The 56,143-nt window shown below is 72.5% G+C and carries 51 protein-coding genes, 2 tRNA genes and 1 riboswitch (1 of these 54 only partly in view); of the genes, 17 read left to right on the forward strand and 36 right to left on the reverse strand.

The window, feature by feature from the left end; genetic code table 11:
* Window positions 1–77: 77 nt before the first annotated feature.
* The 7 genes from rplJ to VF289_RS15265 form a co-directional block, all read right to left on the reverse strand.
* Complete coding sequence (gene rplJ / locus VF289_RS15235) at window positions 78–596, reverse strand: 50S ribosomal protein L10 (RefSeq protein WP_330884753.1); 519 nt, start codon at window positions 594–596, stop codon at window positions 78–80.
* A 288-nt stretch (window positions 597–884) separates the two neighbouring features.
* On the reverse strand, window positions 885–1,733 hold the full coding sequence (locus VF289_RS15240; protein WP_330884754.1) for a hypothetical protein: 849 nt from the start codon (window positions 1,731–1,733) through the stop codon (window positions 885–887).
* Between the two features lie 158 nt (window positions 1,734–1,891).
* A complete protein-coding gene (gene rplA / locus VF289_RS15245; RefSeq protein ID WP_330884755.1) occupies window positions 1,892–2,611 on the reverse strand; it encodes a 50S ribosomal protein L1 in 720 nt (239 codons plus the stop codon).
* A gap of 4 nt (window positions 2,612–2,615) precedes the next feature.
* Window positions 2,616–3,047 carry a 50S ribosomal protein L11 gene (gene rplK / locus VF289_RS15250; RefSeq protein ID WP_096798590.1) on the reverse strand — a complete coding sequence of 144 codons (432 nt, stop codon included), beginning with the start codon at window positions 3,045–3,047 and terminating at the stop codon, window positions 2,616–2,618.
* 201 nt (window positions 3,048–3,248) lie between these two features.
* Entirely contained in the window at window positions 3,249–4,172 is a 924-nt protein-coding gene (gene nusG / locus VF289_RS15255; protein ID WP_330884756.1) for a transcription termination/antitermination protein NusG, read from the reverse strand.
* A gap of 76 nt (window positions 4,173–4,248) precedes the next feature.
* Complete coding sequence (gene secE, locus VF289_RS15260) at window positions 4,249–4,515, reverse strand: preprotein translocase subunit SecE (protein ID WP_330884757.1); 267 nt, start codon at window positions 4,513–4,515, stop codon at window positions 4,249–4,251.
* A 62-nt stretch (window positions 4,516–4,577) separates the two neighbouring features.
* Window positions 4,578–4,650 (reverse strand) — tRNA-Trp (locus tag VF289_RS15265).
* 287 nt (window positions 4,651–4,937) lie between these two features.
* Between VF289_RS15265 and VF289_RS15270 the strand changes: the two genes are divergently transcribed.
* Complete coding sequence (locus VF289_RS15270) at window positions 4,938–6,194, forward strand: pyridoxal phosphate-dependent aminotransferase (protein ID WP_330884758.1); 1,257 nt, start codon at window positions 4,938–4,940, stop codon at window positions 6,192–6,194.
* A 25-nt stretch (window positions 6,195–6,219) separates the two neighbouring features.
* Window positions 6,220–7,257 carry an adenosine deaminase gene (locus VF289_RS15275; protein WP_330884759.1) on the forward strand — a complete coding sequence of 346 codons (1,038 nt, stop codon included), beginning with the start codon at window positions 6,220–6,222 and terminating at the stop codon, window positions 7,255–7,257.
* Between the two features lie 209 nt (window positions 7,258–7,466).
* Here VF289_RS15275 and galK read toward each other — a convergent pair whose 3' ends face one another.
* From galK to VF289_RS15295, 4 genes are all read right to left on the reverse strand, one after another.
* Window positions 7,467–8,774: a galactokinase gene (gene galK, locus VF289_RS15280; RefSeq protein ID WP_330884760.1), complete on the reverse strand. Its 1,308-nt coding sequence runs from the start codon at window positions 8,772–8,774 to the stop codon at window positions 7,467–7,469.
* A gap of 150 nt (window positions 8,775–8,924) precedes the next feature.
* Window positions 8,925–10,019, reverse strand: a complete 1,095-nt coding sequence (locus tag VF289_RS15285) for a lactonase family protein (protein WP_330884761.1) — start codon at window positions 10,017–10,019, stop codon at window positions 8,925–8,927.
* Window positions 10,016–11,512, reverse strand: coding sequence for a threonine/serine ThrE exporter family protein (locus tag VF289_RS15290; protein ID WP_330884762.1), 1,497 nt, complete (start codon window positions 11,510–11,512; stop codon window positions 10,016–10,018). Before VF289_RS15290 ends, VF289_RS15285 begins: the two co-directional genes overlap by 4 nt.
* Window positions 11,513–11,710: 198 nt before the next feature.
* A complete protein-coding gene (locus VF289_RS15295; RefSeq protein ID WP_414644507.1) occupies window positions 11,711–12,010 on the reverse strand; it encodes a DUF3017 domain-containing protein in 300 nt (99 codons plus the stop codon).
* 137 nt (window positions 12,011–12,147) lie between these two features.
* Between VF289_RS15295 and VF289_RS15300 the strand changes: the two genes are divergently transcribed.
* The gene (locus tag VF289_RS15300) at window positions 12,148–13,665 is read left to right on the forward strand and encodes an aspartate ammonia-lyase (protein ID WP_330884764.1); all 1,518 of its coding nucleotides are present in this window, start codon (window positions 12,148–12,150) and stop codon (window positions 13,663–13,665) included.
* A 347-nt stretch (window positions 13,666–14,012) separates the two neighbouring features.
* Here the strand turns inward: VF289_RS15300 and ppk2 are convergent, their stop codons facing one another.
* From ppk2 to purN, 3 genes are all read right to left on the reverse strand, one after another.
* Window positions 14,013–14,918, reverse strand: coding sequence for a polyphosphate kinase 2 (ppk2, locus tag VF289_RS15305; protein ID WP_330884765.1), 906 nt, complete (start codon window positions 14,916–14,918; stop codon window positions 14,013–14,015).
* Between the two features lie 240 nt (window positions 14,919–15,158).
* Window positions 15,159–16,847 carry a bifunctional phosphoribosylaminoimidazolecarboxamide formyltransferase/IMP cyclohydrolase gene (gene purH, locus VF289_RS15310; protein ID WP_330884766.1) on the reverse strand — a complete coding sequence of 563 codons (1,689 nt, stop codon included), beginning with the start codon at window positions 16,845–16,847 and terminating at the stop codon, window positions 15,159–15,161.
* Between the two features lie 29 nt (window positions 16,848–16,876).
* A riboswitch (ZMP/ZTP riboswitch) is annotated at window positions 16,877–16,956 on the reverse strand.
* A 47-nt stretch (window positions 16,957–17,003) separates the two neighbouring features.
* A complete protein-coding gene (purN, locus tag VF289_RS15315) occupies window positions 17,004–17,576 on the reverse strand; it encodes a phosphoribosylglycinamide formyltransferase (RefSeq protein WP_330884767.1) in 573 nt (190 codons plus the stop codon).
* Window positions 17,577–17,633: 57 nt separating this feature from the next.
* Here purN and VF289_RS15320 point away from each other — a divergent pair, with 57 nt between their 5' ends.
* On the forward strand, window positions 17,634–18,050 hold the full coding sequence (locus VF289_RS15320; protein WP_330884768.1) for a hypothetical protein: 417 nt from the start codon (window positions 17,634–17,636) through the stop codon (window positions 18,048–18,050).
* Here VF289_RS15320 and VF289_RS15325 read toward each other — a convergent pair.
* Complete coding sequence (locus VF289_RS15325; protein ID WP_330884769.1) at window positions 18,028–19,665, reverse strand: DUF6350 family protein; 1,638 nt, start codon at window positions 19,663–19,665, stop codon at window positions 18,028–18,030. The genes VF289_RS15320 and VF289_RS15325 overlap by 23 nt on opposite strands.
* Window positions 19,666–19,865: 200 nt before the next feature.
* On the opposite strand from VF289_RS15325, the gene VF289_RS15330 reads away from it, so the two are divergent.
* Window positions 19,866–21,164: a chorismate-binding protein gene (locus VF289_RS15330; protein WP_330884770.1), complete on the forward strand. Its 1,299-nt coding sequence runs from the start codon at window positions 19,866–19,868 to the stop codon at window positions 21,162–21,164.
* 3 nt (window positions 21,165–21,167) lie between these two features.
* On the opposite strand, the gene VF289_RS15335 is transcribed toward VF289_RS15330, so the two are convergent.
* From VF289_RS15335 to VF289_RS15345, 3 genes are read right to left on the reverse strand one after another with little or no spacing between them, the layout of a single operon-like run.
* Window positions 21,168–22,682, reverse strand: coding sequence for a S1C family serine protease (locus tag VF289_RS15335; protein ID WP_330884771.1), 1,515 nt, complete (start codon window positions 22,680–22,682; stop codon window positions 21,168–21,170).
* A gap of 14 nt (window positions 22,683–22,696) precedes the next feature.
* Window positions 22,697–24,580, reverse strand: coding sequence for a 2-succinyl-5-enolpyruvyl-6-hydroxy-3-cyclohexene-1-carboxylic-acid synthase (gene menD, locus VF289_RS15340; RefSeq protein WP_330884772.1), 1,884 nt, complete (start codon window positions 24,578–24,580; stop codon window positions 22,697–22,699).
* 51 nt (window positions 24,581–24,631) lie between these two features.
* Window positions 24,632–25,609, reverse strand: coding sequence for an o-succinylbenzoate synthase (locus VF289_RS15345; RefSeq protein WP_330884773.1), 978 nt, complete (start codon window positions 25,607–25,609; stop codon window positions 24,632–24,634).
* Window positions 25,610–25,663: 54 nt separating this feature from the next.
* Here VF289_RS15345 and VF289_RS15350 point away from each other — a divergent pair, with 54 nt between their 5' ends.
* From VF289_RS15350 to VF289_RS15365, 4 genes are all read left to right on the forward strand, one after another.
* Entirely contained in the window at window positions 25,664–26,263 is a 600-nt protein-coding gene (locus VF289_RS15350) for a GNAT family protein (protein WP_330884774.1), read from the forward strand.
* The gene (locus tag VF289_RS15355; RefSeq protein ID WP_330884775.1) at window positions 26,260–27,255 is read left to right on the forward strand and encodes a 1,4-dihydroxy-2-naphthoyl-CoA synthase; all 996 of its coding nucleotides are present in this window, start codon (window positions 26,260–26,262) and stop codon (window positions 27,253–27,255) included. Before VF289_RS15350 ends, VF289_RS15355 begins: the two co-directional genes overlap by 4 nt.
* Window position 27,256: 1 nt before the next feature.
* Window positions 27,257–28,579 (forward strand): AMP-binding protein, encoded by a 1,323-nt coding sequence (locus VF289_RS15360; protein WP_330884776.1) that lies wholly within the window; start codon window positions 27,257–27,259, stop codon window positions 28,577–28,579.
* 209 nt (window positions 28,580–28,788) lie between these two features.
* Entirely contained in the window at window positions 28,789–29,685 is an 897-nt protein-coding gene (locus tag VF289_RS15365; protein ID WP_330884777.1) for a 1,4-dihydroxy-2-naphthoate polyprenyltransferase, read from the forward strand.
* Here VF289_RS15365 and VF289_RS15370 read toward each other — a convergent pair.
* Window positions 29,666–30,004 (reverse strand): DUF4229 domain-containing protein, encoded by a 339-nt coding sequence (locus VF289_RS15370; RefSeq protein WP_330884778.1) that lies wholly within the window; start codon window positions 30,002–30,004, stop codon window positions 29,666–29,668. The two genes, VF289_RS15365 and VF289_RS15370, sit on opposite strands and share 20 nt — an antisense overlap.
* 154 nt (window positions 30,005–30,158) lie before the next feature.
* Between VF289_RS15370 and VF289_RS15375 the strand changes: the two genes are divergently transcribed.
* Window positions 30,159–30,470 (forward strand): PLD nuclease N-terminal domain-containing protein, encoded by a 312-nt coding sequence (locus tag VF289_RS15375; protein WP_330884779.1) that lies wholly within the window; start codon window positions 30,159–30,161, stop codon window positions 30,468–30,470.
* A gap of 127 nt (window positions 30,471–30,597) precedes the next feature.
* Here VF289_RS15375 and ccsB read toward each other — a convergent pair whose 3' ends face one another.
* From ccsB to VF289_RS15405, 6 genes are all read right to left on the reverse strand, one after another.
* Window positions 30,598–31,707, reverse strand: a complete 1,110-nt coding sequence (gene ccsB, locus VF289_RS15380; protein ID WP_330884780.1) for a c-type cytochrome biogenesis protein CcsB — start codon at window positions 31,705–31,707, stop codon at window positions 30,598–30,600.
* Window positions 31,704–33,476, reverse strand: a complete 1,773-nt coding sequence (gene resB / locus VF289_RS15385; RefSeq protein WP_330884781.1) for a cytochrome c biogenesis protein ResB — start codon at window positions 33,474–33,476, stop codon at window positions 31,704–31,706. The genes ccsB and resB overlap by 4 nt, the downstream gene beginning before the upstream one ends.
* Window positions 33,476–34,282 carry a cytochrome c biogenesis CcdA family protein gene (locus VF289_RS15390; RefSeq protein WP_330884782.1) on the reverse strand — a complete coding sequence of 269 codons (807 nt, stop codon included), beginning with the start codon at window positions 34,280–34,282 and terminating at the stop codon, window positions 33,476–33,478. Before VF289_RS15390 ends, resB begins: the two co-directional genes overlap by 1 nt.
* Window positions 34,279–34,884: a TlpA family protein disulfide reductase gene (locus tag VF289_RS15395; RefSeq protein WP_414644508.1), complete on the reverse strand. Its 606-nt coding sequence runs from the start codon at window positions 34,882–34,884 to the stop codon at window positions 34,279–34,281. The genes VF289_RS15390 and VF289_RS15395 overlap by 4 nt, the downstream gene beginning before the upstream one ends.
* Complete coding sequence (locus VF289_RS15400; protein ID WP_330884783.1) at window positions 34,881–35,528, reverse strand: histidine phosphatase family protein; 648 nt, start codon at window positions 35,526–35,528, stop codon at window positions 34,881–34,883. Before VF289_RS15400 ends, VF289_RS15395 begins: the two co-directional genes overlap by 4 nt.
* Before the next feature lie 77 nt (window positions 35,529–35,605).
* Window positions 35,606–36,172 carry a MarR family winged helix-turn-helix transcriptional regulator gene (locus VF289_RS15405; protein WP_330884784.1) on the reverse strand — a complete coding sequence of 189 codons (567 nt, stop codon included), beginning with the start codon at window positions 36,170–36,172 and terminating at the stop codon, window positions 35,606–35,608.
* Window positions 36,173–36,278: 106 nt separating this feature from the next.
* Here VF289_RS15405 and VF289_RS15410 point away from each other — a divergent pair, with 106 nt between their 5' ends.
* Entirely contained in the window at window positions 36,279–36,809 is a 531-nt protein-coding gene (locus VF289_RS15410) for a YceI family protein (protein ID WP_330884785.1), read from the forward strand.
* A gap of 140 nt (window positions 36,810–36,949) precedes the next feature.
* Window positions 36,950–37,255, forward strand: a complete 306-nt coding sequence (locus VF289_RS15415) for a glutaredoxin family protein (RefSeq protein ID WP_330884786.1) — start codon at window positions 36,950–36,952, stop codon at window positions 37,253–37,255.
* 99 nt (window positions 37,256–37,354) lie between these two features.
* Here VF289_RS15415 and VF289_RS15420 read toward each other — a convergent pair whose 3' ends face one another.
* The 4 genes from VF289_RS15420 to VF289_RS15435 all read right to left on the reverse strand — a co-directional run bounded on the left by VF289_RS15420 (window position 37,355) and on the right by VF289_RS15435 (window position 42,453).
* Window positions 37,355–37,453, reverse strand: coding sequence for a 30S ribosomal protein bS22 (locus VF289_RS15420; RefSeq protein ID WP_019174583.1), 99 nt, complete (start codon window positions 37,451–37,453; stop codon window positions 37,355–37,357).
* Between the two features lie 133 nt (window positions 37,454–37,586).
* Window positions 37,587–39,287 (reverse strand): dynamin family protein, encoded by a 1,701-nt coding sequence (locus VF289_RS15425; RefSeq protein WP_330884787.1) that lies wholly within the window; start codon window positions 39,285–39,287, stop codon window positions 37,587–37,589.
* Window positions 39,284–41,095: a dynamin family protein gene (locus VF289_RS15430; protein WP_330884788.1), complete on the reverse strand. Its 1,812-nt coding sequence runs from the start codon at window positions 41,093–41,095 to the stop codon at window positions 39,284–39,286. The genes VF289_RS15425 and VF289_RS15430 overlap by 4 nt, the downstream gene beginning before the upstream one ends.
* Window positions 41,096–41,175: 80 nt before the next feature.
* Entirely contained in the window at window positions 41,176–42,453 is a 1,278-nt protein-coding gene (locus tag VF289_RS15435) for an acetoin utilization protein AcuC (protein WP_330884789.1), read from the reverse strand.
* A 100-nt stretch (window positions 42,454–42,553) separates the two neighbouring features.
* On the opposite strand from VF289_RS15435, the gene VF289_RS15440 reads away from it, so the two are divergent.
* Both VF289_RS15440 and VF289_RS15445 read left to right on the forward strand, forming a co-directional pair.
* The gene (locus VF289_RS15440) at window positions 42,554–43,969 is read left to right on the forward strand and encodes a TrkH family potassium uptake protein (RefSeq protein WP_330884790.1); all 1,416 of its coding nucleotides are present in this window, start codon (window positions 42,554–42,556) and stop codon (window positions 43,967–43,969) included.
* Window positions 43,970–44,099: 130 nt separating this feature from the next.
* Complete coding sequence (locus VF289_RS15445) at window positions 44,100–44,765, forward strand: TrkA family potassium uptake protein (protein WP_330884791.1); 666 nt, start codon at window positions 44,100–44,102, stop codon at window positions 44,763–44,765.
* A gap of 48 nt (window positions 44,766–44,813) precedes the next feature.
* Here the strand turns inward: VF289_RS15445 and proC are convergent, their stop codons facing one another.
* The 5 genes from proC to VF289_RS15470 all read right to left on the reverse strand — a co-directional run bounded on the left by proC (window position 44,814) and on the right by VF289_RS15470 (window position 52,630).
* Complete coding sequence (gene proC / locus VF289_RS15450) at window positions 44,814–45,683, reverse strand: pyrroline-5-carboxylate reductase (RefSeq protein WP_330884792.1); 870 nt, start codon at window positions 45,681–45,683, stop codon at window positions 44,814–44,816.
* A gap of 31 nt (window positions 45,684–45,714) precedes the next feature.
* Window positions 45,715–46,680, reverse strand: a complete 966-nt coding sequence (locus VF289_RS15455) for a DUF368 domain-containing protein (protein ID WP_330884793.1) — start codon at window positions 46,678–46,680, stop codon at window positions 45,715–45,717.
* 82 nt (window positions 46,681–46,762) lie between these two features.
* Window positions 46,763–47,011: a hypothetical protein gene (locus VF289_RS15460; protein ID WP_330884794.1), complete on the reverse strand. Its 249-nt coding sequence runs from the start codon at window positions 47,009–47,011 to the stop codon at window positions 46,763–46,765.
* Window positions 47,008–51,645, reverse strand: coding sequence for a DUF4011 domain-containing protein (locus VF289_RS15465; RefSeq protein WP_330884795.1), 4,638 nt, complete (start codon window positions 51,643–51,645; stop codon window positions 47,008–47,010). The genes VF289_RS15460 and VF289_RS15465 overlap by 4 nt, the downstream gene beginning before the upstream one ends.
* 97 nt (window positions 51,646–51,742) lie before the next feature.
* Window positions 51,743–52,630 (reverse strand): DeoR/GlpR family DNA-binding transcription regulator, encoded by an 888-nt coding sequence (locus tag VF289_RS15470; RefSeq protein ID WP_330884796.1) that lies wholly within the window; start codon window positions 52,628–52,630, stop codon window positions 51,743–51,745.
* A gap of 165 nt (window positions 52,631–52,795) precedes the next feature.
* On the opposite strand from VF289_RS15470, the gene VF289_RS15475 reads away from it, so the two are divergent.
* On the forward strand, window positions 52,796–52,993 hold the full coding sequence (locus VF289_RS15475) for an antitoxin (RefSeq protein ID WP_330884797.1): 198 nt from the start codon (window positions 52,796–52,798) through the stop codon (window positions 52,991–52,993).
* 96 nt (window positions 52,994–53,089) lie between these two features.
* Here the strand turns inward: VF289_RS15475 and VF289_RS15480 are convergent, their stop codons facing one another.
* Entirely contained in the window at window positions 53,090–53,752 is a 663-nt protein-coding gene (locus VF289_RS15480; protein ID WP_330884798.1) for a copper resistance CopC family protein, read from the reverse strand.
* A 55-nt stretch (window positions 53,753–53,807) separates the two neighbouring features.
* On the reverse strand, window positions 53,808–55,250 hold the full coding sequence (locus tag VF289_RS15485; RefSeq protein ID WP_330884799.1) for a nitrilase-related carbon-nitrogen hydrolase: 1,443 nt from the start codon (window positions 55,248–55,250) through the stop codon (window positions 53,808–53,810).
* 73 nt (window positions 55,251–55,323) lie between these two features.
* Between VF289_RS15485 and VF289_RS15490 the strand changes: the two genes are divergently transcribed.
* Together VF289_RS15490 and VF289_RS15495 are read left to right on the forward strand one after the other, a co-directional pair.
* Window positions 55,324–55,399: transfer RNA gene (locus tag VF289_RS15490), tRNA-Arg, on the forward strand.
* Between the two features lie 77 nt (window positions 55,400–55,476).
* Window positions 55,477–56,143, forward strand: the 5' portion of a protein-coding gene (locus VF289_RS15495) for an NADP-dependent oxidoreductase (RefSeq protein WP_330884800.1). 239 nt of this gene lie beyond the right edge of the window; the window shows 667 of its 906 coding nt (coding positions 1–667); the start codon lies at window positions 55,477–55,479; the stop codon falls past the right edge of the window.

The following is a 56,143-nucleotide window of genomic DNA, read 5'->3' on the forward strand; positions in this document are numbered from 1 at the left end:
TCGCTCCATGGGGAGCTGCCGGGGGGACAGCGCTGAGGCTGTGGGGTGCGGAGGCCGTGAGCCGTGAGCCGTGAGGCTCAGGCGGCCTCCTGCTTCGCCCGCAGCGCGTCCACGGTGCGCGCCGTCTTGGACAGCGGTGCAGCGAACACTGCGGCGGCCTTGGACATCGACGCCTTCATGGCGCCGGCGGCCTTGGCCAGCAGGACCTCGCGGGACTCGAGGTCCGCGAGCTTCTGGACGTCCTCCCTCGAGAGCAGCTTGCCCTCGAAGTAGCCGGACTTGACCACGAGGTTCTCGTGGGTCTTGGCGAAGTCACGCAGAGCCTTCGCAGGCTCCACCGGCTCGCCCTTGATGAAGGCGATAGCGGTCGGGCCGCTGAGCGTGCCGTCGAACACGTCGATGCCGGCCTCGCGAGCGGCAATCTCCGTGAGCGTGTTCTTCACCACGGCGTAGGTCGTCTCGGAACCCAGCGAGCGGCGGAGCTCCTTGAGCTCCCCCACGCTGAGCCCGCGATACTCGGTGATGACGGCGGCGTCGGAATCGCGGAACAGCTCCACGATCTCGGCGACGGCGCCCGTCTTTTCGGGATTCGCCATGGCCCTCCTTCCAGAGGTCTCTCGCCACCGGGTGAAGAAGCCCTGGACACGGAAAAGGCCTCGACACGCAAGTGTCGAGGCCTCGATCGCACGGATGCCGACCCAGTGGGCCCCGGCCGGAGCCGGACGGGCACGACCGTGCAATGGTCGCTTCTTCACCTGCGCAGGCCATCCCGGAGGGATTTCTTCGATCGTCCTCGAGGTCGAGGGCGACGACCGGCGGTCTTCGGTAGGTCCAGACTAGACCAGGACGGCGACTGATCGCCAGGGACGGGGCGGCGTTCTGCGTCACATCGCCCGGGCCCAGGCGGCGGCGAGCTCGCCGACGGAGCCGAACCGCTCCGATCGCGACGGCCGGGTCGCCCGATCGATCACCTCGGCCGCCTCCGCTCCCCCGCAGAAATGCGCCAGATCCTCCGTGAGCCCGGTCCCGAAGTGACGCGCGATCCGCCCGAGGGTGAACACGGTGGTGCGGGAGTCCAGCGGCGCACCGAGCTCGAACTCCTCCGGGGCCATGAAGCGACTCGACCCGAACATGCGCCCCATGTCGTTGGTGGAGGCCCCGCGGCGGTAGGTGTCCAGGTCGATGAGCGTGAGCCGCCCCGTGGCGAGATCCACCATGAGACAGCCGTCGTACAGGTCGCACGCCACCCAGCCGGCCCGCTCCAGAGCTGCATGCGCCTCGAGCAGCTGGCCGAGCACCGTCAGCCGGATCCCGGGCGGAGCCGCGGCGAAGCGGCGGTAGGGCGAGGCGGGATCGCTGCGCCGCGCGGACGGGACACCGATCAGCTCCCCCGGCGCGCGGTCGTACACCAGCACCGGCCCGTCGGCAGCCTCGACCACCGCGCGCAACCGGGACAGGGCCGGGTGGTCGACGCTCTGCGCGATCTCGAGAGCGCTGCGCAGAAGCCTGACCCGTGCTGCGTGATCGAGGTACGGGATGGGTGCACCCGGGGGTGGCGGCTCGCGCGTGCCCGCCGACTTCACGAAGTACTCCCCCTGCTCCGTCGCGACGAGCCAGGAGATGTTGCCCGAGTCCTGGGTGCGATGGTCGTAGCGCGCAAGGGTCCTCCCCGCCGACGCCACGAGCCCTTCCGCGGGGAGGTCTGTGCGCGCCAGGGCGAGGAGATCGGTCACCCGGCCACCCTAGTAGCCCCCGGTCCCCTGCGGCCCGGCCGCGGACGCGCGTCGAGGAGCGATGCCTGCCCGACCGGCCGACGCTCCGGAGACGACGACGTCCCGCCCACCGCAAGGTGGACGGGACGTCGGGGGTGCACCCTCAGAGGGGACGGGGCTCAGGCCTCGTCGGTGTCCTCGAGGAGGTTGCGGGTGCGGTTCACGTCGACCGGGATGCCCGGGCCCATGGTGGTGGACACGGTGATCTTGGTGATGTAGCGGCCCTTGGAGGCGGACGGCTTCAGACGCAGGATCTCGTCGAGCGCGGCGACGTAGTTCTCGACCAGCTGCTGATCGGAGAAGGAGACCTTCCCGACGATGTAGTGCAGGTTGGCCGCACGGTCGGTGCGGAACTCGATCTTGCCGCCCTTGATGTCCGAGACGGCCTTGGTCACGTCCATGGTGACGGTGCCGGTCTTGGGGTTCGGCATGAGGCCGCGGGGGCCGAGCACGCGGCCCAGCTTGCCCACCTTGCCCATGAGGTTCGGCGTGGCCACGGCCGCGTCGAAGTCGGTCCAGCCGCCGGCGACCTTCTCGATGAGGTCGTCGTCGCCGACCTCGTCGGCGCCGGCCTCACGAGCGGAGTCGGCCTGCGCACCGGTCGCGAAGACGATGACGCGGGCGGTCTTGCCGGTGCCGTTGGGCAGGTTGACGGTGCCGCGCACCATCTGGTCCGCCTTGCGCGGGTCCACGCCGAGTCGCATCGAGACCTCGACCGAGGCGTCGAACTTCGACGGGGAGGACTTCTGCGCCAGACGCAGTGCGTCCAGCGGCGAGTAGTCGCGGCCCGCTTCGATCAGAGCGGCGCCGTTCTTGTATGCCTTGCTACGGAAACCCATGTCGTCAGCCCTCCACCGTGATGCCCATGGAACGAGCGGTGCCCTCGACGATCTTCGCCGCGGCATCCATGTCGTTCGCGTTCAGATCAGGCATCTTGGTCTCCGCGATCTCGCGGACCTGTGCCTGGGTGATCTTGCCGACCTTGTCGGTGTGCGGGACGGCGGAGCCCTTCTGGAGGCCGGCGGCCTTCTTGATGAGCTCTGCGGCCGGCGGGGTCTTCGTGATGAAGGTGAACGAGCGATCCTCGTAGACCGTGATCTCGACCGGGACGATGTTGCCGCGCATGTCCGCGGTGCGATCGTTGTAGGCCTTCACGAACTCCATCATGTTCACGCCGGCAGCGCCGAGCGCGGGACCCACGGGCGGTGCAGGGGTGGCCTGACCGGCCTGGATCTGGAGCTTGATGACGCTCGCGATCTTCTTCTTGGGAGCCATTGCTCTTCCTTACTGTGGTGTGGTCCGGGCGGAGCTCATCATGCGCTCCTCCCACTGCTGGACCCGCTCCCGCTCATGGCGGGGACGGGCCCGGGGTGCGACGTTACCTGCACGTCGCGGCGGCGTCGACCGGGATCGAGGGTGATCCTGGTCGTACTCGCCCGGCCCGGGGGCCGTGCGCGCCGCTCAGCTCCTGGTGGATCAGATCTTGGCGACCTGGTCGAACGCCAGCTCGACCGGGGTCTCGCGGCCGAAGATCGACACCAGGACCTGGAGCTTCTGGGCCTCCGAGTGGATCTCGGAGATGGTGGCCGGCATGGTCTCGAAGGGGCCGTCCATGACGGTGACGGACTCGCCGACGTGGAAGTCGGGGACCTTCTGCGCGGGGGCGGCCTTGCCGGTGCCGCCGCTGGCGGAGCGCTTCTTCTCGGGCAGGCCGACGGAGGGGGCCAGCAGCGAGTAGATCTCGTCGAAGCTCAGCGGGGTCGGATCGGTCGCGTTGCCGACGAAGCCGGTGACACCGGGGGTGTCCCGCACGACTCGCCAGGACTCGGTGGTGAGGTCCATGCGCACCAGCACGTAGCCGGGGACGCGGACGCGGCGGACGATCTTCTTCTGGCCGTTCTTGACCTCGGTCGCGTCCTCCATGGGGACCTGGACCTCGAAGATGTAGTCCTCCATGTCCTGGGTCTCGGTGCGCGTGGCGAGCTGCGTCTTCACGCGGTTCTCGTGGCCCGAGTAGGAGTGGACGACGTACCACTCGCCGAGGGAGGAGCGCAGGTGCATCTTGAGCTGCGCCAGGGGGTCCTCCTCCTCGGAGTCCTCGGCCTCGGTGTCGGCGTCCTCGGCGTCAGCGGCCTCGGGCTCGACACCCTCCGATCCGGCGACCTCGTCCTCGGAGCCGGCGGTCTCGTCGGCGGTGCGCTCTGACTCCTCGCCCTCGGCGCCGGCGGTCTCGTCGGCGAGGAGCTCCGCCTCGGGATCGACGCCCGTGGCGGCCTCATCAGCAGCGGCGGGCTCAGCGGTCGCGGCGGCGTCCTCGGAGGTCCCGGCCGAGGCGGAGAAGGAGAGGGAGTCGTCGAGGTTCTCGTAGGACTCGTCGGGGGTAGAAGTCGTCTCGCTCATCGGCGGGAACCTGCCTTCCTGGCGGCGTGGAACTGATCGGTCACGGTGCGGTGTGCTGTGCGGGACGGCCCGCGGCTCACACGTCGGGGACCGTGAAGGCGATCCTGGACAGCCAGCTGAACGCGGCATCGAGGCCGAAGATCAGCAGGATCATGAAGACGACGAACAGCAGGACCGTGATCGAGTACAGGACCAGCTCCCGACGCGTCGGGACGACGACCTTCCTCAGCTCCGCGATGACCTGCCGGATGAACAGACCGATCGCCAGGAACGGGTTCTTCGACCCGGAGCCCTGGGCGTCGGCACCGCGAGGCGTCGACGGGGCGTTCTGGCTGGAGTTCACTCTGGGCTGTCCGATCTCGTCGAGGTCATCCGCATCCGACCGGGTGACCCCGGCCGGACCGGCAGGGCAGACAGGGCTCGAACCTGCAACCTGCGGTTTTGGAGACCGCTGCGCTACCAATTGCGCCACTGCCCTTCACGAGGACCAGGCCTCATGAGGTCTGTCCGCGGCCCCCGGAGGAGACCATCGGTTCTGACCAGCGATCAGCATACAAGCCGCGGGGACCTCGTGCGAATCCGGGGGCGTCAGATCACCTCCCAGAGAGACGCAGACCACCCTGTCGGCGTCCCCGGCCGTGCCCTGCTCCCGGTCCGGAACGGTCACCGGACCGGGCTGCCGAGAGCCCGGCCACGGGCCGGAACCGGCCTGTCAGAGGACGAGCGCTCCTGGCGGCGCGCGGCGACCTCTGCCACGATAGGCGGGTGACCACCGACGATGCCAGCATCCCCGCCACCAGTTCGCAGTCCGCTCCGAGCGCCGCAGCACGCTCCCGCATCTCGCAGCGGGTCGGGGCGATCCAGCCCTCGGCGACTCTTGCGGTCGACGCCACCGCCAAGGCGCTCAAGGCCGCCGGCCGCCCCGTGATCGGATTCGGAGCGGGCGAACCCGACTTCCCCACCCCCGCGCACATCGTCGAGGCCGCGGTCGAGGCGGCGCAGGATCCGAAGAACCACCGCTACTCCGCCACCGGAGGCCTGCCGGAGCTGAAGCAGGCGCTCGCGGAGTCCTTCACCGCCAGCACCTCGCTCGAGATCGATCCCGCCCAGGTCCTGGTGACCAACGGCGGCAAGCAGGCCGTCTTCCAGACCTTCGCGACCCTGCTGGATCCGGGCGACGAGGTCATCCTCCCGGCCCCCTACTGGACCACCTATCCCGAGGCGATCCGCCAGACCGGCGCCGTCGAGGTGCCGGTGCTGGCCGGTGTGGAGCAGAACTACGTGCCCACCGTCGAGCAGCTCGAGGCCGCTCGCACCGAGCGCACCCGTGCACTGCTGCTGTGCTCCCCCTCGAACCCCACGGGCGTGGTGCTCACGCCCGAGCAGGTCACCGAGATCGGCCGCTGGGCTCTCGAGCACGGGATCTGGGTCGTCACCGACGAGATCTACCAGTCCCTCACCTATGACGGCATGCCGTTCACCTCGGTGCTGAGGGCCGTGCCCGAGCTCGCCGAGACCACCGTGCTGCTGGGCGGGGTCGCGAAGTCCTTCGCGATGACCGGCTGGCGGGTGGGCTGGATGGTCGGTCCCGTGGACGTCATCAAGGCGGCCACCAACCTGCAGTCCCATCTCACCTCGCACGTCAACAACATCGCCCAGCGCGCCGCGCTCGCGGCACTCACCGGTCCGAGCGAGCCGGTGGAGGAGATGAGGGAGGCCTTCGACCGTCGGCGTCGGCTGATCGTCGAGCAGCTCTCCCAGGTGCCGGGCTTCACGGTCCCCACTCCCACCGGGGCGTTCTACGCCTTCCCGGACGTCTCCCAGGTGCTGGGCCGCACGCTGCGCGGCAAGGAGATCACCTCCTCGACGGATCTCGCCACCGTGATCCTCGAGGAGGCGGAAGTCGCCGCAGTGCCCGGCGAGGCCTTCGGGGCCCCTGGCCACCTGCGCTTCTCCTATGCGCTGGCGGACGAGGACATCACCGAGGGCATCGATCGGGTGATCGCGCTGCTGTCCGAGTGACGCGGCGCGCTGGAGGGCCGCGACCATGAGCCCGGCCGACGGTGCGGTCCGGGACCTCGCCACCTTGCCCAAGGCGCATCTGCACCTGCATTTCACCGGGTCGATGCGTCCGGAGACGCTGTGGGAGCTGGCGGCGGAGCGCGGCATCCGCCTGCCCCGCTCCCTCACCGACGACGTCGCGCTGCAGGTGGAGCCGACCCATCGGGGCTGGTTCCGCTTCCAGCGGCAGTACGACGCCGCCCGCGCCGTGGTCGACTCCGAGCAGGCGATGCGTCGGATCCTCCACGAGGCCGCCGAGGACGATGCGACGGAGGGCTCCAGGCGGCTCGAGCTGCAGGTGGATCCCACCAGCTACGCGCCCTTCGTGGGCGGGCTGACCCCGGCGATCGAGATCGTGCTGGACCAGGCCGCCCGCTCGGAGCGGGAGACCGGGGTGAGCATCGGGATCGTCATCGCCGCCTCCCGCACCCGGCATCCGCTGGACGCGCGGACCCTCGCCCGCCTGGCCGCGAGGAACGCGGGCGCGGTGGTCGGCTTCGGGCTGAGCAACGACGAGCGCCGCGGCACCACCTCCGAGTTCGGTCCGGCGTTCCGCATCGCGCGCGAGGCCGGACTGCTGTCCGTGCCCCACGGCGGGGAGCTGCTGGGGCCTGCTCATGTGCGGGACGTGGTGGAGCATCTGGGACCGCACCGGCTGGGGCACGGGGTGCGCTCCGCGGAGGACCTTGCGCTGCTGGATCGGATCGTCGAGGCGGGCATCGGGCTGGAGGTGTGCCCGGCCTCGAACGCCTCGCTCGGCGTGGTGGAGACGGCGGCCGACGTGCCGCTGCGGCGCCTGGTGGACGCCGGGGCCCAGATCGCGCTGGGCGCGGATGACCCCCTGCTGTTCGGCTCGCGGCTGCTGGATCAGTACGAGACCGCCCGGGAGGTCGGCTTCACCGACGCGGAGCTGGCCGACCTCGCCGCCTCCTCGATCAGGATCTCCGCCGCTCCTGAGACGGTGAAGCAGCGCCTCCTGGGTGAGGTGCAGGAATGGCTCGACGGCCCGCTGACGAGCGGCTGAGACGTCGATCGGGCAGCGCCGCGCAGTGCACGACCGCGTCGACCTCCGCCAGCAGCGCCGGCAGGGCGCCCGGGCGGGAACACCCGCCCGGTGGCCACCACCTCGTGCTCGGCGCAGAGCATCTGCGCAGCGCAACCTCCGAGGAACCCGGAGGCTCCGGTGACCAGGACTCTCATCCGACCAGGACTCTCATCGCTGCGCCGTCGCTCTCACCGGTCCTGGCCGGCGCCCTCCGAGGGCAGCGCGAGGAAGAACGCCGGGGCGGTGCAGCCCGCGGCGGCGAAGGCCTCGGCGATCGCAGCGGCGACGGACTGCGCGGCGTCGGCCTCGACCAGGGCGATGGTCGAGCCGCCGAAGCCGCCGCCGGTCATCCGGGCCCCGTGCGCCCCGGCCGACCGAGCCGTGTCGACCGCGAGGTCGAGCTGCGGGACGGTCACCTCGTAGTCCTCGCGCAGGGAATCGTGGGAGGCGTTCAGGAGGCCGCCCAGCGCGTCGACGTGCTCGCGCACGGAGCCGTCCGCCAGCAGGGCATCGAACTCGCGCACCCGCTCGATCTCGGTGATCACGTGACGGGCGCGGCGGCGCACCACCTCGTCCTCGATCTGCCCCAGCAGTGCGCCGAGACCGCCCACGGCCGACAGGTCGGCGTCCCGCAGGGTCGGGACCCCGAGCGCCCCGGCGGCGCGCTCGCTGTCCGCCCGGCGCGCGGTGTACTCGCCGTCGACGTGGGAGTGCTCGGCACGGGTGTCCGTGATCAGCAGGGCCAGGCCCTGCGAGGCGAGGTCCCACGGCACGGGCCGGGTGGAGAAGTCGCGGCAGTCGAGGTAGAGGGCGTGACCCTCCCGGGAGAGCACCGAGGCGGACTGGTCCAGCCCGCCCGTGGAGGCTCCGGCGAAGTCCGTCTCCGCGGTGATCGCGGCGCGCACCCGGTCCAGCGGTTCGGTGCCCAGGGTCAGCAGAGCCTCGATGGCCTCCGCCGCCGCGCACTCCAGCGCGGCGGAGCTGGAGAGTCCGGCGCCCAGCGGGACCTGGCCGTCGATCATGATATCCATGCCGCGGGTGGAGGCACCCGAGATCCGAGGGCTCAGCGCCCACAGCACGCCGGCCACGTAGGCGGGCCAGCCGGTGACGGCCTCGGGGGTGAGCTCGCGCGCGTCGATGTCGAGGATCGTCTCGTCCTGGGCGGAGCGCAGGCGCAGCCGGTTCGTGGGCGTCCGTGCCGCGGCGGCGAAGCAGCGATGGGAGATCGCCATCGGCAGGCACAGCCCGTCCTGGTAGTCGACGTGCTCGCCGATGATGTTCACCCGGCCGGGTGCGGACCACACACCGTCCGGTGCGTACCCGAAGGCGTCCTCGAACAGCTGCGCGGCCCGGTCTGCGGCCGCACTGCGGTCCGGGGCCGCGGACAGCTCCACCTCGGGCGCGGTGGCACCGGTCTCGCCGGGAGCCTCGGGGGCGCCGGGAGCCTCGGGGACCCCGGAGGGCGCGGTGGGGGCGACGGAGTCGGCACGGGTCATGGAATTCCTTCCGGAGCGATCTAAGGCCGATGCGGCGGAACACGCTTCCTGCTGTGCACGGCGTCCGAGAGTCTAACCGTCATCCCGACAAGAGCACAGGACCGGGTCCCTGGCCGGGCGCCTCTCGGCACGGGCGCCCGGGTCCGCTGCTCAGGGCCGGACGGCGAGGCAGGCCACCGAGGGGGCAGGGATCGGCGCCGCAGCGACCTCGAGCTCCTCGCCCCGACGCCGCAGCACGTCGATGCGGTCGCCCTCCTGAGCCGCGACCAGCACCAGGTCGTCCAGCTGGGTGAAGTGACGGGGATGCGCCCCCACCTCGACCTCGGTCACCAGCAGCGGGCGCATCGGGGTGAGCGAGAGCAGGGACAGCGTGTCCGGTCCCCGATTGGCCACCAGCAGGGCGGACTCGTCCGCGGTGAGCTCGATGTGCGAGAGGGCGTTGCTCTGCTCCCGGGCGCTGGCAGGAATCATCGAACGGACGCTCCAGCGGTGCGAGGGACCCTCGAGCGCGGCGGGACGCCGACGCTGCGAGCCGGCCTCGGCACGCACCGCGGTGGCGACCATCCCGGAGAGCTCGCAGGCTATGTGCAGCTGCTCCGACTCGTGGTCCGCGGCCAGATGGCGGGGACCGCTGCCCCGGCTGAGCGGGATCTCGCCGGCCAGGTCGATCATCCCCGCGGAGTCCTGCCGGTACAGGAGCACCCGATCCAGCCCGAGATCCGGGACGGCGAGCAGCGGCGTCCCCGGCAGAGCGCTGACCTGGTGGGGGTGAGGCTCCTGGGCCTCGCTGTCGTCGCGCTGGTCGCCGCGATCGCTGTGGTCGCGATGGTCGTCCAGGTCGATCTGCCCGACGGGGATCCCGTCCTCGTCCACGCGCACGGTCGCCACGGTGCCCGCTCCGTACTGGGCGATGACAAGGGTGGAGGGGTCGGTGCCACGACCCAGGTGGCATCCGCCGGCGCCGTCCACTGCCAGCTCGCCGATCACCTCCGCCTCCTGGCCGTCGGCCGAGACGCGCACGGCGACCACACGGGTGGGATCGCCCTCGAGCACCGCGTGCAGCACGGTGCCGTCCGGGCTCCAGAGCACGAACGACGGGTCGGGCAGGTCCACGACCGCGAGCCGCTCCACCACCGGTGCGGAGCCGTCCCCGTCGGCGGTGAGGCTCAGCAGCTCGATGCCCGGCCCGCGGCCGGTGCCGCTGCGGGAATAGCAGCCGGCGGCGATCAGTGCGGTGGTGGTCATGTCGACTCCTCGCGGTCGGAGCGCTGCCCGGTGCCGTCCTCGAGGTCCGGGGGCGGCTCGAGATCCTCGAGGAACGAGAGGTCGTCGAACATCGTGGAGGACAGCGCTGTCATCTCACCGGTCATCGTAGACGGCTCGATCACCGGAGCGCCGCGACGACGCCGCATCCGGCGCGAGCCCAGGGAGAGCCGGCGGCGGCGCAGCGTGGTGAACGGCGTCGAGATCGCTGGCGTGTAGGCGATGCCGCTGCGGCGGAAGTACGGCATCAGCCGTGAGGCCAGGAGCTGGCCGAGCACCACTCCGGCCGCGATCGCGACCGCGATCTCGGCTGCGCCGAGCAGCTCGGCGACACCGGAGCTGAGGTCACGCTCGAGGCCCAAGAGGCCCTGGTAGATGCGACTGCCGGGGACCAGCGGGATGACCCCGGACATCACGAACGCGAGGGCCGGCGCCCGCATCCGGTCACCGATCGCGGTCGCGATCAGGCCGGTCACGAGGGCGGAGATGGCCACGGCCACCGTACGGTCCAGGAAGGCGCTGCCGAGCAGGTGGGCGATGATGCCGGACCCGGAGGCGACGAGCGCCCCGGCCAGCAGCAGGCGTGCGGGGACCTGGGTGCCGACGCCGTACCCGAGCCCCATGCCGAGGCCCGAGATCACCACGACGACCGCTTTGGTGAAGTTCAGCGGCATCTCGGCGCTGACAGAGACGTCGGCCCCGAGCAGGTCGGCCAGCAGGAGTCCGAGTCGCACGCCGGCGACGATCCCGACGGTGAGCATCAGGGTTTCGAGAATGCGTCCGGCCGCGGTCACGTACCAGCCGGTGACCGCGTCCTGCACCGCGCTGATCGAGGAGAGCCCCGCCAGCTGCACGATGATGCAGGAGACGACGACGATCGACGGGCTGACGCTGTCGTCGATCAGTGCCACGAGGACCGCGCCGCCGACGGCGACGAAGCCGCCCAGCACCTGGCTGTAGAAGGGCGGGATGTTCCAACGGGCCAGCAGCTCGCCGATCGCGATCAGCAGTCCGGCGGAGAGGGTCGCGGCGATCACCACGAGGCTCCCCGCCCCGAAGAACAGCGCCGCGGCCCCGCCCATCACGGCGAAGCCCGCGACGACCAGCGGAATGCGGTACAGCGCAGGGCGCTGCGGGATCGCCGCCGCCTGTCGGCGGGCCTCGTCCAGGGGCAGCTCGCCGGAGAGGTAGCCGTGGGAGACGTCCTCGAAGGCGGCGAGCCGGGCGAAGTCCTGCACCCGCTCGTTCGCGGAGCGGACGCGGGTGAAGGGCGTGGCGGATTCGTCCGCCAGATAGGAGATCGTCACCTCGTTGAACGTCACCTGGACGGAGACGTTGCGCAGGCCGGAGGAGCTGGTCACCCGCAGCACGGTCGCGGTGACCTCCGAGGCCGCGGCCCCGTTGGTGAGCAGCCCCTCGCCGATCCTCATGGCGAGGTCGAACACGGCATGGAGCCGGGCGGAATCGGTGGGCACGGACCGATCGTGCCACACGGGTCAGGGCCCGGGACACTCCGGATGCGGCCTCGTTCCTCACAGCGCCGGACGGGCGTTCCTCACCGCGCCGAGAGGGCGCTGCCGTGGACGGCGCCGCGACCGCGTGACCAGGCCCGAGGACCCGGCCGGAGGACCAGGCCCGAGGACCGCACGATCAGGCTCGGGCGATGCGGAGCCTCAGAGGTTGGGGGCGGCCGAGAGCACCGCCAGGGAGACCGCGAGCAGCAGCAGCACTGCGACGTCGAGGGCGCGGGATCGGACGGCGAGGGCACCGACGGCCCGGATCGGGAGCACCGCGCGCAGCACCGCCAGGATCCCCAGCAGCGCGGCCAGCAGCCCTCCGGCCAGGGGCGCGGAGACGAGCACGCCGAGCACGATGATGAGGCCGAGCGCGACCAGGGCGGAGCTCAGCACCGCCTGGCGTCGAACGGCCGCGGAGATGGTGAAGGGGGATCTCTGCTGCGGCACGGGCCTCATGGTACGGGTGGTGCGGCATGGCACGGGCTGTGCGGAAGGGTGAGGGTGGTGCGGGCCTCTGCAGGGTGTCGTCGCGGTTACCCTGGTCGTGGTCGGCAGCGCCGTCGACCACCGAGCGACCTGGAGGACTCCTTCACATGACCATCCCCGGTTCGACGACCGGCCCCGCCACCCGCACGGAGCACGATCTGCTCGGCGATCGCGAGGTCCCCGCCGATGCCTACTACGGCGTCCAGACCCTGCGAGCGCAGGAGAACTTCCGCATCACGGACGTCCCGCTGAGCCACTTCCCCCGTCTGATCGAGGCGCTCGCCCAGGTCAAGCGGGCCACGGCCCGAGCCAATCACGGTCTGGGAGCACTCGACGACGAGCGCGCCGCCGCGATCGAGCAGGCCTGTGCGGAGATCGTGGACGGTGAGCTCCACGAGAACTTCGTGGTGGACATGATCCAGGGCGGTGCCGGCACCAGCACCAACATGAACGCGAACGAGGTGATCGCCAACCGCGCCCTGGAGATCCTGGGTCACCGGAAGGGCGAGTACGAGCACCTACACCCCAACAACCACGTCAACCTGGCTCAGTCCACCAACGACGTCTATCCCACCTCCCTGCGCCTGGGGATCCTGCTGACCTTCCCGGCCCTGGTGGAGTCGATGGAGCACCTGATCTCCACCCTGCGCGCCAAGGGTGACGAGTACTCCCAGGTGCTGAAGATGGGCCGCACCCAGATGCAGGACGCGGTCCCGATGACGGTGGGCCAGGAGTTCAACGCCTGGGCGACCACCATCGAGGAGGACGTCGAGCGACTCACCCGCACAGCGGCGGCGTTCCAGGAGATCAACCTCGGGGCCACCGCGATCGGCACCGGCATCACCACCGATCCCCGCTATGCGCAGCGCGCCACCGAGGAGCTCACCGCGCTGACGGGGATCGAGTTCGTGGTCGCCGCCGATCTGGTCGAGGCGACCAGCGACACCGGCGCGTTCGTGACCTTCTCCGGGATCCTCCGCCGCATCGCGGTGAAGATCTCGAAGATCTGCAACGACCTGCGGCTGCTCTCCTCGGGGCCTCGGGCGGGCTTCCACGAGATCAACCTGCCGTCCGTGCAGCCGGGCAGCTCGATCATGCCCGGCAAGGTGAACCCGGTGATCCCCGAGGTGGTCAACCAGGTCGCCTTCGAGGTGATCGGCAACGACCTCACCGTGGCCTTCGCGGCCGAGGGCGGGCAGCTGCAGCTGAACGCCTTCGAGCCGGTGATCGCCTTCAACATCCTGGAGTCCACGCGCATCATGACGAGGGCCATGAACACCCTGGCCGATCGCTGCATCGCCGGGATCACGGTCAACGAGGACGTGCTCGAGAACGACCTGCGCCGCTCGATCGGCGTGGTCACGGCGCTGGTGCCGGTGATCGGCTATGCCGCCGCGACCGACGTCGCCGCCACCGCTCTGGAGACCGGCCGTCCGGTCGCCGATCTGGTGCTGGAGCGAGGGCTGCTGGACGAGACGCGGCTGAAGGCGCTGCTCTCCCCCGCCTCCATGACCAGCCCTCACCGCTCGAGCCCCACCGGCACCATGCCCGCGGTCGCGGAGGAGCAGCTGGACTCCGGGGAGATCACCCGCCTGCCGGTGGAGGCTCCCGCCACGGAGGGCTGACCGGAGGCCGTGCACACAGCACGGGGCCGCGACCCGTCAGGTGCAGGACCGCCGGGTGCAGCACAGCCGGCTGGCGGACTGCCGGGTGGCGGGCTGCCGGGTGGCGGGCTGCCGGGTGGCGGGCTGTCGTGTGGCGACATGTCAGGTGCAAGATTGCTGGATTCTGAACCACTTCCCGTCCAGAAGTGGTTCAGAATCCAGCAATCCCTGCGAAAGGGCCGAGGCCGGGGGCGCAGCCGAGGCGGGGGTCGCAGCCGAGGCCGGGGACGCCGCCGAGGCGGGGGTCGCCGCCGAGGTCGGAGTCACAGCCTGGTGGCGCCTCGGCTCACCCGGCGCTCACCCGGCGCTCACTCGTCGGCTTCCTCCATCTTGCCGCGCATCACGAGTTTGGGGTCGGGGACACCGATCACGTCGTGGTCCTTGCCGTCGTACTCGAACTGGGAGAGGAAGTAGCGCATGGCGTTGAGCCGGGCGCGCTTCTTGTCGTTGGAGCGGATGATCGTCCACGGCGCGTACTTCTTGTCCGTCCGGCGGAACATCTCCTCCTTGGCCGCGGTGTACGACTCCCAGCGGTCCAGGGACTCGAGGTCCATCGGGGACAGCTTCCAGCGGCGCACAGGGTCGAGCTGACGGATCGCGAAGCGGGTGCGCTGCTCCTTCTGGGAGACGGAGAACCAGAACTTCGTGACGAAGATGCCGGAGTCCACCAGCATCCGCTCGAAGTACGGGACCTGGTTCATGAACGTCTCGTACTGCTCGGGCGAGGCGAAGCCCATCACGCGCTCGACACCGGCGCGGTTGTACCAGGAGCGGTCGAAGAGCACCATCTCGCCCTCGGTGGGCAGATGCTGGATGTAGCGCTGGAAGTACCACTGGCCGCGCTCGCGGTCGCTGGGCTTGTTCAGCGCGACCACGCGGGCGGTGCGCGGGTTCAGATGCTCGGTGAAGCGCTTGATGGTGCCGCCCTTGCCGGCCGCGTCCCGCCCCTCGAAGATGATGATCGACTTCTGGTCGTTGTCCTCGAGCCAGTACTGGTACTTCAGCAGCTCGACCTGGAGCTTGTACTTCTCCAGCTCGTACTCGTCCCGGTCCATGCGGGTCTCGTAGGGGTACCCCTCCTGCCAGGTGTACACCGGATTGCCCTGGGGATCGATGAGATCCGGGTCCGGTGTGTGGCCGTCCTGGACCGAGTACCCCTCTTCGCGCAGATGCTCGATGTACTCGCGCAGGCTCTGGTTGTCAGGGATCTTCACGGTCGCTCCTTCGGACGCTGGGGTATGGGACAACTGTAGAGCGCGCGCATGTCCGTGTGGTGAACAGACGTCCCGAGGGAGGGGTGCGGGGAGGGCTGGGGAGGGCCGACGGGGACCGGCGCCCCGTCCAGGACGGGGCGCCGGTCCTCCCCGCTCGGTGCTCGGGCCAGGCAGTGCTGATCCGGACGGAGCTCGGTCCGGACCATGCTCGGTCCGGTCGGTGCTCGGACCAGTCAGCGCTCAGTGCGCGAAGTGACGGGTCCCGGTGAGGTACATGGTCACTCCCGCCGCGCGGCAGGCCTCGAGGACCTCCTCGTCCCGGATCGAACCGCCGGGCTGCACGATGGCCCGCACCCCGGCGTCGATGAGGATCTGTGCGCCGTCGGCGAAGGGGAAGAACGCGTCCGAGGCCGCGACCGCGCCACTGGCCCGCTCGGGCGCCTGCTCGCCCTCGGCGTGCGCGCCCAGGGTGTTGGCGCGGGTGACGGCGAGGCGGCAGGAGTCCAGGCGGTTGACCTGCCCCATCCCGATGCCCACGGCGGCCGAGTCCTTGGCGAGCAGGATCGCGTTGGACTTCACCGCGCGCACGGAGCGCCAGGCGAAGGCCAGGTCGGCGAGGGTCGCCTCGTCCGCCGCCTCGCCCGCGGCGAGGGTCCACTGCGAGGGGTCGTCGCCGTCGGCCGCGATGGTGTCCGCATCCTGGATCAGCATCCCGCCCCAGATCTCGCGCATCTCGACGCCACGGGAGTACTCCCCCACCAGTCGCAGGATCCGCAGGTTCTTCTTGGTGCGCAGCAGCTCGAGCGCGGCCTCGTCATAGCCGGGAGCGAGGATCACCTCGGTGAACACGGGCTTGACCTGCTCGGCCATGGCGAGGGTGACCGTGCGGTTGGAGGCGATGACGCCGCCGTAGGCGGAGACGGGGTCCGTGCCGTGGGCGCGGGCATGGGCGAGCGCGATGTCCTCGCCCGTGCCGGCCACCGCGATGCCGCAGGGGTTGTTGTGCTTGACCACGGCGACCGCCGGGCGCAGGTGGTCGTAGGCCGCGCGGACGGCGGCGTCGGCGTCGACGTAGTTGTTGTAGCTCATCTCCTTGCCGCCGAGCTGCTCGGCGCCGGCGAGGCCGGGGGCGGTCTCGTCGGTGACGGCCAGTCGCGCACGCTGGTGCGGGTTCTCGCCGTAGCGGAGGGTCGCGGTGATGCCCAGCTCGGCGGCGTCGGACTCCGAGAGGTCCAGGATGCTGATGTCCTCGCCGTCCTCGAGCTCGTCGTCCCCGACCTGGTCCTCGGCGAGCTCGCCGTCCTCGGGCTGCTCGTCCTCCAGTGCACCCGAGAGCTGCTCGAGCATCCAGTCGCTGATCGCCTCGTCGTACTCGGCGGTGCGGGTGAAGGCGATGGTCGCGAGCTCCTGGCGCTCGACGAGGGTGAACCCTCCGGCGCTCACGGCCTCGGCCGCGGTCGCGTAGTCCTCGGGATCGACGACCACGGCGAGGGAGGCGAAGTTCTTCGCCGCGGCGCGCACCATGGTGGGTCCGCCGACGTCGATCTTCTCGATGATCTCGTCGAAGCTGCCGCCGGCGGCGACGGTCTCGCTGAAGGGGTAGAGGTTCACCACGACCAGGTCGAAGGGAGCGATCCCGTGGTCGGTGAGCTGTGCGCGATGCGCCTCGAGGCGCTGATCGGCGAGGATCCCGCCGTGGATGCGCGGGTGGAGGGTCTTGACCCGGCCGTCGAGCATCTCCGGGAAGTCGGTGACGGACTCGACGTCGGTGACCGGGATGCCGGCCTCACGGATCGTGCCGCCGGTGGACCCGGTGGAGACGATCTCCACGCCGGTGTCGGCGAGGGTGCGGGCGAGGTCCACGATCCCGGTCTTGTCGAAGACGGAGATGAGGGCTCGGCGGACGGGACGGCGTTCTGCGGTGCTCACGTGGCGTGCTCCTTGTCGGATCTGCTTGCGGCGGGCACCCAGGCGGTCGATGCCCACGACGTCGTCACTCCCCGGTGGTCGCCCACCTTCGCCAGTCGTGTGGGGCCACTGTATCGGGGACGGACCGTGTGCCGGGCACGGCACGGGCCCTTCGTCTCAGCGGGCGGCGGCCAGGCGCCGCACGACGTCCACCAGCAGTGGCTGCTCGACGGCCTTGATGCGCTCGTGGAGGCTCGCCTCGGTGTCGTCCTCGAGGACCTCGACGGCTCTCTGGGCGAGGATCCTCCCGGTGTCCACGCCGGCATCGACCTCGATGACGCTGCATCCGGTGACCTTCACCCCGTGGGCGAGGGCGTCGCGCACGCCGTGCGCGCCGGGGAAGGAGGGCAGCAGCGCGGGGTGGGTGTTCACGATCCGGCCGCCGTAGGTCTCGAGCAGCGGCGGGCCGACGAGCTTCATGAAGCCGGCGAGCACCACCAGCTGGGGACGGTGGGCCGCGACCGCGGCGGCGAGCGCCGTGTCCCAGGCGCTGCGATCGGGGTGGTCGCCCAGGCGCACGATCTGCGTGGGCAGGCCCGCGCGGCGGGCGTGCTCGAGGCCGGAGGCATCGCGATCAGCGATCACGGCCACCACCTGGTAGGGGCAGTCCTCGGCGAGGGAGGCGTCGAGGAGGGCGGCGAGGTTCGAGCCGGTGCCGGAGATGAGGACGACGACGGGGAGGCGGGTCACGGCACCAGGGTAGACGCCGCGCGCCCGCAGTCGGCTCGAGCAGGCACAATGGTGATGATGAACAGCGACACCGCCCCCGACCCCCGCTCGGACCAGAAGCCTGCCCGAGGGCGAGGGCTGGTGGGCGGGCTGACCCTCGCGATGCTCGCCTCCTTGCTGCTGATGCTGTCGCCGCTGCCCTTCTCGCTGTTCTCCGGACTCACGGCGCTGGTCGCCCTGGTGCTGTTGATCCCCCTGATCGTGCAGTCGATCCGCGAGCGCCGCTACTCGATGGCGGTGATCGGTGCCCTGCTCGGCGTGCCGGCCACGCTGATGATCATCACCGGCGCCGTGCTCAGCATCGTGTTCTACGGCCCGATGGCGCAGCACCAGGCCTGTCTCGACACCGCCCTGACCGAGCAGGCGCGCGTCCAGTGCCAGGCAGAGCTGCCGGGCGCGATGTCCCAGTGGGTCAGCGGTCTTCTCGGCGGCTGATCCAGGAGCTCTTCCGGGCGGAGCGTCGGCCGGGCGTCTCCTCCCCCGCTGCCGGGTCCGATGCCGGGCCCTCGGCGGCGGCGGGGTCCTGCTGGCCGGGCAGCGTCCAGGCATCGGCCTCGAGGCCTGCGTCCTCGTCCTCCAGCTCGGCAGCGGCTGAGCCGTCGTCGGAGTGCTCGGGGGGATCGGAGTCCGCGGCGGGATCGAGGTCCTCGCCGTGCCCGTCCTCTGTGCGCATCGCGTCGTCCTGCGTGCGCGCTTCGCCCTCCGCGCTCTCCACGGTCTCCGTGTCCTGTCCGCCCGCGCCGGCCGTCGCCGTCACGCCATCCGTCGCCGTCGCGCCGCGCTCGGTGCGCTCCTCGGCCTCGATCCGCTCACGCAGCGAGAGCGCGGAGCGACGGGCCCACGGGATCAGCGGGGTCCCGAGCACACCGAGCACCAGCGCGGTGCTCACCGCGACCACGCCGATCAGCGGCAGGGCGAGGGTGCTCATCTGGGGGCCCAGGTGGACGAGGCGACCGTCGCCGATCCCTCCGGTGGAGAGCCCGGCCACCAGCAGGCAGACGACGATCACGACGATCGGATAGGCGACCCAGGCGGTGATCCGGTCCCGTCGGTCGAGGTCCGCGACATCCCGCACCAGGTGCACTGCTCCGAGCGCGACCGGGACCGAGGGCACGAGCAGCAGCAGCCAGACCACGGCCGGGAAGTCTCCCGGGCCGGGCAGGGCGCCCAGCAGCGGCAGCGCCGGCAGCACTCCGGTCTCGGCACCGTCGAGCGAGATGCCGGTGGAGGTCCCCACCCCGACGGTGCCGCCGAGCAGCACCGTCAGCGCCCAGACGGCCACCATCGGCAGCAGCGCGAGCTGGATCAGGGTGAGCACGAGCCCGCCGACGATCCCGGGGTCGAGGCTGTCGAACAGCGCCGACTGGGCGGGGACGGAGACCACCAGCAGCACCACCACCAGCGCCATCCCGGCCCCGAGCAGACCGGTCACAGCCAGCAGCGCCGCCCGCGCGACATCCCCGTAGGGAGCCGGCAGCAGGTCGAGCACCCGCACTCCGGGCACCGCGTCCGTCGGGTCCCGCCGCAGGGACCACAGCAGCCCGATGAGGCCTCCCAGCACGGCGACCAGCAGTCCGGAGACCACCGCCGAGGTGACCACCGGGGCGGCGTCGGCGCTGCGACCGATGCCTGCCAGCACGGCGAGTCCGATGGCATAGACCAGCGCGTACATGCCCAGGGACGAGCCCACGTCCCGCAGCGCGCCGGCCCGCAGCAGGCCGTCGTCCCGCACGGGGCGCAGTGCGCGCCCCACCCGTCGCATCGCGACGGCGGAGAGCAGCACCAGCAGCAGCAGCAGACCGAAGGGGGTGAGCGTCACGGGGCCGTCGATCACTCCTGTGCTCACCATGATGCCGCCGCCGTGGCCCAGCACGAGGACGCCCAGCGCGAGCAGGATGGCGTCCAGTGCTGTCGCGCTCGACGCGGAGCCGGCGACCTGTGCGGCGAGGGCGGGCACCACCACCACGGCGAGGGCGATGCCGAGCGAGGACAGCGCCCCGAGCACGCCCCGGACCAGAGGTGTCGCGATGGAGTCGACGGGGCTGCTCACGCACTTGCTCCTCGGGAAGGGTCACGGCGGGTCGGGGTGCTGCGCGACGGATCGCACAGGGGACGGGGCCGGGGCGGCCGCGCCTTCCCGCAGAGGGTGTCGCCGGTCCATGGTCGCACCTCGCCGCGGCGCCGCCGCGCAATTGGGGACGGGACACGAGTCACGGCACCGGTGCCTCGAGGTGCCGCATAATGGCACGGATGTCTGCCCCGATCCTGCCCTCCGATGCCGCCGCCGAACCCGCGGTGACGCTGTATGTCCGCACTCAGCGCATCGAGGAAGAGGTCGACCTGCTGGGCCATGTGCCCGCCGCGGTCAGCGGCGCCTGGCTGCGCCACGGACAGGGCGTGGTCGCTCTGGGCACGGCGTGGTCCGTGCAGACCGCGGGTCCGCACCGGTTCGCCGCCGCGAGCGCCGCCTTCCGGCAGGTCGCCGCCCGCTCGCGGATCGATGACGAGGTGCGGGTGCGCACCAGCGGCCTGATCGCTCTGGGCAGCTTCTCCTACGCCGACACCTCGGAGCGCCCCTCGTCGCTGCGCGTGCCGCGGGCGCTGCTGGGCGTGCACGACGGTGAGTCCTTCCTCACCGTGGTCGGGGTGGACGAGGAGCCGGTGCTGCCCACCTCCTGGCGCGATCTGTTCCCCTCGTCCCCGGTCCCGGACCCCCTCTCCGTCCCCCTCGAGGTGGAGGCCGCGCACACCCCGGACGAGTACCAGGCCCTGGTGCAGGAGGCGGTCTCGGAGATCCGTGCCGGCCGCGCGGAGAAGGTGGTGCTCTCGGAGCGGACCACCGTGCGCACCCCGGCGCCGCTCTCCCCCGCCGTGATGCTCACCCGTCTGGCCCGCGCCTATCCCAGCACCTGGGTGTACCACCTGGAGGACATCGTGGGCGCGAGCCCGGAGATGCTCGCCCAGACCGAGAACGGCAGGGTCTTCTCCCGCGTGCTGGCCGGCTCCCGCCCGGTGGCCGACGACGGCGAGCTGGACGAGGTGGACCGCCGTGCCTTCCGCGCCGATGCCAAGGAGCTCTCCGAGCACGCTTTCGCCGTGGACTCGGTGGTCGAGCGCCTGGAGGGCCTGGCCGAGGAGATCGAGGTCTCCCCCGAGCCGTTCGTGCTGCGCCTGCCGGGCCTGGAGCACCTGGCCTCGGACGTCACGGCGCGACTGCGCGAGGGCACCACCAGCCTGGACGTCGCCTCCCGACTGCACCCCTCGGCCGCCGTCTCGGGAACGCCGCGGGAGCGTGCGGACGAGATCATCGCGCGCCTGGAGCCCCACGACCGCGGCGGTTACGCCTCCCCGGTGGGGTGGATGGACGCCGACGGTGACGGGCAGTGGGCGATCGCCCTGCGGATGGCGCACCTGGTCGACGACCGGACGGTGGTGCTGCAGGCGGGTGGCGGGCTGGTGGCCGCCTCGGATCCGGTCTCGGAGCATGCCGAGGCCCTCGCGAAGTGCCGGCCCATGCTGCGGGCGCTCCGCGGGGAGCAGTCCGAGTGATGCTCAGGAGGGGCGCTCGCCGAGCGTGACCTCGATGCGCTGCACGTCGCCGTCGCGCACCACCTCCATGTGGTGGGTGGTGCCGATCTCCAGACCGCGCACCACCCCGGTCAGCGCGGCGGCTCCGCCGACGGGGACGTCGTCCACACCGGTGATGAGATCCCCCTTCTCCAGTCCCGACCCGTCGGCGGGGCTGCCCGGTTCGATGCTCACCACCTCGGCGCCACGGATCATCGCGCCTTCCCTCGAGGCGGCACCGTCGGTGCTGGTCACTCCCAGGAACGCATGCTCTGCGGTACCGTCCTCCTGCAGCTGCTCGGCGATCAGAGCGGCCGTGTTGGAAGGGATCGCGAAACCCAGCCCGATGCTGCCTGCCTGGCCGGAGGCGTCCGGGATCCCGGCGATCGCGGTGTTGATGCCGATCACCTGTCCTGCGGCGTCCACGAGCGGTCCGCCGGAGTTGCCGGGGTTGATCGCGGCGTCCGTCTGCAGCGCCGAGGTGTACGTGGCGTCGGAGCCGTCGGACTCCTCTCCGGAGGCCGTGACCGGGCGGTCGACCGCGGAGACGATGCCCGTGGTGACTGTGTTCTCGAGCCCCAGCGGGGTGCCCAGCGCCATCACCGGCTGACCCACCGTGACGGTGGAGGAATCGGCGAAGGTGGCGGGCTGGAGACCTTCCGGGGCGGAGTCCAGGCGGATCACGGCGAGGTCGGTGGTGGAGTCCGTGCCGACCACGGTGGCGGGGTAGCTCGCTCCGTCGTCCAGGGTGACCTGGATCTCCTCTCCGCCGTCGACCACGTGATTGTTGGTGAGGATCGAGCCCTGCTCATCGAGGATCACGCCGGTGCCCTGGCTGGAGCCGCCTCCGGTGGCGACCTGGATCGCGACCGTGCTCGGGGAGACCTGCGCGGCGACGCCCGCCCAATCCGGGGTTCCTGTGGTCGCGGCGGCCGCGGGCCGGGCTTCGGTGCTCGTGCCGGCGCTCTGCGCGGAGGAGACCTCGGGCTCCGGGGACAGGAGCTGGTCATAGGCGACGACGCCGCCGAGCGTCGCCCCGCTGGAGAGCAGCATGCCGAGCGCGACCAGACCGGTGACCCCGGCCCAGCCGGGCCCCCGGCGAGGCGCGGCGGCGGGCGCGGCAGCAGGCGCGGCAGGAGCAGAGTCTCCCCGGAGCGCCGGATTCGCGGCCGGAAGCTGGGCGGTCCGTGCCTCGTGGAGCCGCGTCCCGTCGGCCGGGCCCCACTGCGCGGGGCTCGAATCCCCCGGGCCGCTGACGGCCGGGCTGCTCGTGGTCGGCGTGCTCCCACTCCACGGACTCTCGCCGTGCGGCGCGCCGTAGGGGGCCGCGGTCACCCCGTGCTGCGCGTCAGAGGTGCGGTTCTGCGCATCAGGGATGCCGTAGGGAGCGCCGGGGGCGCCGTACGGGGCGCCCGAGGCGCCGTAGGGAGCGCCGGAGGCGCCGTCCGGGCCATCGGATGCGTGGTCCTGCGGTGCGTGCTCGTCCTTCATGGAGACCATCCCACCATCCCTGCTCAGGAATCTGTCGAGTCCGCGCTGGATGCCTGCTGAACGACCAGCACGCGGATACCGTCGGCGGGCGCGGCGAGCGCGGCGGGCAGCTCGCCCGGGGTGAGCCGTAGGGCTGCGGCGCCGAGTGCGGTGGCGGCGGCGGCGATGTCCGCGCCGTGCGGGGTCGTGAAGAAGCGTCGCAGCAGGGCGGGCGGGGCGGCGGCGTGCTCGAGACCGGAGAAGATCCGGCCCCCGCCGTCATCGACCACGATCACGTCCACCACAGGGCGGGGCTCCTCCGGGCCGACGAGCAGCCCGGTGAGGTCATGCAGGGCGGTGAGGTCGCCGACCAGCAGTCGCACCCGGCCACCGCTGCCGTCCGCGCGCTGGGAGGCGCGTCCGGCCGGGCCCATGGCGGCGTGCGCGAGGGAGATGCCGCCGGCCATCGCGGTGGTGCCGTCGATGCCGGCCAGGCCGCGGTTCGCGATCACCCGGGCGGCGGTGGGGCCGGCGTGCTGCTCGAGGTCCCGCACCAGGCTGGAGGAGCCGAGCACCAGCACGTCACCAGGCCCGGAGGCGTTCCAGACGGCGAGCGCGGCACGCTGCTGCCAGGTGCCGGGCAGGGCGGCGGCTGACCGTGCCGCCGCGGCGCTCCATGCCTCCAGGTGCTCACGGCGACGTTCCTGTGCGCGCAGGGCGTCCGAGCTCGCTGTGGCATCCGTGGCGCCGGTGGCATCAGCAGTATCGGCGGGGTCAGTGCCCTCGCCGGTCCTCTCGCCGACCTCCTCGCCCACGGCGGCAGGGACCACGAGCTGGGCGCGGCGGGCGACATCGGGCCAGTCCGGATGCTCATCGACCACGATCACCTCGACGTCCTCGGCGCCGAGCAGCCCGCCGACGACGGGGCGGGAGAGGGTGGGTCGGCCCAGCACGATCGCCCGGCGCGGTCTCAGCGGATGGTGGGGGTCGGCCATCACCTCGCGCAGCAGCGCGGGATAGCGGGGCACGAGCGAGGAGCCGTGCAGCGCGCCGGAGCTGGGCTCTGCCAGCAGCGGGAGCTGGTGGCGGGCGGCGAGCTCCGCAGCGGCGGGCCCCGCACCGTCCCCGGCGACCACCACCGTGCGCTCATCCACCGGCACGGGCTGCGCCGCCGGGGCCGCGGGACGGACCCGCCGCGTGAGCACGATCCTGTCCCTGTCCTCGGAATGCGCCTGACCTTCTGCGCGCGCCCGGCCTTCTACGTGCGCCGGATCCCCGCCGCGCACCGCCCCGTCGGCGGGATCGCTGCCCGGCCGCGGCACCAGCGGGTCGCGGAAGGAGAGGTTCAGGTGCACCGGGCCGGGGTTCTCGGCGGTCGCCGCGGCGAAGGCCCGTGCGGCGGTGGAGACCGCGGTGCGCAGCTCGACAGCGGTGGCACCCCCGGCGGTGGGTGCGGGCAGGTCCACGGCCAGGCGCACCAGCGAGCGGAACATCCCCGCCTGACGAGTGGTCTGGTTCGCTCCCACCTCGCGCAGCTCGGCGGGACGGTCCGCGGTGAGCACCAGCAGCGGGATCCGGGAGTGATGGGCCTCCATCACCGCGGCATGCAGGTGGGCGGTGGCGGTGCCGGAGGTGGTGACGACCGCTGCCGGATGCTCCGGGTCGTGCCGCCCCAGCCCCAGCGCCGTGAACGCGGCGGCGCGCTCATCGATCCGCACGTGGGGGCGGATGCGCTCCCCCACCTCCTCGGCGGCCAGCGCGTAGACCAGCGGTGCGGAGCGCGAGCCGGGGGCCAGCACCGCATCACGCAGGCCCAGCTCCGCCAGTGCGCACCAGAGCGCGACGGACTCGTCCACCGCGCCGGAGCCCGAGGCGCGCGGGGCGGGGATCGAGGCCGACGGGATGATCGGGGATGTTCGCTGGTGCACCCCGTCAGCGTAGTGCGGGCGACGACGGGGTGCGGAGCGGGGCAGGGGTGCTCACAGGAGCGCGGCGCAGTCCGCGAGCCGCTGTTCCCAGCGAGCGGTGAGCTCGCCGACGGCGGCGTGGCGCGCCAGCAGCTCCGGCGTCGGCTCCTGGCGGGTGACCGGGAGGCTTCCCTCCCGCGGATGCAGCGGCTCCTCGACGAGGTCCCCGGTGAGCAGGGACGCGGTGGCGAGCCCGCAGGCGTAGGGCAGCTCCGGCAGGGCCGCTGCGAGGGCGAGACCCGCTCCGAGGCCCACGCTGCTCTCGAGCGCGGAGGAGACCACCACGGGCAGCTCCGCCTGCTCGGCGAGCTCCAGGCAGCGCTGCACCCCGCCGAGCGGCTGGACCTTCATCACCAGCAGGTCTGCGGCGCCGGCGCGGGCGACCCGCAGCGGGTCCTCGGCACGGCGCACCGATTCGTCGGCGGCGATCGGCACATCGAGGGCACGGCGCACCGCGGCGAGGTCCTCGAGGGCGGCGCAGGGCTGCTCGGCGTATTCGAGGCCGGCGGCCGCGCGGTCCAGGACGGGCAGGGCGGCGAGGGCCTCCTCGCGGGTCCAGGCACCGTTGGCGTCGATGCGGATCCGGGCCTGCGGACCCATCGCATCGCGCACCGCCTCGAGCCGTTCGGCGTCCTCGGCGAGGCTCACGCCGGGGTCGGCGACCTTGACCTTCGCGGTGCGGGCACCTCCCACCCGGGCGAGACGGTGGGCGAGCACCGGGGCGACCACCGGGATCGTGGCATTGACCTCGATCTGTGCGCGCAGGGGCTCCGGCCGTGGGGCGGTCGCGTCGGCGAGCGCCGCCCGCAGCCAGGCGGAGGACTCCTCGGCCTCGTAGTCCCAGAAGGGGGAGAACTCGGCCCAGCCGGCCGGACCGTGCAGCAGCAGGCCGTCACGCTCGGTGATCCGGCGGAAGCGGGTGGTCATCGGGATCGAGTAGGCGTGCACGCGGTCGATGCCGTGCTCGCGCAGGGCGGAGGGGATCTGCATGCCCTCGAGGGTAATGAGCTGACAGGCGGTCGGAGAAGTGGGCAGGATGCAGGAGTGATCTCCTCCCCCTCTGCGTCCTCCCCTGTCGCGTCCTCCCCTGTCGCGTCCTCCCCTGTCGAAGGGTTCCACCTGCGTCCGCTGCACCGTGACGATGCTCCGGCGGTGCTGGCCGCCTACCGCTCCGCCCCGGACATGGCGCGCCAGGGCACCGTCACCACCCTCGAGCAGGCCGGGGACCAGGTGGAGTGGCTGCTCGAGGAGGAGCGTCGGGCGGTCGCGATCGCCGACGGGTCCGATGCCCTGGTGGGCCTGGTGGCGCTCAGCATCGATCACGAGAATCGCGCCGCCTGGTTCTTCTACTGGCTGCACGCCGCGCATCGCGGACAGGGCCTCATGGCGCAGGCGGCCGCCGCGGTCGCCGAGCGGGCGCTGACCCCGCCGGCCGAGGGCGGCTGGGGTCTCGAGCGGCTCGAGCTGGGCCATCGCGCGAACAATCCGGCCTCCGGCGCGGTGGCCCGGGCCGCGGGCTTCGTGCAGGAGGGCACCGAGCGCGGGAAGTTCCTCCTCGACGGGGAGCGCGTGGACGTGCTCACCCACGGGCGGCTCGTCACAGATCCGTCACCCCCGGTCACCGGACTACCCTGGCGTCCATGACCACGCCGCCTGTTCCGCTGCCCCGCAAGGTCTCCGACACCTTCGACCCGCACCGCTGGCGGGAGGTGCCCGCGGCCGAGCACGGCGGGCCCGCGCTGAGCGACATCACCTACCACCGGGCCGTGGAGCGGATCGAGTCCGCGGACGGCGAGCGCACCGAGCGCGACCTGCCCACGGTGCGGATCGCCTTCGACCGTCCCGAGGTGCGCAACGCCTTCCGCCCGCACACGGTCGATGAGCTGTACCGGGCGCTGGACCATGCCCGCCTCGACACCGGTGTGGGCGTCATCCTGCTCACCGGCAACGGCCCCTCCCCCAAGGACGGCGGCCACTCCTACTGCTCGGGAGGCGACCAGCGGATCCGCGGCCGTGCCGGCTACGAGTACGCGGAGGTCGAGGAGCTGGCAGAGACCTCGCAGGTGCGCACCGGCTCCTCGGGCCGGCTGCACATCCTCGAGGTGCAGCGCCTGATGCGCACCATGGGCAAGGTGGTGATCTCGATGGTCAACGGCTGGGCCGCCGGCGGCGGGCACTCCCTGCACGTGGTCAGCGACCTCTCGATCGCCTCCCGCGAGCACGCCCGCTTCATGCAGACCGACGCGAACGTCGGCTCCTTCGACGGCGGCTACGGCTCCGCCTATCTCGCCAAGCAGGTGGGCCAGAAGCGGGCCCGGGAGATCTTCTTCCTGGCCGAGGAGTACTCCGCCCAGGATGCCTACGAGTGGGGTGCGGTCAACCGGGTCGTCGACCACGCCGAGCTCGAGGACGCGGCGCTGGAGATGGCCGCACGCATCGCCACCAAGTCCCCGCAGGCGATCCGGATGCTGAAGTTCTCCTTCAACCTCGCCGACGACGGGCTGATGGGCCAGCAGGTCTTCGCCGGGGAGGCGACGCGCCTGGCGTACATGACCGATGAGGCCGCCGAGGGCCGCGACGCCTTCCTCGAGAAGCGCGCGCCCGACTGGTCGCAGTTCCCGCACCCGCAGGGCTGAGATGAGCCCCGCCGTCCTGCCGTCGGCCGGAGATCTGCCCTGGCTGGTCCCGCCCGTCGACGACGCCTCCGCCACCTCGCTCGCTGCGCACGCCGCCGCGATCGGCGAGATGATGCAGGGCCGGGCCCGGCTGTGGCTGGGGCCCTTCGACCCGCCCGCGCAGCTGCCGGCCGGCTTCGAGGACACCGCGCTGGTGGTCCCCACCTCCGGGTCCACCGGCAGCGCCAAGGCGGTCGCGCTGAGCCGGGAGGCGCTGCGCGCCTCGCAGGAGGCGACCGCGCAGCTCTTCGCGGCCGATGGCACCGCACCGGACACCCGCGGCCACGGCTTCTGGCTGCCGCTGCTGCCCCCCACCCACATCGCCGGGGTGCAGGTGCTGGCTCGTGCGCATCGCACCGCCCAGGTGCTCGGCCTGCACGCCCCGGCCCTGCCGGATCCGCTGCCGGACCTGCGCGGGCATTTCGACGCAGACGCCTTCACCGCTCTCGCCGAGCCGGTCCTCGAGCAGGCGGCCCGGGCCGGCCTGCCCGCGCTCACCTCGCTGGTGCCCACCCAGCTCACCCGCATCGTCACCGGCGCCACCGGGTCCGATGCCCGTGCCCGCGGGGTGCTGAAGCGCTTCGCCGCCGTGCTCGTGGGAGGCGCTGCGACCAGCCCCGACGTGCTCGCCCGGGCCCGCGCCCAGAAGATCGCGGTGCGCACCACCTACGGCTCCTCGGAGACCGCGGGCGGCTGCGTCTACGACCGCGTCCCGCTGCCCGGCGTCGCGCTGGGTCTCGACGGGGCCGACGCTTCCGGAGCAGGGCGCCTGCGGATCACCTCCCCCACCCTCGCGCTCGGCTATCTCACCCCCGACGGAGGTGACGACGACGGACCCTTCACGGCCGACGCCGTCTCCCCCATGACTGCTCCGCCCCGCTCCTTCCTCACCTCCGACCTCGCCGAGCTCGGCGCCGACGGAGCCCTGACGGTGCTGGGACGAGCCGACGACGTGATCAACTCCGGCGGGCGCAAGGTCCTGCCCCAGGACGTGGAGCGCGCGATCGACCGCTCGCTGATGCTGCGCGGGATGGTGCGTGCGAGCGTGGTGGTGGGAGTCGAGGACCCCGACTGGGGACAGCGCGTCGAGGCGCTGGTGACGCTCGAGCCGGGGATGGACCCGGCGGAGGCTTCGGCGCTGGTGCGCTCCGCGCTGCGCACCTCCGAGGTGCCCGCCCACATGATCCCCAAGCGCGTGCACGTGGTCGAGCAGCTGCCGCTGCTGGGCATCGGCAAGGTGGATCGCGCCACGGCCCGCCGTCTCGCCGCCACCCGGACCGCGTAGCCCGCCTCCGCCTGCCTCCGACCGCCATCGACCGCCATCGACCGCCATCGACCCCGAGGAAGGACCCCGCACCCCGGGGACGGCCCCGCGCCGGGCGGGAGCGCGATGTGATTCGGGACGGGGCCCGCGTGCGGGCCCGGGCCCCGGCGTATCCTCGTCAGGGCCGCCGCGCGGCGGCCGGAGACCCCACCCGGACCCCGAGGAGCACGATGGCCACCCTGTCGCAGTGGAGGCAGGGCGCCCGTCCCCGCACCCTTCCGGCCGCTTTCGCCCCGGTCGCCGCCGGGACCGGTGCGGCCGTGTGGCAGCTGGAGGCGCTCCACGGGAGCGTCGACTGGTCGCTGGTGATCCCCCGCGCCCTGCTGGCCCTCGCGGTCTCCTTCAGCCTCCAGATCGGTGTGAACTACGCCAACGACTACTCCGACGGCATCCGCGGCACCGATGACGATCGGGTGGGGCCCTTCCGCCTGACCGGCTCCGGTGCCGCACGACCGGCGACCGTCAGACGCGCCGCGATCGGCGCCCTCGCGCTCGGCGGACTGTTCGGGCTGGTGCTCATCGTCCTGGCCCAGATCTGGTGGGCGCTGATCATCGGCGCCGCCGCGATCGCCGCCGCCTGGTTCTACACCGGCGGGAAGAAGCCCTACGGCTACCTGGGACTCGGCGAGCTGTTCGTGTTCGTCTTCTTCGGCCTGGTCGCCGTCAACGGCACCGCGTATGCGATCACCGGCGCTCTGTCCTGGGTGGCGCTCTCGGCCTCGATCGCGATCGGACTGCTGGCGGTCGCGCTGATGCTCACCAACAACCTGCGCGACATCCCCACCGACCGGATCGCCGGGAAGCGCACCCTGGCCGTCCGTCTCGGCGACCGCGGCACCCGGATGCTGTATGCGGCGACGCTGGTGGTGCCGTTCGTGCTGATGGTGCCGGTGATGGTGGTGCAGTGGCTGGCCGCGCTGGTGCTGCTGGCGCTGCCGCTCGCGATCGGGCCGGTGCGGACGGTGCTCGGCGGGGCCGCGGGTCGTGACCTGATCCCTGTGCTCGGGGCGACAGGGCGGCTCGAGCTGGTCTACTCCGTGCTGCTGCTCATCGGTCTTCTGCTCTGAGGTCCGGCAGCTGCGAGGGGCCGACGGAGTCCTCCGCCGCTGCGTCCTCCGTGGCAGCATCGTCCAGCAGGGTGTCCTCGTACTCCGCGTCCTCGTCGACGTCCGCGCCGCGCCGCTGCGCGCGGCGCTCGTCGGCCGCCTTCCAGCGCAGCGCCGCACCCTGCCGCAGGCGATCCAGGAACAGGATCGAGATGAGCATCGCGAGGAGCGCCGCGAGCACCCCGGCGAGCATCACGCCGACGTCCACCAGGGTCAGCACCCACCAGATCAGGGCCCACAGGCCCAGACGGATGACGGCGTAGAGCAGGAAATCACGCATGCCTGCAGGATAGTTCTCCTGCCGGCGCCTTCCCTCCACGCCCGCTCCGCGCCGCACGCACCCCACGGCCCGCGCCACCGCCCGCGACCAGGCTCTCCCTGCGGATCCACCGCAGGTTCACCCCACGATCAGGTGCGATGCCTACACTTCGGCCATGGCCCGCGGCATCATCGCAGTTCTCTCCATCGCCCTGACCGTCTTCGCGCTCGCAGACTGCGTGCAGACGGAGGACGAGAAGGTCAGGGGCCTGCCCAAATGGGCATGGATCGTGCTGATCGTGCTGATCCCCTGGGTGGGCCCCATCACCTGGCTGTTCGTCGGCAAGGAGCGCAGCAGCGGCACCGGTCGGCAGCAGCGCAAGGGCCCGACGGCCCCCGACGAGGATCCCGACTTCCTGCGCCAGCTCGACGAGGACATCCGCCGTGAGCGGCGCGAGCGTCGGGAGCAGGACGGCGACGAGGCATAGCCCTCCGCGCCCTCCGCGCACAGCCGCCCCTGCGGGGCGAGGTGAGGCCCGAGCGACCGCCCCTGGGAGCCCTGAGCATCTGGGTCAGGAGTCTCACTGGGGCCGGAGTCTCCCTGGGTCCGGAGTCTCAGAGCCCGGAGTAGGAGTGCAGGCCGTTGATCACGGTGTTGACGATGGTGTAGTTGAACACCACGGCCACGAACCCGGCCAGCGCGAGCCCGGCGGCACGGCTGCCGCGGAAGCCGCCCGTCGCGCGGGCGTGGAGGTAGGCCGCGTAGATCACCCAGATGATGAAGGTCCACACCTCCTTGGGGTCCCAGCCCCAGAAGCGGCCCCAGGCCTCGCGGGCCCAGATCGCTCCGAAGATCAGCGTGAACGTCCAGCAGACGAAGGCCACCGAGTGGATGCGGAAGCTCAGCGCCTCGAGCACGGTCGAGGAGGGCAGGCGGTCCAGCACGTGGCCGAAGCGACCCCAGTGCTCGGGGTGCTCCTCGCCGGCGCCAGCGCGCTCCACCAGAGCGTTCTCGTGACGGGCCTGCAGCAGCTGCATTCCGGCGACCACCGCGCCCAGGATCGACAGGGCGGTGGCGATGATGGCCACGCCGATGTGGATGTAGATCCAGTGCGAGTTCTGCAGGCTCGGGGTGAGCTGCGCGGCGGGCACGATCCAGAAGGTCTGGGCGAGCAGCAGCACCAGCAGCACGGGGCCGACCACGAAGGTCCCCAGCGCCCTCAGCTCGACGCGCCGGAGGCTGAACACCAGGAAGGCGATCATCACCACGGCGGTGCTGGTGGTGGCGAACTCGTACATGTTGGCCCAGGGCACCCGCTGGGTGGCCAGGGCACGGGTGACCACGCCGACCAGGTGCAGCACGGTCGCCGCGGCCGTGAGCAGGAAGGCGAACCGCTGCGCCGTCATGGTGCCGGGGGCCGGCCCGTCCTCGGCGGGCCGGGCCGCGCGGGAATCGCCCGGCCCGTCGGCGTCGGCCGGGAGCGCCGCCCCGGTCGAGCCACCAGCGGCGGCCGTGCCCACGGTCGCGGACTGGAGGGTGCGCTCGGCGCCCTCGCTCTCGCGGCCCTCGAGGCGCTCGGCCTCACGGGCGGCCAGTCGCGCATCGCTGCGACGCTGGGAGTGCGAGGCGAGATCGGCGCCGAAGCCGATCAGCGCGAGCACGTACAGGACGATCGTCACCACGAGGGCGAGATTGGAGAGCTCCGCCAACTGCTCGTTGATCACTGTGCACTTCCTTCGGAGGAGTCGTCGGCGGCCCGGGAGGGCCGGTCGTCTGAGGGGCGGTGCGTCCCGTCCGTGGTCCCATCCTGCGCCGTCGAGAGCGAGGAGGCCAGGGAGCGGACATCATCCGCGAGGGCCGGATCGTCGCTGCGCGCGAGCCCGGCCAGCTCGAGCACCGTGCCCTCGGCGCTCTCGCGCACCCGCACCCAGATCCGGCGGCGCGGGACGAACAGGGAGAGGATCAGTCCGCCGACGGCCGTCAGCGAGCTGAGGAGGATCCACCGCTCGAAGGGGTTGTGGGCGATGTCGAAGGCCGCATAGCGGCGCAGCCCGTCGAAGCTGATGGTGGTGCCGTCGGGGAGCTGGAACTCCTGGCCCGCGTAGAGGCGGACCAGCACCGGGGCGCCGTCCTCCCCCGCGATGGGCGTGAGGGTGGTGACGTCGACCTCGTAGGCGTTCTGCGGGACGCCGGAGTCCAGTCCGAGGTCGCCCTGGTGCACGGTGAGCGCGAGCTGGGGGTCCAGCGCATCGGGGTAGATCGAGTGCGGGCCCTTCTCGTCGATCTCGCCGGTGGGCAGGAAGTAGCCGACCACAGCAGTCTGCTCGGGGCGGGCGTCGGGTGCCTTGATCACCAGCTGCGAGGTGTAGCCGAGGTCGCCCATCGGCACCGTGATCACGGGTCCCTCCGCGACCACCTTGCCCTCGGGGTCGGTGACGGTGACCTCGGGGGCGTACCCGTTGCCGAGCAGGTACATCGAGGCGCCGTCGACGTGCAGCGGCTTGTTGACCTGGATCGTCCGGGCGAGCTGCTCCTGACCGGGGGTGGTCACCCGGACGTCCGCCTCGAAGGAGCGCGGCTCGCCCACGGTCCCGGACTCGCCGGGCTGGACGTAGGTGGCGCGGAAATCCTCGAGGGTGAAGCGAAAGTCCGGCATCTGGTTCTCGTCGAACCAGGCCCCGGACTCGAAGGAGTCGTACTGGGTGAGCGAGTTCGCGAAGCCGTCCTGCTCGATGACGGTGATCTGCCCGCGGTAGCTGGTCAGCTGGCCGCCGGCGATGCACACCAGCACACCCACCAGCGAGATGTGGAACAGCAGGTTCCCGGTCTCCCGCAGCAGGCCCCGCTCGGCGCTCACCGAGCGGGAGCCGCGCTCCTCGCGCACCTCGGTGCGATAGCGGGAGCGGCGCAGGCTGCGATGGGCGCGCTCCAGGAGGGCGTCGCCGTCCGCGTCCGCGAGCACGACCCGGGTGTATCCGGTGAAGCGCGTCAGGCGGGAGGGGGTGCGCGGGGGGCGCGCCCGCAGCTGCTTCAGGTGCACGCCCACACGCGGGACGATGCATCCGATCAGCGAGATGAACAGCAGCAGGTAGATCGCGGAGAACCATGGCGAGGAGAACACCTCGAAGGCGCCGAGCGCATCGAGGAACTCTCCCCAGCGGCCGTTCTCCTCGAGGAACTGCTCGGTGAGGGTCGGGTTCACGCTGCGCTGCGGGTACAGGGACCCGGGCACCGCGGCGATCGCCAGCAGCATCAGCAGGATCAGCGCGGTCTGCATGCTGGTCAGCTGGCGCCACAGGAACAGCAGGGTGCCGCGCAGGCCGAGGGACGGGGCGACCGCGCGCTTCCCGTCGACCTCGGGCTTGCTGCTCCAGGTGCCGCTCGGGGCGGCCTGCTCCGGCTGGCCCGCCCGGCGGGCCGCGGCATCCTGGCCTGCTGTCGCGTCCTGGCCGGTCTCGGGATCCGGGGGCGTCCCGGTGTGCTCGTCGGTCATCACACCACCGGTTCGAAGGTCGAGATCATGCCCTGCAGCTGGCTCATCCACGTCGCCCAGACCCCGGTCATCAGCAGCACGCCGATCGCGATCAGCAGAGCACCGGAGAGCAGTCCGATGGCGCGTCGGTGGGCGGCGAGCTTCTTGCTCAGGCCCAGGGAGCGCTCGAACAGCAGCGCGAACAGCACGAAGGGGATGCCGAGGCCGAGCGAGTAGGCCAGGGAGAGGATGCCGCCGCGCAGCACCGCCCCGTCCCCGCCGTCGAGGGAGAGCGCGATGATCGCGGCATAGGTGGGGCCGATGCACGGCGTCCAGCTCAGGCCGAAGATGAGCCCCATCAGCGGGGCGCCGAGCAGACCGGCGTCGGGCCGCTTCGAGGAGACGGAGCGGGTGGCCGACAGGCCCGGGAACACGCCCATGAACACCAGGCCCATGAGGATCACGACCGCCCCCGCGACGCGGTTGATCCACACCGCATGCTCCTGGAGCAGGTATCCCAGTGCACCGGCGAAGCCGCCGAGCACCATGAACACCACGGAGAACCCGGCGACGAACAGGGCGCTGCCGGCGAGCATGCGCCCGGTGGAGGGCCGTGCGGGCTTGGCCCGGGCACCCACCGCGCCCCGGGCGACGGCGCCCTGGCCGGCCAGCCCGGAGACATAGCCCAGGTAGCCGGGCACCACGGGCAGCACGCAGGGAGAGAGGAAGGCGACAAGGCCCGCGGCGGCGGCCACGGCGAGCGCCGGCAGCAGGGCTCCGGACAGCGCCGTGGCCTGGAAGGCGGCCCCGACCTCGGCGACGATCATTCGTCGATCACCGCGTCGATCATGGCGCGCAGCACGGAGGGATCGGCCGCGCCCGAGATCCGGGCGGCCACCCGGCCCTCCCGGTCCAGGACCAGGGTGGAGGGCACGGCGTTGGGAGCGACCTGTCCCCGCAGCGAGTACATGATCTCGGCGTCCGGATCGGGCATCGAGGCATAGGTGATGCCGTAGGTCTCCTCGAAGGCGCGGGCGGGCCCGGCGGAGTCGCGCACGTTGACCCCGATCAGGCTCACGCCCTGCTCCGCGTACTCCTCGTGGATGGCCTGCAGGTCCGGGGCCTCCTTGCGGCAGGGCGGGCAGGAGGCGTACCAGACGTTGACCACGAGCACCTCGCCGTGGTGCTCGGAGGAGGAGAACTCCTCCTCGTCGTAGGTGGTGCCCTCGATCTCGAGCGCCTCGCCGCGGTCCGCGGGGGCGATCTCGGTGGCCACTCCGCTGCCGGAGACGTAGCCGGAGTCCCCGGAGCTGTAGCGCTCGGAGGTGTCGGCGCCGCAGGCTGCCAGCAGCAGCGCGGCCGGCACACCGGCGGCGAGGCCCAGCAGCGCCCGACGGGTGGGGTGCACGGGCAGGTGTCGGGCGGTCACGTCAGTTTGCCTCCGGTGGCGTCGATCGCCCCCGCGTACAGGGCCGCGGCCGGTTCGGCATAGCCGACGTCCGCGAGGTGCGGGCCGACGAAGCGCAGGCTGGTGACCGAGCAGAGTCCGCACTGGCGGCGGCGGGGATCGTGGAACAGGGGCCTGCCCTCGGCGCTGCGGCGGGTCACCCAGATCGGCAGCTGGTGCAGCACCAGCACGGCCTCACGGCCCTCGGCCTCGGCGCGCACCTCGTGGACCGCGGAGACGACCCGCGCGACCTGCTCCCGGTAGGGCTCGCCCCAGGAGGGACGGAAGGGGTTCAGGAACCAGCGCCAGTTGCGCGGATCGCTCAGCGTCGCCTCGCCGTGGCCCATCCGGTGCCCCTCGAAGTGGTTGCCCGATTCGACCAGGCGCTGATCGGTGAGGACCTCGAGCCCGTGGGGCGCCGCGATCGGGGCGGCGGTCTGCTGGGCGCGCAGCAGCGGGGAGGAACGCACCAGGGCGATGTCGGAGTCCGCGAGGTGCTCCCCGACCAGTCCGGCCATCTGCTCACCACGGTCGCTGAGGCGGTACCCGGGCAGGCGCCCGTACAGGATGCGCTCGGGGTTGTGCACCTCGCCGTGGCGGACCAGGTGGACCGTGGTGGTGGTCATGGGCGGTGATCCCTCTTTCGCTCTCGCGCTGCGGGCTCGGGCCCGAGCCGCCTCACGGTACCAACCCAACCTCCGGATCAGCGGGACGGGGCGACCGTCCCGTGAGCAGACGGACACCCGATGGCGATCGGGGCGTCCTCGTCCAGCGTCTTGGCCAGGATCCGTCCCAGCTCGAGCAGGTCGTCGTGCCCGACGACGTCCAGCAGCAGGGTCCGCACCGAGCGCACGTGCGTGGGGGCGGCGCGCTCGAGCATCGCCTCGCCTGCGGCCGTCAGCTGCGCCTGCCGGCCACGGCCGTCATCGGAGCAGCGCACCCGTTCCACCAGGCCGCGCTTCTCCATGCGGCTGATGGTGTGGGTCAGCCGCGAGCGGGAGTGCACCACCTTGTCCGCCAGCTCGGACATGCGCAGGAACTTCTGCTCCGCCTCGGACAGGCGCACCAGGATCTCGTACTCGCCGAGGGTCAGGTCGATCTCGGGATCGGACTGCAGCGCCTCGCTGAAGCGGTCGTTCAGCAGCGTGGTGGCGTAGAGGAAGGTCCGCCACGCCTCCTGCTCCTTGCTGGTCAGCCAGAGATCCTCGGGCGTGGACGCCCGATCCTCCCCGCTTGACATGGTGTCCTGCATCACGTTTACCTCTTCCATGGGATCGACTGCTTGCCATCTTCCCGCAGTTTAGTTTATCTTTCAAGCACGAGTTCGGTGATCGAGTCCGATCACCTGCCCACCCCGATCTTCTCAAGGAGAACCCATGAACGACCTCACTCCCGGCACCTGGACCCTCGACGCCGCCCACACCTCCGCGGCCTTCACCGTGCGTCACGCCGGCATCTCCAAGGCCCGGGGTCAGTTCACCGACGTCGAGGGCACCCTCGAGGTCGGCGAGAACGGCGAGAGCCTGGCCTTCTCCACCACGCTGAAGACCGAGTCGATCAACACCTCGCAGCCGGACCGCGACAACCACCTGCGCAGCGGCGACTTCTTCGACGCGGAGAAGTTCCCCGAGCTCCGCTTCGTCTCCACCAAGGTCGAGGGCGACAAGCTCATCGGCGACCTCACCATCCGCGACATCACCAAGCCGGTCGAGCTGGACTTCACCTACGAGGGCGCCGCCACCGATCCCTTCGGCATCTACCGCGCGGGCTTCACCGGCGAGACCACCATCTCCCGCAAGGAGTTCGGCCTCACCTGGAACGCCGCCCTCGAGGCCGGCGGCGTGATGGTCGGCGACAACGTCAAGATCCTCATCGAGGCCGAGTTCACCGCTCCGACCTCCGCCTGATCCCTTCCCGCGACGTCGACGCCGAGAGCCTCGACACCGCGAGCACCCGACGGGCCGTCCGCACTGCGCGGGCGGCCCGTCGTCGTGCCCGGCCCCCTCGGAGTGCCCGGTCCCCTCGGAGCGGCCGATATGGTGCGCCCATGAGCACCCCGCACATCCCCTCGACCGCCGACCCGGACGCCCGCGTCCTCTATCTCACCCGCGAGGGCTGCCATCTGTGCGATGAGGCGCTGCCGGTGGTGCGTGCGGAGGCCGATCGCGTCGGCTCCACCGTCGAGGTGCGTGACATCGACGAGGACGAGCAGCTGCGTGCGGACTGGGACCACGACGTGCCGGTGATCATCGTGGACGGGAAGGTCCACGCGAAGTACCGGGTCGAGGCCCAGCAGCTGCGCACGGCGCTCGCCCGTCGGCCCTGGTGGCGCCGGCTCACCGGACGCGCCTGACCGGCCGCGCCCGGCTCCTGGTCCGGAGAGCGTCCGAGGCCCTCATGACATGCGACGGCCCCCACCATCTGGTGGGGGCCGTCGCATGTCATGCCGACGTCACTTCTTGTTGCGACGCTGGTGACGAGTCTTGCGAAGCAGCTTGCGGTGCTTCTTCTTGGACATGCGCTTGCGTCGCTTCTTGACGACAGAACCCATAGGTTGCCTCTGTTCTGCAGGCCGATGCCTGCGGGATGGTGCAGCGGATCAGGAATGCGCGGCCCGCGGAGACTCGCTCGTGCGGGCCCGACGCCACGGTCGACCATTCATTCTACACTGCTGCGCCGAACGCTCAGCCTCGCGCGAGTGCGATCTCCCTCGCAGCGTCCTGCGCGAGGGCGAGCTCCGCGGCGACCGGTGAGACCACGTGCCGCTGCGCCACCTCGCGCACCCGGGCCAGCAGCACCCGACGCGCCCGGCGGCGGTGCCACGCCCCGACCAGGGCCGCGACCACGCCTCCCGCCACTCCGATCAGGAGTCCCGCAGCGATCCCCAGCACCACCAGCACCGTGGGCAGCGGGATCGGGATCCACAGCTCCTCGACCATCGGCATCGGCGGCGAGGGAACGCCCAGGAACGCCAGCAGCGCGTTCAGCGCCAGCCATCCCAGCCCCACCACCCAGGTGAGCAGGGCGAGCCACTGCAGCACGTCGAGCACCGGCCACCACCATGACCTGCCGGTGGCGCGCAGATCGGCCCCGGCGACCGCCTGGTCCAGCGCATCGGGCAGGGCATCCTCCCCCTCGCGGGCGGCGTCGCGCACCACGGCACGCCAGGGATCACCGCCCCCGGTGGAGGCGGCATCGGCGAAGCGGCGCACCCCGCCGGAGGCGCGGGCGCGGGCAGCGGCGTCGGGCTCGGGCAGAGAGGTGCGCTCGAGCCCCTCGGCGTCCCGCTCGCGGCCGATCCCGAGTCGGCCCAGCGGGTCCGGGCGCAGCCCTCGGGCCCAGCGCAGCGGCGGCCAGCCCACCTTCCCGGCGGCGCGGAAACGGTAGGAGGCGCCGACGGCGCGGGCCACCGGCTCGACCCGGGCGGCGGCGGAGAGATCCTCCACCAGCGCATCGACGTCAGCGGGCGAGACGTCCGCGGCCATCCCGGTCGGATCGGCCGTCTCCTGCAGGGACTCGGCCGCCGCGCGCACATCGGCGCGGTGGCGGGAGGCGACGGCCTCCCGGCTGCGGGCGATCGTGAGCAGGTGCTCGCGCAGCTCCTCGACCCCCTCCCCCGTGCTCGCGGAGGTCGCCAGCACCGGGGCGTGCTCGAGTCCGTCCTGGCGGGCGATCTCGGAGAGAGAGGCGAGCACCGCTTCCCGCTCGTCCTCCCGGATCCGATCGATCTGGTTGAGCACCAGCACGGTGACGGCGTCGTGGCCCGCGAAGGGGCGCACGAACTCCTGGTGGAGGACGGAGTCGGCGTACTTCTGCGGATCGGTGACCCACACGATCACGTCCACCATCCCCGTCATCCTCTCGGCGATCGCGCGGTTCGCGGTCTCGACCGAATCGAGGTCGGGCAGATCCAGCAGCACGAGGCCGGGGGTGCCCTCGCCGCCCTGGGACGCCTCGCGCCGGGCCCGACGACCGCGCGGGGGCCGGCCGGCGGCTGCGGCCAGAGGTGTCTCGGTCCCGTCGAGAGGGTGGCGCTCCTCGACCTCGAGCCAGTCCAGCAGGGCGTCGCTGCCGCGATCCCCGATCACGGCGGCGACGGGCGAGGAGGTGGTGGGGCGGCGCACCGCGGCACGGGAGATCTCTGCGCCGACCAGCGCATTGACCAGGGACGACTTGCCCGATCCGGTCGCTCCGAACAGACCGACGACGGTGTGCTCCGCCGACAGGGCACGGCGGCGATCGATGCGGTCCAGCACGTCCTGGACCTCCTGGGCCGTCTGCTCGGGGGCGACCCCCTCGAGCAGGGAGACGGCAGTCTCGAGGGCGTCGATCCGCTCGGCCAGCGGGGCGGTCCCCTTCGAGGTACGGCTGCGCAGCGGGCTCATGCGTCCTCCTCGTCCCGGGCGGGCGCCGTGGTGCCGGCGCTGCTGTCGGCGGCCGTGCCGTCGGTCCGGATGTCCTGGGCGAGCTGGGCGAGGGCGTCGGCGTCGGCTCCCAGCAGCTCGCCGCCGCCCGGCTCGCCGAGCTCGTCGAGCAGCTCGACGAAGGGGCTCGAGCGCGTGGCGACCAGCGCGTCGAGGCGGGTGGTGAGCCGTTCGCGGGCGGTCGCGGCCATCCGGCGCACGGCCTCGTCACCGAAGATCGTCTCCAGCAGCTTCTGGCCGACCACCGCGGTCGCCGCCCCGGCGCCGACCTCGAGACCGGTGGGGATGAAGGCGGTCGAGGCGAACACGACCACCATCAGGGCGACGCCGACCACGTTGACCCCGAGCGAGAGCAGCCGCGCCTTCGTGCGCCGGTCCGCCCCCTCGGCGCGGACAAGTTCGAGCACGTCGCCCTGCCAGGCCCGGATCTGGGCCGAGACCTCCTCGGCGTAGCCGTCCGGCAGCCGGGAGAGGTCCCTGCCCTCGGCGAGGGAGCGGCCGGCCGCCGAGGAGCGCCAGGCGGTGTCCGCGCGTTCGGCGCCGCGGGCGGTCTCGTCGATCACTACGTGCACGAGTCCGGTGCCCAGCGCCTGCTCCGCGGCGACGGCCGGGGCGGGCTTGCCGCTGAGCATCTGACCGAGGCGATCCCGGGCCCGGGTCACCAGGGACTCCACGCCGCGGAAGAACTCCCCGGTGCCCACCACGTCCTGCCAGCGGGCCAGCACCTCGCCGCGCAGCAGGGAACCATCGCCCAGGGCCTCGTCGATCCGTTCGCGCGCTCCGGAGAAGGCGGTGATCGCCTGGTCGCGCAGGCGCTGTCGTTCGACGTCCTGGGCAGAGGCGTGCTCGGCGATCTCCCGCGCGGAGCCGGCCAGCCCGTCGAGGGCTCCCGCCAGGGTGCGCCGGGCGATGCGGCTGCGGGCCTCGCCGTCGGCCGCGAGCGTGGAGAGGTGCGCGTGCAGCTCAGCGATCACGGCGGGAGGGAGCATGCCTTCGGCGTCGATCTCCGTCTCGGGGACCAGGAACAGCCGGTCCACGGCGATGCCGTTGCGCTCGAGCATGCCGCGCAGGTCCTCCGCGAGCTCCTCGGCGACCCCTTCGCGCGGCGGGATCCGGTTCATCACCACGTCCACGGTGACGTCGCGCTCGGCGGCGGTGCGCAGCACCTCCCACGGCACGGCGTCGGCGTAGCGGTTGGCGGTGGTGACGAACAGCCACAGGTCCGCGGCGCGCAGCAGCTGCCGGGCCAGCTCCCGGTTGCCCATGGCGATCGAGTCGATGTCCGGGGCGTCCAGCAGGGCGAGACCCTGGGGGATGCGGTCCTGGCCGCTCAGCTCGAGGGAGGTGGCGGGGTCGACATCACCGGTGGTGTCCCCTGCGCCCGGCGCCTCGAGGTCGCGTGACTGGCCGGCGTGGACCCGGGCGAGGCCGGGCAGGATGCGGGTGCCGGTGAACCAGGGCTCGTCGTGGGGATGATGCAGCAGCACCGGCCGGCGCGTGGTGGGCCTGATCGCGCCGGACCGGCTGACGGGATGCCCCACCAGCGCGTTGACCAGGGTGGATTTTCCGGCGCCGGTGGAGCCGCCGATCACCACCAGCAGCGGCGCGTCCAGCGACTCCAGGCGCGGGATCACGTGGTCACCGAGCTGCGAGAGCGCCGCCTGCGTCTCCGCGCGGGCCTGGTCGGCTCCCTCGACCGGCAGGGGCAGTTCGAGAGCGCGCAGGTGCTCGGCGAAGGCGTCGAGGACCTGGGTCGTCCGAGTCGTCATGTCTCCCCTTCGTTCGGTGCCCCTGATCTGCTGAGCGACATTGTGGCAGGCTCGGGCCATGACCGGGACGTGCTCGCGGGTCAGTCCAGGAAAGGATCCAGGCCCCACTCGGGGAAGCTGACCCGCCGCGCCGCCTGCACCGCGCGGTCCAGGGCGTCGGCGGGGTCGAAGCCCTGCTCCCAGTCCCTCACCGCGAGCGGGCGCCCGTCCCCGAAGGTGTTGATCCCCGGCTCCGGGGAGAGCCCGTGCGCCGCGCGAGCGGCGTCCGCCGCGGCGACGAACTCCTGCGGCAGGGGCGCTGCGGCGTCGATCGGCTCCCCGGTCGCGATCGCGATCAGATGCGCCCAGGAGCGCGGGACCACGTCGATCACGGCATAGCCGCCGCCGCCGAGCGCGAGCCAGCGGCCGCCGCACACCTCGTCGGCCAGCTCCCGCATCAGCAGCATCACCTCGCGCTGCGCCTCGAGGGAGACCGAGAGATCCGCCAGCGGGTCCAGCCGATGGGTGTCGGCGCCGTGCTGCGTCACCAGCAGAGTGGGTCGCACCGCCCGCACCAGTGCGGGGACAGTGGCGCGGATCGCCCGCACCCATCCGTCGGCCGAGGTGCGGGAGGGCAGCGGCACATTGATCGCGGTGCCCGGCGCCCCGGGACCACCGCTGTCCTGCACGAAGCCGGTGCCGGGGAACAGCCGCTCCCCCGTCTCGTGGACCGAGAGGGTGATCGCCCGCGACTCGTCCCACAGGGTCCGCTCCACGCCGTCCCCGTGATGGACGTCCACGTCCACGTACATCACCCGCTGCTCGCCCAGGTCCAGAGCGTGACGGATCGCGGCGGCCGCGTCGTTGTAGACGCAGAAGCCGGAGGCGGAGCCGGGTTTGGCGTGGTGGAGGCCGCCGGCGAAGTTCACGGCCCGTCGCACCTCCCCCGCGCGGATCGACTCGATGGCGGCGAGGGACCCTCCGACGATGCGTGCGGAGGCGGTGTGCATGCCGCGGAAGAGGGGGACGTCATCCCCGCCGAGGCCGAAGCGCATGAGGTCATCGAGCTCGTCGGTGCTGAGACCCTCCATCCCCGCCGAGGCACGATGGACGGCGCTGATGTACTCCGGATCGTGGACCCGGGAAAGCTGCTCATCGCTCGCGACCGGGGCCGCGAGCAGCCTCACGTCCGGCCGGTCCAGCACTCCGGCGCTGCGGGCGAGCTCCCTAGTGAGGGTGAGCCGGATCGGGGCCATCGGATGGAAGGGGCCGAAGTCGTACTCGCACAGCGCCTCGTCCCACACGATCCCGGCGGGGACGGGCAGGTCCTCTCCCCGGACCGGGGCGGCAGAAGGCGGAGGCGGCGCAGCAGCGAGCATGGGTCGAAGCGTACCCAGCCCTCGGCTCGCCCGCCTCTTCCGCGGTCGTAGACTGCCGCGGACCGCGACCGCGGTCGCCCATCTCAGAACGAGGAGCAGCATGAGCACTCCCGGCAGGCGTGCCGTCCCACGGCGCCTGGGTCCGCTCGACGCCCGTCGGCGCCGCCCGGAGTGGCAGGTGGCGCTGCACTCCCTGACCAAGGCCACCCCTGCTCGTCTCGCCCTGGGAGTCTTCACGCTGCTGATCGGGGTGTTCACCGCTCTGCTGTCGCTGCCCGCGGCGACGGCCGGCGGCGAGCGGACCGCGCTCACCGATGCACTGTTCACCGCGGTCTCCGCGATCTGCGTGACCGGGCTGGTCACCGTCGAGACCGGCACCCACTGGTCCACCTTCGGCCTCACCGTGATCATGGTCGCGATCAAGCTCGGCGGGCTCGGCATGATGACCGTCGCCTCGCTGCTGAGCCTGTCGGTGATGCATCGCCTGGGGCTCGCCCAGCGGGTGATCACCGCCCAGGAGACCCGAGCCGAGCGGCTGGCCGAGGTCGGTGGGGTGCTGAAGGTCATCCTCATCACCTCGACCGCCTTCGAGGTCGCGACCTTCGTGGCCCTGGCCCCGTACATGTTCGTCACCGAGCATGGGATCCGGGAATCGCTCTTCCTGGGGGTCTTCTACGCCATCAGCGCCTTCAACAATGCGGGGTTCGTACCGGAGGCCGCCGGGACCGCGCAGTACGTGGGCGATCCGTTCTTCACCATCCCCATCGCCCTGGCGGTGTTCGTGGGGTCGCTGGGATTCCCGGTGATCCTGGTCGTGGTCAAGAAGCTGCGCACTCCCCGCAAGTGGAGCCTGCACGCGAAGCTCACCCTGACCACCACGGCCCTGCTCTTCCTGCTCGGGGTGCTCGGATTCCTGGCCCTGGAGTGGAGCAACCCCGCGACCTTCGGCGACCGACCGCCGGGGACGAAGCTGCTGGGCGCGGTGTTCGCGGCGGTGATGCCGCGCTCGGGCGGGTTCTCGACGATCGATGTGGGGCTGATGACCGCGGAGTCCCGCCTGCTGACGGATCTGCTGATGTTCATCGGCGGCGGCTCCGGCTCCACCGCGGGCGGCATCCGGGTCACCACCTTCGCGCTGCTGATGCTCGCGATCTGGGCGGAGATCCGCGGCAACCCCGACGTGGAGGTCTTCGGCCGGCGCATCCCCCAGGAGACCGTGCGCCAGGCCATCGGAGTGCTCGTCATGAGCGCCACCGTGGTGTTCCTGGCCACCTTCGTGCTGCTGCGGATCACCCCGCACACCCTGGATCAGACCCTGTTCGAGGTGCTCTCCGCCTTCGGCACCGTGGGACTGTCCACCGGGATCACCGCCGCCCTGCCCGACGAGGCCAAATGGGTGCTGACCGTGTGCATGTACGTGGGGCGGCTGGGGCCGATGACCCTCGGCGCGGCACTCGCGGTCCGCACCCGCGTGCGGATGATCCAGCTCCCCTACGAGCGGCCGATCGTCGGCTGATCTGCCGGCGCCGGTCCTCGCACCCCGCGCGCCGAGGCGTGCGAGAGCGGTGGGCGCCCGGCCCGGACCGTGCTTAGACTGTGCCCGCCCGGCTCACGGCACCTCCGTGAGCCCGTTCCCAGGAGCAGACATGCCACGCAGCGCGCGCGACGAGGGAGTGCTGGTGATCGGGCTCGGCCGCTTCGGCGCCTCGATCGCCCTGACCCTCGAGAAGCTCGGCACCCAGGTGCTCGCGATCGACACCGACGAGGAGCTGGTCCAGAAGTACTCCGGCCAGCTCACTCATGTGGTGCGGGCCGATGCGACCCAGCCCGAGGTGCTCGACCAGGTGGGTGCCGGGGACTTCTCGATCGCGGTGGTCGGGGTGGGCACCACGGTCGAGGCGAGCGTGCTGATCGCCGCGAATCTGGTGGACCTCGGCAAGCCCGTGATCTGGGCGAAGGCGATCTCCGCCGCACACGGCAAGATCCTCCAGCGCATCGGCTGCCACCACGTGGTCTATCCGGAGGCCGATGCCGGCAAGCGAGTCGCCCACCTGGTCAACGGGCGCCTGTTGGACTTCATCGAGTTCGACGACGACTTCGCGATCGTGAAGATGCGACCCCCGCGCGACGTGCAGGGGATGACGCTCGCGGAGTCCGACATCCGCCAGCGGTTCGGGGTGACCGTGGTGGGCGTGAAGTCCCCGGGAAAGGACTTCACCTACGCGGTGCCCGAGACCATGGTGGCCGCGCATGACCTGCTGATCGTCTCCGGCCGCACCGGTCTGATCGAGAAGTTCTCCCAGCGCACCTGAGCCGTCAGCGCGCACCCCGGCTCGACCCCGCCCCGCCCCGGGGAGCGCTCAGCCCTTGCTGAGCTCTCGGGAGGATTCCGCGGCGGCGGCCATCGCGGCGGCGACTCCGGCGCGCACCCCCTCCCGCTCGAGGGCGGCGAGACCCTGGACTGTGGTGCCGCCGGGGCTGGAGACGCTGTTCTTCGCGACGGCGGGGTGGACTCCGGTCTCCTGGAGCATGGTGGCGGCCCCGCGCACCGTCTGCTGCACCAGCGTGCTCGCCAGGTCGCGCTTCAGCCCCAGCCTCACCGCTTCGTCGGTCATCGCCTCGATGAGGGTGAAGACGAAGGCCGGCATCGAACCGGCGGCACCGATGAAGGCGTGGACCTGCTCCTCGGTGATGTCCACGACCACGCCCGCCCCCGCGAACAGGGAATGGAGCAGCTCGAGCTGGGCGTCCTCGACGGCGCTGCCCCGCATGAGCCCGATCGCGCCCTCCCCCACCGAGATCGGGGTGTTGGGCATCGCGCGCACCACCGCGACACCCTCTCCCAGCGTCTCCTCGAGGCGGGCGAGCGTGGTGCCGGCGGCGAGGGAGAGCACCAGGGCGCCGGAAGGGAGGTCCGCCCGCAGCTCGCTCGCCAGATCGAGGATCTGGTACGGCTTCACCCCGAGCACCACCAGGTCAGCGCCCTGCACCGCCTCGGCGCGGGAGTCGGCGGCGGTCGCGCCGAGCTCCTCGGCCGCGCGCCGGCTGCTCTCCGGGCTCGAGTTCACGATCTGCAGATGCTCGGGGCGCACTCCGGCGTCCAGCAGGGTGCGCGCGACCGGTCCGCCCATGTTGCCCGCCCCGATCAGGGCGATCCGCACGGCGGAGAGGTCCCTCGCGGGGGTGTCGGCGGGGCGGGGGTCTGCGGTCGTCGCGGCGGTGTCGTCCATGCCGTCCAGGGTACGCGGCGGGCTGTCCCGCTCAGGCCTCCGCCCGGGTCCCGGCACGGGCGACGGCCCGGGCCTCGACCAGCACGAGCAGCTGCACGGCGAGCACTCCGGCCACGGCGACGGCGAGCAGCAGCGGCCAGTCGGCGGCCGGCGTCCGGAGCGCCCCGTCGGCCGACTGCCACGGCCACAGGCTGCGCAGGGCACCGATCATCAGCCCGGAGAGCACCACCATCGTGGCGCGGTGGTGGCGGGTGAGCAGCCGGCGCATGAACGTCACGATCACCACCAGTCCCACGAACGCCCACAGCCCGAACCAGGCGATGAAGCCGAGGTCGCGCTCGTCGACGGCCTGCAGGGTGGGCTGGTACAGGCCCAGGCTGAGCAGGATGAAGGAGCCGGACATCCCCGGCAGGACGAGCGCGCACACGGCGATGGCGGCGGCGGGAGCGATGATCCATGGGCTCGGGTCCAGGCTCGCCGTGGGCAGCGAGGTGACCGCGAGTCCGGCGAGCACGCCGATCCCGAACCGCAGCAGCTCCGGCGCCCTCCACGCCCCGCCGGAGAGCCGTACGGGCACGAGCACGGAGCCGGCCACGAGTCCGAGGAACAGCGCGCGCATCGTCTGGGGATGGCTCTCGACCAGACGGGAGACCGGACCGGCGAGGGTGAGCACCGCGGCGGCCATCCCGATCAGCAGCGGGATCACCAGCACCCAGGTCACCTCGCGCAGGTGGGTGCGGGCGCTCGCGAGCCGATCGGGACCGGAGAGCAGGCTGCGGCCGGCGGCGGTGAGGTGGTGGGCGGCGTCGATCAGCTCGTCGTAGATCCCGGTGACCAGGGCGACGGTCCCGCCGCTCACGCCGGGCACCGTCTCCACCACGCCGATCAGCAGTCCGCGCAGCAGGTTGCCCACCGGATTGCGGTGCTGTGGGAGCGGGAGCGCCGGCTCACCGTGCGCTCGGCCGCGGGCGGTGTCGGGGTCAACGGCATCCGTCATGGCTCGAGACTACGAGGGCCACCTGGACGTTCGCCCGGCAATGTCGCACGCCGCACGATCTGCTCAGCGCCGCACGATCTGTTCAGCGGCCGCGTCCCCAATGCGGGGGCACGTCCCCCGCGATGCGGGCGTCATTGGACTCGTCGGTCCCGGGATCCGGGGCATCCTCCTCGACGCGGTCGGGGAGGATCGGCCGACGCTCCTGCCCGCCGGGACGTCCCGGCGCCGTCGGTGCGGGCTCGTCCCAGTCGATCGGCTTCCCGGTCACCGAGGAGATGACCACGCGGCGCGGCGGCCGGGCCGCGGAGCCGTCGTCCGGCTCGCGGCTCACTGACGCTCCTGGTAGCGGCGGATGGCGCTGGAGACGGACACGTCCAGCAGCACGGAGCGCTGCTCGAAGCCGAGGAAGCTGCGCACCTCGGTGGCCAGGTGCTCCTCGAGGCGGGCCCGGCCGTCGGAGCAGATGTACTCCACCACCGCGTCGAAGTCGTCGCTCGAGTAGAAGGACAGCTGATGCCCGGCGGGGATCTGCGGCCTGGGCAGGCGGTGCCGGATGGTGCCCACGCCCGACGGGGAGTCGGAGCTCTCCTCGGCCTGGACGAGGCGCAGCGCCCGGTCCACGGCGCGACGGATCCGCTCGGCCTCGCCGTCGGGATCGATGAACAGCGCCCAGGACCACACCCGCTCGGTGGCCCAGCCGGCGGCCTCGAGACGCTCGGCCCGCAGCCGGTCGCGCTCGCGCTGGCTGGGGGTGTCGACGTAGTGGGAGCCGTCGGTGTCCACGGCCAGCAGCAGCCGGCCCGGCATGTCGGGATGGCCCAGGGCCAGCTCGATCCGGTCCGTGGAGAGTCCGAAATCGCGCTCGACCAGCAGACCCAGCCGGTGGAGCCGGTCCGCGAGGTCCTGCACCAGGGCATCGGTCTCGAGAACGCGGGGCCCGCGCGGGGCAGCGGGCTCCGCAGCGGGCTCGAGCGGTTCGGCGTCGGCCTGCGGGTCCTCGTCGACCGAGCCCGCTCCCGCGGCGTCCGCGGCAGAGGTGTCCTCGGTGGTCTCGGCGGGCTCTGCCGGGTCGGGCGAGCCGGCCGCGCGGCGCGCCATGGCGGCCTCGATCGCGGCGTCGAGGTCCTCGTCGGTCATCTCCTCGGCGGCGGCGTCCGTCGGGGCGGCGGGTGCCGCGGCAGGCGCGGCCTCTGAGCCCGGGACCGCAGCGGCGGAGGCGCCCTCCTGGATCGGGGCCGCCGGCGAGAGGCGCGCCGTCTGGGGCTCGGGCGGAGCGATCTCCTCCCGGCTGCCGGTCAGTTCGGCCACGTGCGGGATCACCGGGGCGTCCGGTCCGCCCTGGAGCACGAACAGCATGGCGCGCAGGTCGCGGGCGCCGTCGGAGCGCAGCCGCGCGTGGTCGAGATCCTGCACCCCGATCGAGGAGACCACGGTGGTGCGGCCGCGGGCGCGGGTGATGACGGTGGCCAGGGCCTTGCGTCCGCTCGGCTCGGAGAGCGGGCCGAAGCGGTGCAGCAGCCGTCCGTGCGGGGTCATGCCGAAGCCGACGGAGACGATGATGTCGTCGCGCACGATCGCGGTGGCCTGGTCCGCGGGCAGGACGGTGAAGACCTCCTTCGCGCCGGGATCGAAGTAGTCGCGCAGCGCCGGGATCACGGAGACGGTGTTCATGATCCGTTCCATGAGGCGGCGGGAGTGCTCCGCGGTGAAGGTGAGCACCGCGAGCGAGCGCTCGGGCCGGGAGCGGGCGTGCTCGATCACCAGATCGGTGACCCGGCGCAGCTCCGCCTCGGTGCTCTCGACGTACTCCATCCCCTCGGTGACCGGCCCGCGCCCGTTCTGGACCATCACCAGGCGGTCCCGTTCCGGCGCGATCGGACTGGGCACCGCGACGACCTCGCCCACCAGGGCGCGGCGCTGGGCGAAGCCGCGCAGGCCCTCGGTGGCAGGATGCGGGTCGCGCAGGATCTCGGCGTGCGGGGCGATCCGCAGCATGTCGTCGAGCAGGCTGGGTGCGGAGTCCCCGCCGTACTCGAGCGGGTCCCCGACCACGACGGTCTGCTCCGCGCGGACGATCGAGGGCAGCGCCGCGGCCGTGGGAAGGCGCCCGCCGTCGGCGACGATCACCACGTCGAAGTGGCGGCCGCGCGGGATCACCTGCGGCACCAGGTACGGGGAGGCGAGCCAGGCGGGGCGGGCCGCGAAGAGGATGTCCTCGTACTTCGCGGCCAGGTCCCGGATGGAGACGGTCGAGGAACGGGCGAGCTCGGCGATCGCGGAGCGGGACGTGTCCGGGTAGGCCTTCATGGTCTCGACCCGGGTGTCGTCCGCCGCGGCGTGCACCCGTGCCGAGGCGCGGGCGAGCTGCTCCGCGTCCAGCCGCCGGAACCGCTCCGCGACCTGTGACAGGGAGGTCCCGTCGTACTGCGAGATCGTCGGCTCGGCGCCCGCGATGAGCTCGAGCACGCTGTTCCACCAGGCCAGTTCGAGCTCCGCGCCGACCTGCTCGCGCGGCACGCGACGGGCACGGAGATCCTCGACGAGGTCGCCGAGCCCGTCGAAGGCGAGGCGGCGCAGCAGCTCGGTGCGGCGCGGGAGGGTCCCGAGATCGGCGCGATCGCCGTGCAGGGCGTCGATGCGCCGGGTGAGCTCGGTGAGGTCGGTGCGGGAGAGGTCCTCGCCGGAGGCGGTGCCGTCGAGCAGCACGGCGAGCTCGTCGAGGACCTTCTCGGTGCGGGCCGCGATGCGGCGCACGCCGTCGAGGTCCTCCGGGAGCGAGGGGCGGGAGGCGGTCGCCTCACCCTCCGCGGCCTTCCCCGTCTCCCTGCCCGTCTCCTCCGCCACGGCGGCGCGCCGCCACTGGTCGGCGACGGCCCGGGCCTCGCCGAGGTCCTGGTGCAGGTCCGGGGAGAGCGCGGCCGGACGCTGGAGGGCGGAGGCGTCCTTGCGCAGCCGACGGCGTGCACCGAAGCCCATGCTCACGCCGCGCTCCTCGCGCCAGCGCTTGTCCGCTGTCGCCGCGACGAGATCCGCGAGCGGGGCCACGAACACGGCGGATTGGAAGGTGTCCAGCAGGGCGCGCACCCGGTCCAGCAGGTCGAGGCGCTCCTGCAGCTGGTGCAGGGTGGTGGGCTCGGTGAGGCCCAGCTCGCCGCCGCTGCGGGCGCAGGCCCGGCGCAGTTGGGGCAGGACGTCCTCGCGCAGCTCGTCGAGGAGCTCCTGGGCGCGGGCGGCCTGGGTGTCGCTGCTGATGGGCGCGCCGTACCAGGCGGTCATCTCCGGGCCGCTGGTGAGGACTCCGACCTCGGCGGCCTCCCGCAGCGCGTCGGCGAAGCGGTCCCGGTCCGTGCCGACCATCTGGGCGGCGACGTCTGCGCGCAGTCGCACCGTGGTGCGGGGGGCGGGGCTCAGCCGGGTCAGTGCGGCCAGGGCCGAGATCGCGTCATGGGCGGAGGCGTCCCAGGGCTGCTGCAGGCGGTGCATCGCCTCGACGTGGCCCACCAGGATGTCGCGGCTGGCGGCGAGCTCCTCGGGGGCGGTGTCATCGGGCCCGAGACCGTGGGTGCCGGCGCGGCGCAGGCTGCGCAGCAGGGCGGCGGAGGCATTGCGCTGCAGGGACGGGTCCGGGGAGAGGTCGAAGACCAGCTCCTCGAGTCCTCGGCGGCCCGCGATCGAGACCAGCTGGGCGAGGTTGCGGCGCCGCTGGGAGACGATCAGCACGGAGCGGCCGCGGGCGTTGAGCTCCTCGGCGAGGTCGATCACCAGGCCCAGGCTGGTGGTGCCCGGCGGCGTGGTGACGGCGAGGTCCTGACCGGCCAGGACCCGGGCCAGCACGCGGCGATGGCCGGGGTCGACGGCCGCGACGAGCTCCTCCTCGGGGATCTCGGGGACGTCCTGCTCCGCGTCGTCCCCGCGGACCACGGCGCGGGCGCTCTCGTCGCCGGCGAGCGCGGCGACCAGGGGGGAGGCGGACCAGTCGGCGCGGTCGGCGACCAGGTCCTCGGCGACGGAGCCGGCGGCGTCCATCAGGTTGCCGACCACGAGGGCGTGGAGCACGCGGAAGCCGGGCAGCGGCTGGCCGAGGGAGCGGAAGGCGTCGAGCACGGGGTTGGGGTCGAAGCCGTGGGCGCCGTCGGTGGTGGCGAGCAGGGCGCGCGCGTCGACCGCGACCCCGGCCTCGCGCAGGGCGCGCAGCAGCACCGGGTTCAGATCGGCGGTGGCGTCGACCTCGAGGTCGACGTCCTCGCGGGCGTTGCCGCGCAGCCGCAGGGTGATGGGGCGCACCAGCACCGGGGCATGGATCGGGGCGGAGCCGTCCTCGGGGTACCAGATCGCCTCGCCGATGCCGAGATGGCAGGTGGTCAGGCCCACCTCTTCGGCATGGCGCTCGGCGATCTCCCGGATGGAGCGGGCGTGGGCACGGGCATCGGCGAGCGCTCCGACCTCTCGCACCAGGGAGGACAGGCGGGTGGGGCCGCGGCCGGCGAGCAGCTGTGCGAGGCCGGAGGGGTGGGAGTGGGTCAGGTCCAGCACCACTCCCCCGGCCCGGATCTGGGTGAGGAAGGAGGGTGACTGGACTCCACCGGTGATCTGCTGGGACCAGCGGTCCAGGGCGTCGGCGACGCGATCCTCGCGGCTGAGCGGGCGGTGCTCGCGCGGGGTCGAGGGGAGGTCGTCCTCGTCCTGTTCCGGGGCGATCCCGGCGCCGACCTCCTCCGCGTGCGGGTCCAGGACGACCTCGTAGTCGGTGCGGGCACGCCGAGACTCGGGGGATGCCGATGCCGTCTCGTCGGCGGCGGGCGCGACGGAATGCTCGGACTCGGTCCCGGTCGCGATATCGGTCTCGCGGGGGACGGCGCGGGCGTCACGACGCTCGCCCGCCAGGGTCGACAGGGCGTCCTCGCGCCCGGCGACATCCTCACCCGAACGCTCCGACCGCTTCTTCCCGCGCAGGAAACTCCACATGGTCGCTCACGCTACCGGCGCGGAGACCGCTGCCGGTGCAGGCGTGCCGTGCATCGGGGCACTGCCTGCTCACACCTGCCTGCTCGCGCCTGCCCGCTCACACCTCGTGCAGTCGCACGGAGGTCTCCTCGAGATGGGTGCGCAGCTCGTCCGGGACCGGGCCGGCGATCACGAGATCGGTGAGCACCGAGACCGGGCAGATGCCGGCGAGCGCGCGGTGGCCGATCTTGTCCGCCGTGGCCAGGCCCACCACCCGGCGGGAGTGGCCGATCATGATCCGGGTGACCCCGGCCTCCGCATCGGAGTTGCAGGTGAGTCCCGCGTGGAGGTCGAGGCCGACGGTCCCGACGAACATGGTGTCCAGCCACAGGTCCCGCATGGTGGCGGTGGCGAGCGGTCCGGTGAGCTCGAAGGAGTACGGCTCGGCGACGCCGCCGAGCACGACCGTGCGCACCGCCGGGCGCAGCACGGCCTCGGTCGCGATGTTCAGCGCCGCGCACACGACGGTCAGCCCGGGGCTGCCGTCCCGGGAGTCGATGTCGGGGCGGGCGACGGCACGACGCGCGGCCGCAGTGGTGGTGCGGCCGCCGTTGAAGCCGATGATCTGGCCGGGATCGACCATCGCCGCGGCCCTGTCCGCGACGCGCTCGCGCTGGGCGGATCCCTCGTCGGCGCGGCGGGGCACGGTCGCGAGCGAATACGCGACATCGACCGCGACGATCCCGCCATGGGTGCGCCGGGCGAGCTGGGCGCGCTCCATCTCCATGAAGTCCCGCCGCACGGTGGATTCGCTGACCTCCAGATCGGCGGCGACCTCGGCGACGCTGAGCCGCTTGGTGGAGGCGAGCAGCGTGAGCACGTGGTCCCAGCGGGCGCTGCGGTCCTTGGGGGCCGTCCGGGCACCGGGTGCGGCAGGACTGTGGGGGCTGTCGGGGCTGCCGGGGCTGACGGGCTTCTGGTCAGTTCCTGAATTACGCAGAGTCACGCAGCCAGTATTGCGCGCCCGGTCCGCAGGTGGGCGCGTTCCGCGCAGAAACGCTCATCTCGGGCCCGAGAACCTCTGTCTCGTTTGAGTCACGGATCGGCCCGTCCTATGTTGGCGACGTCTCCCCGGGCACGGGGCGGTTCCGCGAACGAAAGGACATCCGCAATGGGCTTCGACGACGCGCTGAACAAGGCCAAGGACTTCGCCAACGACAACCCCGACAAGGTCGAGCAGGGCCTCGACGGAGCGTCGGATCAGATCAAGGACCGCACCCCGGACAACATCGACTCGCACGTCGACACCGGCGCCGATGCGGCCCGCGATCACTTCGCACTCGGCGGGGACGACAAGAAGGGCGAGTGAGCCCGGTCCTCCCGACCGCAGAGTGAGGAGCCCCCGACGCCATCGCCGGCGTCGGGGGCTCCTCCCTGCGTGAGGGCTCCTCCGCCCCGAGGATCGTCAGTCCCGGCGGCGCATGATCGCGAAGACGGCGGCTGCGGCCCCGAGGACGACCACGGCGAGGATCCCCAGCAGCACCGGCATCGACAGCCCGCCGTCCTGGTCGGTGTCGGCGTCGCCGTCCTGCGCTGCGGAGGTCTGCTCCTGCTCGGGCTCGGAGGGCTGCTCCGCCCCGCCGGCATCGCTGGTGTCGCCGGCCGCCTCGCCGCCGCCGTCGCTGGGCTCGGCTGCGGCGTCCTCGGCGCCCGCGCCCTCGTCGGCGCCCTGCTCGATGGTGAGGGTCTGGGTGCCCTCGATCGGGTGGCCGTCGCTGGAGACCACCCTCCACTGGATGGTGTGGGTGCCGGCCGGGAGCGGCTCCGTGAGCGTCGCGGTCACGACCGGTCCGTCGACAGTCGGGACGATCTCGGTGAGCTCGGTGCCGGACTCGTCCGTGATCCGCACCAGCGGGCTCACGTCGAGCACATCCGCGGAGAAGGTGAAGGCGATCTCCTCCGGCGAGGTCTCCAGGGTGGCTCCGTCGGCGGGATCGGAGCTCAGCAGCGTGTCGTGGGCCTGCGCGGGTGAGGGCAGGGCGAGCAGCGCGGCCAGCAGCAGCGCGCTGCACAGGGCGAGCAGCGAGGCGGGTCGGAGGGCGGTGGAGCGGCTGAGCTGGGTCTTCACGCCAGCAGGCTACGCCAGGGCACTGTGAGGCGCCCGGTGAGGCTGCTCACCTCCCTCACGTCGCCCCATCGCGCGGCAGCTCCACGTGGTGGCTCAGCACGGGCAGGGCGGCGCGCGCGGCCTCGATCTCCTCGAGGTCGAGGTCGACCAGCAGCAGTCCGGGCTCGCGACCCAGCTCCTGGCGCACGGCGCCCAGGGGGCCGACGGCGGCGCTGCGGCCGATGCCCCGAGCGGCCGTCCCGGAGTACCCCTCCGGCGGGGCCTGGTCCGCGGCGAGGACGGCGGTGGTCGCGTCCAGGGCACGGGCCCGCAGCAGCAGCTGGAGCTGCTCGCGCTTCCCCGGGCCCTCCTTCCAGGCCACCGGGAGCAGGATCGCCTGCGCACCGCGCCGGGCGAGCGCCGTGAACTGTTCGGGGAAGCGGACGTCGTAGCAGGTGGCGAGGCCGAAGCGGGTGCCGTGGAGGTCGAAGGTGAGCAGTTCGTCCCCGGGGGCGACGGTGCGGGACTCATCGGCTCCGAAGGCGTCGAAGAGGTGGATCTTGCGATAGTCGAGGTGGGGATCCCCGCCGGGGCCGCGCACGATCACTGTGTTGTGGACCCGGCCGTCATCGGTGGGGCTGAAGGATCCGGCGACCACCACCAGGCCGTGCTCGTCGGCGAGCTCCTGGACCAGCTTGGCGAAGTCCTCGTGGTGGGCGAGGGCGGCGGCGCGCAGGTCGGTGCCGAACGGGGTGAGGGTCGCCTCGGGCAGCAGCACCAGGTGGGCGCCCTCCTCGGCGGCCTCGGCCACCGCACCGCGGACGCTCTCGAGCGTCGCTCCGATGTCCTCGAAGGCCTCGATCTGGGCGAGGGCGATGCGGGGCCCGGCGGCGCGGCGCACCTGCGCCAGCGCGTCCGGGGTGTCGATGTCCGCCCCCTCGGCGCCGGTGGCGGGCAGGGTCACGAGCTCCTCCTCCCCCAGCTGCGCGTACAGCCGTCGCAGGCTCAGATCGGCCCAGCCGCCGTCCTCCCGCTCGACGGCGCCCAGCGCCTCCCGAAGCCGGCCCAGCGGCCAGGCGGCGCCGAGGAACTGCACGGTCCCGTCCGCCCCGCCGAGAGCGACCACGGCCGAGCGCTCGGCGCTGGCGGCGGAGAGCGCGGCGAGGGTCTCGGGGCGCAGCATCGGCATGTCCCCGCCGAGGACCAGCACGATCGCCCCGTCGGAGCCTTCGGAGAACTCGGTGACGCCCCGGGCGAGCGCCGCGAGCGGGCCGGAGCGCGGCGGGTCCTCGAGCACGAAGCGGGCCCCGTGGCGCGCGGCGAGCGCATCACCGTCCTCACCGCTGGGTCCCACCACGATGCGCCGGCCGACGGGGGCGGCCCGCAGCACCCGCTCCAGCGCGCTCGCCCCGGCGATCGGCAGGCGGGTCTTGTCGGTGCCGCCCAGGCGCGAGGACGCGCCACCGGCCAGGATGATCGCGGCGACGGTGGCGGTGGTCTCGTGCTGCTCGCTGGACATGCAGAGATCCTGCCACGGGGCGCTAGGATGTTCGAGGCCCAGGCCGCCGGTTCCGTCTCGCACGGACCGGCCAGCCCCCGTAGCTCAGGGGATAGAGCACCGCTCTCCTAAAGCGGGTGTCGCGCGTTCGAATCGCGCCGGGGGCACCACAGCACCTCTCCGTGCCGCGAAGGAGCAGACCGGAGGCACTGCGCCGCCGCGCGCCCCCCGGAGCGAAGGAGCCCCCATGTCCGCCGTCTTCGTCACCACAGCCTACGGCGGTCCCGAGCACCAGCAGCTGCTCCAGCGCGAGGCGCCCGTGCCCCGCACCGGCGAGATCGCGATCGCGGTGCGGGCCGCGGGAGTGAACCCGGCGGATGGGAAGCGGCGCGAGGGGATGTTCGGCACCCGTGGCCGCCTGCCGATGTCTCTCGGCCTCGAGGCCTCCGGGATCGTCACCGCTGTGGGCGAAGGGGTCCAGGATTTCGCCGTCGGCGACGCGGTGCTCGGCACCCCCGCCCGCGGGCTCGGCGCCTTCGCCGAGCACACCGTGCTCACCGCCGCCGCGTCCGCGCACAAGCCGGCCGAGGTCTCCTTCCCAGATGCGGCGACGCTCCCGGTCGCCGGGACCACCGCCTACGACCTCATCCACCAGCGCGGCCCCACCGCCGGGCAGAGCGTGCTCGTGCTCGGCGCAGGCGGGGGCGTGGGCCACCTCGCCCTGCAGGTCGCCGCCGCCCACGGGCTGCGCGCGATCGGCGTCGCCTCTCAGTCCAAGCGGGCTCTGATCGAGGAGACCGGCGCCGTGTTCGTGCGCTCCCGCGACGGGGTCACAGAGCGGGTGCGCGCCCTCGCACCGGACGGGGTGGACCTGCTCGCCGACCTGGTGGGCGGGGACGCGCTGCGCGAGCTCG

The organism is Brachybacterium sp. (assembly GCF_036379615.1).
In the GTDB taxonomy this organism is placed as follows: domain Bacteria; phylum Actinomycetota; class Actinomycetes; order Actinomycetales; family Dermabacteraceae; genus Brachybacterium.

Coding starts and splice junctions, on each gene's coding strand:
- VF289_RS15485 (WP_330884799.1), bottom strand. CDS start 55,250: ATGTCCAGCGAGCAGCACGAGACCACCGCCACCGTCGCCGCGATCATC.
- rplA (WP_330884755.1), bottom strand. CDS start 2,611: ATGGGTTTCCGTAGCAAGGCATACAAGAACGGCGCCGCTCTGATCGAA.
- VF289_RS15320 (WP_330884768.1), top strand. CDS start 17,634: ATGAACAGCGACACCGCCCCCGACCCCCGCTCGGACCAGAAGCCTGCC.
- VF289_RS15405 (WP_330884784.1), bottom strand. CDS start 36,172: ATGGAAGAGGTAAACGTGATGCAGGACACCATGTCAAGCGGGGAGGAT.
- VF289_RS15415 (WP_330884786.1), top strand. CDS start 36,950: ATGAGCACCCCGCACATCCCCTCGACCGCCGACCCGGACGCCCGCGTC.
- VF289_RS15360 (WP_330884776.1), top strand. CDS start 27,257: ATGAGCCCCGCCGTCCTGCCGTCGGCCGGAGATCTGCCCTGGCTGGTC.
- VF289_RS15335 (WP_330884771.1), bottom strand. CDS start 22,682: ATGGTCTCCATGAAGGACGAGCACGCACCGCAGGACCACGCATCCGAT.
- VF289_RS15390 (WP_330884782.1), bottom strand. CDS start 34,282: ATGATCGTCGCCGAGGTCGGGGCCGCCTTCCAGGCCACGGCGCTGTCC.
- VF289_RS15285 (WP_330884761.1), bottom strand. CDS start 10,019: ATGACCACCACCGCACTGATCGCCGCCGGCTGCTATTCCCGCAGCGGC.
- VF289_RS15355 (WP_330884775.1), top strand. CDS start 26,260: ATGACCACGCCGCCTGTTCCGCTGCCCCGCAAGGTCTCCGACACCTTC.
- VF289_RS15410 (WP_330884785.1), top strand. CDS start 36,279: ATGAACGACCTCACTCCCGGCACCTGGACCCTCGACGCCGCCCACACC.
- VF289_RS15465 (WP_330884795.1), bottom strand. CDS start 51,645: ATGTGGAGTTTCCTGCGCGGGAAGAAGCGGTCGGAGCGTTCGGGTGAG.
- VF289_RS15425 (WP_330884787.1), bottom strand. CDS start 39,287: ATGAGCCCGCTGCGCAGCCGTACCTCGAAGGGGACCGCCCCGCTGGCC.
- VF289_RS15275 (WP_330884759.1), top strand. CDS start 6,220: ATGAGCCCGGCCGACGGTGCGGTCCGGGACCTCGCCACCTTGCCCAAG.
- VF289_RS15440 (WP_330884790.1), top strand. CDS start 42,554: ATGAGCACTCCCGGCAGGCGTGCCGTCCCACGGCGCCTGGGTCCGCTC.
- resB (WP_330884781.1), bottom strand. CDS start 33,476: ATGACCGACGAGCACACCGGGACGCCCCCGGATCCCGAGACCGGCCAG.
- VF289_RS15455 (WP_330884793.1), bottom strand. CDS start 46,680: ATGACGGATGCCGTTGACCCCGACACCGCCCGCGGCCGAGCGCACGGT.
- rplK (WP_096798590.1), bottom strand. CDS start 3,047: ATGGCTCCCAAGAAGAAGATCGCGAGCGTCATCAAGCTCCAGATCCAG.
- VF289_RS15345 (WP_330884773.1), bottom strand. CDS start 25,609: ATGCAGATCCCCTCCGCCCTGCGCGAGCACGGCATCGACCGCGTGCAC.
- VF289_RS15420 (WP_019174583.1), bottom strand. CDS start 37,453: ATGGGTTCTGTCGTCAAGAAGCGACGCAAGCGCATGTCCAAGAAGAAG.
- galK (WP_330884760.1), bottom strand. CDS start 8,774: ATGACCCGTGCCGACTCCGTCGCCCCCACCGCGCCCTCCGGGGTCCCC.
- VF289_RS15375 (WP_330884779.1), top strand. CDS start 30,159: ATGGCCCGCGGCATCATCGCAGTTCTCTCCATCGCCCTGACCGTCTTC.
- VF289_RS15400 (WP_330884783.1), bottom strand. CDS start 35,528: ATGACCACCACCACGGTCCACCTGGTCCGCCACGGCGAGGTGCACAAC.
- rplJ (WP_330884753.1), bottom strand. CDS start 596: ATGGCGAATCCCGAAAAGACGGGCGCCGTCGCCGAGATCGTGGAGCTG.
- VF289_RS15370 (WP_330884778.1), bottom strand. CDS start 30,004: ATGCGTGATTTCCTGCTCTACGCCGTCATCCGTCTGGGCCTGTGGGCC.
- nusG (WP_330884756.1), bottom strand. CDS start 4,172: ATGAGCGAGACGACTTCTACCCCCGACGAGTCCTACGAGAACCTCGAC.
- VF289_RS15330 (WP_330884770.1), top strand. CDS start 19,866: ATGTCTGCCCCGATCCTGCCCTCCGATGCCGCCGCCGAACCCGCGGTG.
- VF289_RS15475 (WP_330884797.1), top strand. CDS start 52,796: ATGGGCTTCGACGACGCGCTGAACAAGGCCAAGGACTTCGCCAACGAC.
- VF289_RS15430 (WP_330884788.1), bottom strand. CDS start 41,095: ATGACGACTCGGACGACCCAGGTCCTCGACGCCTTCGCCGAGCACCTG.
- VF289_RS15295 (WP_414644507.1), bottom strand. CDS start 12,010: ATGAGGCCCGTGCCGCAGCAGAGATCCCCCTTCACCATCTCCGCGGCC.
- VF289_RS15365 (WP_330884777.1), top strand. CDS start 28,789: ATGGCCACCCTGTCGCAGTGGAGGCAGGGCGCCCGTCCCCGCACCCTT.
- VF289_RS15445 (WP_330884791.1), top strand. CDS start 44,100: ATGCCACGCAGCGCGCGCGACGAGGGAGTGCTGGTGATCGGGCTCGGC.
- proC (WP_330884792.1), bottom strand. CDS start 45,683: ATGGACGACACCGCCGCGACGACCGCAGACCCCCGCCCCGCCGACACC.
- VF289_RS15435 (WP_330884789.1), bottom strand. CDS start 42,453: ATGCTCGCTGCTGCGCCGCCTCCGCCTTCTGCCGCCCCGGTCCGGGGA.
- VF289_RS15300 (WP_330884764.1), top strand. CDS start 12,148: ATGACCATCCCCGGTTCGACGACCGGCCCCGCCACCCGCACGGAGCAC.